The 57671-nt window shown below is 66.4% G+C and carries 46 protein-coding genes, 1 tRNA gene, 1 other RNA gene and 1 pseudogene (1 of these 49 running past the window's edge); 24 read left to right on the forward strand and 25 right to left on the reverse strand.

The annotated features are described in order from the left end of the window. Positions 1–349: 349 nt before the first annotated feature. Positions 350–970, reverse strand: a pseudogene (locus tag ABIB54_RS15130) (transposase); the annotation flags it as partial. 43 nt (positions 971–1013) lie between these two features. Between ABIB54_RS15130 and ABIB54_RS15135 the strand changes: the two are divergent. After that, positions 1014–1103, forward strand: a tRNA-Val gene (locus ABIB54_RS15135). A 49-nt stretch (positions 1104–1152) separates the two neighbouring features. Here ABIB54_RS15135 and ABIB54_RS15140 read toward each other — a convergent pair. Further along, positions 1153–2322, reverse strand: a complete 1170-nt coding sequence (locus ABIB54_RS15140) for an SGNH/GDSL hydrolase family protein (protein ID WP_354576349.1) — start codon at positions 2320–2322, stop codon at positions 1153–1155. Next, positions 2319–4337 (reverse strand): DUF262 domain-containing protein, encoded by a 2019-nt coding sequence (locus tag ABIB54_RS15145; protein ID WP_354576350.1) that lies wholly within the window; start codon positions 4335–4337, stop codon positions 2319–2321. The genes ABIB54_RS15140 and ABIB54_RS15145 overlap by 4 nt, the downstream gene beginning before the upstream one ends. Before the next feature lie 124 nt (positions 4338–4461). Here ABIB54_RS15145 and ABIB54_RS15150 point away from each other — a divergent pair, with 124 nt between their 5' ends. After that, entirely contained in the window at positions 4462–5235 is a 774-nt protein-coding gene (locus ABIB54_RS15150) for a hypothetical protein (RefSeq protein WP_354576351.1), read from the forward strand. Between the two features lie 63 nt (positions 5236–5298). On the opposite strand, the gene ABIB54_RS15155 is transcribed toward ABIB54_RS15150, so the two are convergent. Beyond that, complete coding sequence (locus tag ABIB54_RS15155; protein ID WP_354576352.1) at positions 5299–5985, reverse strand: hypothetical protein; 687 nt, start codon at positions 5983–5985, stop codon at positions 5299–5301. Positions 5986–6185: 200 nt separating this feature from the next. Between ABIB54_RS15155 and ABIB54_RS15160 the strand changes: the two genes are divergently transcribed. Continuing rightward, complete coding sequence (locus ABIB54_RS15160; RefSeq protein ID WP_354576353.1) at positions 6186–7145, forward strand: sigma-70 family RNA polymerase sigma factor; 960 nt, start codon at positions 6186–6188, stop codon at positions 7143–7145. Between the two features lie 151 nt (positions 7146–7296). On the opposite strand, the gene ABIB54_RS15165 is transcribed toward ABIB54_RS15160, so the two are convergent. After that, complete coding sequence (locus ABIB54_RS15165) at positions 7297–7617, reverse strand: DUF7882 family protein (protein WP_354576354.1); 321 nt, start codon at positions 7615–7617, stop codon at positions 7297–7299. A gap of 212 nt (positions 7618–7829) precedes the next feature. On the opposite strand from ABIB54_RS15165, the gene ABIB54_RS15170 reads away from it, so the two are divergent. The 5 genes from ABIB54_RS15170 (at position 7830) to rnpB (ending at position 13358) form a co-directional block, all read left to right on the forward strand. Next, the gene (locus tag ABIB54_RS15170) at positions 7830–8732 is read left to right on the forward strand and encodes a DMT family transporter (RefSeq protein WP_354576397.1); all 903 of its coding nucleotides are present in this window, start codon (positions 7830–7832) and stop codon (positions 8730–8732) included. Positions 8733–8769: 37 nt separating this feature from the next. Beyond that, complete coding sequence (locus ABIB54_RS15175; RefSeq protein WP_354576355.1) at positions 8770–11304, forward strand: purine-cytosine permease family protein; 2535 nt, start codon at positions 8770–8772, stop codon at positions 11302–11304. A gap of 45 nt (positions 11305–11349) precedes the next feature. Beyond that, positions 11350–12195 (forward strand): Nif3-like dinuclear metal center hexameric protein, encoded by an 846-nt coding sequence (locus ABIB54_RS15180; protein ID WP_354576356.1) that lies wholly within the window; start codon positions 11350–11352, stop codon positions 12193–12195. A 19-nt stretch (positions 12196–12214) separates the two neighbouring features. Continuing rightward, positions 12215–12955 (forward strand): zinc ribbon domain-containing protein, encoded by a 741-nt coding sequence (locus ABIB54_RS15185; RefSeq protein ID WP_354576357.1) that lies wholly within the window; start codon positions 12215–12217, stop codon positions 12953–12955. 28 nt (positions 12956–12983) lie between these two features. Beyond that, positions 12984–13358: RNase P RNA component class A (gene rnpB / locus ABIB54_RS15190), an RNA gene on the forward strand. Positions 13359–13374: 16 nt separating this feature from the next. Here the strand turns inward: rnpB and ABIB54_RS15195 are convergent. Beyond that, positions 13375–14010, reverse strand: coding sequence for a nucleoside/nucleotide kinase family protein (locus tag ABIB54_RS15195; RefSeq protein ID WP_354576358.1), 636 nt, complete (start codon positions 14008–14010; stop codon positions 13375–13377). A gap of 285 nt (positions 14011–14295) precedes the next feature. Between ABIB54_RS15195 and ABIB54_RS15200 the strand changes: the two genes are divergently transcribed. Next, positions 14296–15141: a DUF222 domain-containing protein gene (locus ABIB54_RS15200; protein WP_354576359.1), complete on the forward strand. Its 846-nt coding sequence runs from the start codon at positions 14296–14298 to the stop codon at positions 15139–15141. 590 nt (positions 15142–15731) lie between these two features. Here ABIB54_RS15200 and ABIB54_RS15205 read toward each other — a convergent pair. The 9 genes from ABIB54_RS15205 to map form a co-directional block, all read right to left on the reverse strand. Next, entirely contained in the window at positions 15732–16412 is a 681-nt protein-coding gene (locus ABIB54_RS15205) for a response regulator (RefSeq protein ID WP_354576398.1), read from the reverse strand. Beyond that, entirely contained in the window at positions 16412–18940 is a 2529-nt protein-coding gene (locus tag ABIB54_RS15210; RefSeq protein WP_354576360.1) for a DUF4118 domain-containing protein, read from the reverse strand. Before ABIB54_RS15210 ends, ABIB54_RS15205 begins: the two co-directional genes overlap by 1 nt. 13 nt (positions 18941–18953) lie before the next feature. Next, positions 18954–19565 (reverse strand): potassium-transporting ATPase subunit KdpC, encoded by a 612-nt coding sequence (kdpC, locus tag ABIB54_RS15215; RefSeq protein WP_354576361.1) that lies wholly within the window; start codon positions 19563–19565, stop codon positions 18954–18956. A 41-nt stretch (positions 19566–19606) separates the two neighbouring features. Continuing rightward, positions 19607–21766 (reverse strand): potassium-transporting ATPase subunit KdpB, encoded by a 2160-nt coding sequence (gene kdpB, locus ABIB54_RS15220; RefSeq protein WP_354576362.1) that lies wholly within the window; start codon positions 21764–21766, stop codon positions 19607–19609. A gap of 5 nt (positions 21767–21771) precedes the next feature. Then, complete coding sequence (kdpA, locus tag ABIB54_RS15225) at positions 21772–23448, reverse strand: potassium-transporting ATPase subunit KdpA (RefSeq protein ID WP_354576363.1); 1677 nt, start codon at positions 23446–23448, stop codon at positions 21772–21774. Beyond that, a complete protein-coding gene (kdpF, locus tag ABIB54_RS15230) occupies positions 23448–23537 on the reverse strand; it encodes a K(+)-transporting ATPase subunit F (protein ID WP_185200755.1) in 90 nt (29 codons plus the stop codon). Before kdpF ends, kdpA begins: the two co-directional genes overlap by 1 nt. Continuing rightward, on the reverse strand, positions 23534–23659 hold the full coding sequence (locus tag ABIB54_RS15235) for a hypothetical protein (RefSeq protein ID WP_354576364.1): 126 nt from the start codon (positions 23657–23659) through the stop codon (positions 23534–23536). Before ABIB54_RS15235 ends, kdpF begins: the two co-directional genes overlap by 4 nt. Positions 23660–23792: 133 nt before the next feature. Beyond that, a complete protein-coding gene (gene ppgK, locus ABIB54_RS15240) occupies positions 23793–24542 on the reverse strand; it encodes a polyphosphate--glucose phosphotransferase (protein ID WP_354576365.1) in 750 nt (249 codons plus the stop codon). A gap of 39 nt (positions 24543–24581) precedes the next feature. Beyond that, the gene (gene map / locus ABIB54_RS15245; protein WP_354576366.1) at positions 24582–25448 is read right to left on the reverse strand and encodes a type I methionyl aminopeptidase; all 867 of its coding nucleotides are present in this window, start codon (positions 25446–25448) and stop codon (positions 24582–24584) included. A 34-nt stretch (positions 25449–25482) separates the two neighbouring features. Here map and ABIB54_RS15250 point away from each other — a divergent pair, with 34 nt between their 5' ends. Beyond that, positions 25483–25653, forward strand: a complete 171-nt coding sequence (locus ABIB54_RS15250) for a methionine aminopeptidase (RefSeq protein ID WP_354576367.1) — start codon at positions 25483–25485, stop codon at positions 25651–25653. Positions 25654–25709: 56 nt separating this feature from the next. On the opposite strand, the gene panB is transcribed toward ABIB54_RS15250, so the two are convergent. Together panB and ABIB54_RS15260 are read right to left on the reverse strand one after the other, a co-directional pair. Further along, the gene (panB, locus tag ABIB54_RS15255) at positions 25710–26546 is read right to left on the reverse strand and encodes a 3-methyl-2-oxobutanoate hydroxymethyltransferase (protein ID WP_354576368.1); all 837 of its coding nucleotides are present in this window, start codon (positions 26544–26546) and stop codon (positions 25710–25712) included. Positions 26547–26570: 24 nt separating this feature from the next. Continuing rightward, positions 26571–28319 (reverse strand): NAD+ synthase, encoded by a 1749-nt coding sequence (locus ABIB54_RS15260; RefSeq protein WP_354576369.1) that lies wholly within the window; start codon positions 28317–28319, stop codon positions 26571–26573. A gap of 58 nt (positions 28320–28377) precedes the next feature. On the opposite strand from ABIB54_RS15260, the gene ABIB54_RS15265 reads away from it, so the two are divergent. The 3 genes from ABIB54_RS15265 to ABIB54_RS17910 are packed head-to-tail and all read left to right on the forward strand — an operon-like array spanning position 28378 to position 33143. Then, entirely contained in the window at positions 28378–29733 is a 1356-nt protein-coding gene (locus ABIB54_RS15265; RefSeq protein ID WP_354576370.1) for a glutamine synthetase family protein, read from the forward strand. Positions 29734–29769: 36 nt separating this feature from the next. Next, entirely contained in the window at positions 29770–32754 is a 2985-nt protein-coding gene (locus ABIB54_RS15270; RefSeq protein WP_354576371.1) for a bifunctional [glutamine synthetase] adenylyltransferase/[glutamine synthetase]-adenylyl-L-tyrosine phosphorylase, read from the forward strand. A gap of 32 nt (positions 32755–32786) precedes the next feature. Next, on the forward strand, positions 32787–33143 hold the full coding sequence (locus tag ABIB54_RS17910; protein ID WP_502917142.1) for a hypothetical protein: 357 nt from the start codon (positions 32787–32789) through the stop codon (positions 33141–33143). Between the two features lie 74 nt (positions 33144–33217). On the opposite strand, the gene glnA is transcribed toward ABIB54_RS17910, so the two are convergent. After that, a complete protein-coding gene (gene glnA, locus ABIB54_RS15280; RefSeq protein WP_185200743.1) occupies positions 33218–34642 on the reverse strand; it encodes a type I glutamate--ammonia ligase in 1425 nt (474 codons plus the stop codon). A 141-nt stretch (positions 34643–34783) separates the two neighbouring features. On the opposite strand from glnA, the gene ABIB54_RS15285 reads away from it, so the two are divergent. Then, positions 34784–35194 carry an RDD family protein gene (locus ABIB54_RS15285; protein WP_354576372.1) on the forward strand — a complete coding sequence of 137 codons (411 nt, stop codon included), beginning with the start codon at positions 34784–34786 and terminating at the stop codon, positions 35192–35194. A 49-nt stretch (positions 35195–35243) separates the two neighbouring features. Here ABIB54_RS15285 and ABIB54_RS15290 read toward each other — a convergent pair whose 3' ends face one another. Further along, positions 35244–35960 (reverse strand): DUF4191 domain-containing protein, encoded by a 717-nt coding sequence (locus ABIB54_RS15290; RefSeq protein ID WP_185200741.1) that lies wholly within the window; start codon positions 35958–35960, stop codon positions 35244–35246. Between ABIB54_RS15290 and ABIB54_RS15295 the strand changes: the two genes are divergently transcribed. Beyond that, positions 35959–37629 carry a protein kinase domain-containing protein gene (locus ABIB54_RS15295; protein WP_354576374.1) on the forward strand — a complete coding sequence of 557 codons (1671 nt, stop codon included), beginning with the start codon at positions 35959–35961 and terminating at the stop codon, positions 37627–37629. The two genes, ABIB54_RS15290 and ABIB54_RS15295, sit on opposite strands and share 2 nt — an antisense overlap. Positions 37630–37695: 66 nt before the next feature. Here the strand turns inward: ABIB54_RS15295 and sucB are convergent, their stop codons facing one another. The 3 genes from sucB to ABIB54_RS15310 form a co-directional block, all read right to left on the reverse strand. After that, on the reverse strand, positions 37696–39261 hold the full coding sequence (sucB, locus tag ABIB54_RS15300; protein ID WP_354576375.1) for a 2-oxoglutarate dehydrogenase, E2 component, dihydrolipoamide succinyltransferase: 1566 nt from the start codon (positions 39259–39261) through the stop codon (positions 37696–37698). 72 nt (positions 39262–39333) lie between these two features. Continuing rightward, on the reverse strand, positions 39334–40707 hold the full coding sequence (lpdA, locus tag ABIB54_RS15305) for a dihydrolipoyl dehydrogenase (RefSeq protein WP_354576376.1): 1374 nt from the start codon (positions 40705–40707) through the stop codon (positions 39334–39336). A gap of 102 nt (positions 40708–40809) precedes the next feature. Next, complete coding sequence (locus ABIB54_RS15310; RefSeq protein ID WP_354576377.1) at positions 40810–42303, reverse strand: leucyl aminopeptidase; 1494 nt, start codon at positions 42301–42303, stop codon at positions 40810–40812. Between the two features lie 116 nt (positions 42304–42419). On the opposite strand from ABIB54_RS15310, the gene ABIB54_RS15315 reads away from it, so the two are divergent. The 7 genes from ABIB54_RS15315 (at position 42420) to ABIB54_RS15345 (ending at position 50224) form a co-directional block, all read left to right on the forward strand. Beyond that, the gene (locus ABIB54_RS15315) at positions 42420–43349 is read left to right on the forward strand and encodes a proteasome assembly chaperone family protein (protein WP_354576378.1); all 930 of its coding nucleotides are present in this window, start codon (positions 42420–42422) and stop codon (positions 43347–43349) included. 99 nt (positions 43350–43448) lie between these two features. Continuing rightward, positions 43449–44795, forward strand: a complete 1347-nt coding sequence (locus ABIB54_RS15320) for an MFS transporter (protein ID WP_354576379.1) — start codon at positions 43449–43451, stop codon at positions 44793–44795. 241 nt (positions 44796–45036) lie between these two features. After that, a complete protein-coding gene (locus tag ABIB54_RS15325; protein ID WP_354576380.1) occupies positions 45037–46386 on the forward strand; it encodes an RNA polymerase sigma factor in 1350 nt (449 codons plus the stop codon). Between the two features lie 8 nt (positions 46387–46394). Beyond that, entirely contained in the window at positions 46395–47729 is a 1335-nt protein-coding gene (locus tag ABIB54_RS15330; RefSeq protein ID WP_354576381.1) for a MurT ligase domain-containing protein, read from the forward strand. Further along, positions 47726–48463 carry a type 1 glutamine amidotransferase gene (locus tag ABIB54_RS15335; protein ID WP_354576382.1) on the forward strand — a complete coding sequence of 246 codons (738 nt, stop codon included), beginning with the start codon at positions 47726–47728 and terminating at the stop codon, positions 48461–48463. Before ABIB54_RS15330 ends, ABIB54_RS15335 begins: the two co-directional genes overlap by 4 nt. A gap of 34 nt (positions 48464–48497) precedes the next feature. Further along, positions 48498–49163, forward strand: a complete 666-nt coding sequence (locus tag ABIB54_RS15340) for an alanine racemase (RefSeq protein WP_354576399.1) — start codon at positions 48498–48500, stop codon at positions 49161–49163. Next, complete coding sequence (locus tag ABIB54_RS15345; RefSeq protein WP_354576383.1) at positions 49163–50224, forward strand: alanine racemase; 1062 nt, start codon at positions 49163–49165, stop codon at positions 50222–50224. The genes ABIB54_RS15340 and ABIB54_RS15345 overlap by 1 nt, the downstream gene beginning before the upstream one ends. A gap of 119 nt (positions 50225–50343) precedes the next feature. Here ABIB54_RS15345 and ABIB54_RS15350 read toward each other — a convergent pair whose 3' ends face one another. Further along, positions 50344–50580 (reverse strand): DUF7455 domain-containing protein, encoded by a 237-nt coding sequence (locus tag ABIB54_RS15350; RefSeq protein WP_354576384.1) that lies wholly within the window; start codon positions 50578–50580, stop codon positions 50344–50346. A 223-nt stretch (positions 50581–50803) separates the two neighbouring features. Between ABIB54_RS15350 and ABIB54_RS15355 the strand changes: the two genes are divergently transcribed. Beyond that, the gene (locus tag ABIB54_RS15355; protein WP_354576385.1) at positions 50804–52903 is read left to right on the forward strand and encodes a DNA gyrase/topoisomerase IV subunit B; all 2100 of its coding nucleotides are present in this window, start codon (positions 50804–50806) and stop codon (positions 52901–52903) included. Between the two features lie 110 nt (positions 52904–53013). On the opposite strand, the gene ABIB54_RS15360 is transcribed toward ABIB54_RS15355, so the two are convergent. Further along, positions 53014–55476, reverse strand: coding sequence for a DNA gyrase/topoisomerase IV subunit A (locus ABIB54_RS15360; RefSeq protein WP_354576386.1), 2463 nt, complete (start codon positions 55474–55476; stop codon positions 53014–53016). A 57-nt stretch (positions 55477–55533) separates the two neighbouring features. Between ABIB54_RS15360 and ABIB54_RS15365 the strand changes: the two genes are divergently transcribed. After that, positions 55534–56628: an alkaline phosphatase family protein gene (locus ABIB54_RS15365; RefSeq protein ID WP_354576388.1), complete on the forward strand. Its 1095-nt coding sequence runs from the start codon at positions 55534–55536 to the stop codon at positions 56626–56628. A 73-nt stretch (positions 56629–56701) separates the two neighbouring features. Here ABIB54_RS15365 and sepH read toward each other — a convergent pair whose 3' ends face one another. Beyond that, positions 56702–57671: the 3' portion of a septation protein SepH gene (sepH, locus tag ABIB54_RS15370; protein ID WP_354576390.1), read on the reverse strand. It continues 107 nt past the right edge of the window; 970 of the gene's 1077 nt are visible here — the last part of the coding sequence; the start codon falls outside the window, past its right edge; its stop codon occupies positions 56702–56704.

Here is a 57671-nt window from a genome sequence, read left to right on the forward strand (position 1 = left end):
AGGCGGTGATCCTCCCAGAACTCGCCGCCGCCTAAACTAAAACAACTGACCCGCACGGTGTTGAGAAACTCCACCACTCAGCGGGACGTGACCCGCAGATTCGGCAGAAAGTGAGCTCTCGCCTCCTGGGCCGCGAGATCTGTCGCTTAGGAATGCAAAGAGAACGATTGACAGTGGGCGAATATTCAGCCGCGCGCTAAGCTCACCTTTTATGGGTATGAGCTCATCATCGGAATGACAGGGCGAGGCATTCCCGGCGCGATACGGCGCCTTTCTCGGGATCGAAGCAGACTCATCGCTGTCGTTTTGTTGGCAGTCGTCGCAGTTTCTGCCTCCGGCGTTCAGAGCGTCGCATCAGCCGGCCGGTCTGGTCGCGGCCGATGTCGTGCCCGGCCCGCCGGGCGGCCTTCCAGAGCTTGCGGACCCCGTAAACGGAGTAGTTCGTCTCCCAGAGCGTCACCAGTTCCGGGGTGAGGGTGGCGTCGCTGACCGCCCGCACCGACGGGGCGCGGCCCTTCGCGGCGTAGTAGGTACTCGGAGCCACCTGCAACAAGCTGCAGATGGGCTCGACTCGAAAGGGGGCGACCTTCGAAGACGTCGTTCTTGTTCGCGTCGATGAACGCGACTACTTCCGGTGTTGGCGGTCGAGCTCCGCCCCGAAGAAAGACGCTGCTCTCTTCAGAATTTTGTTGGCCCGCTTCAACTCACGGACCTCCTGCTCGAGCTCCCGCAGCTTCCGCGCTTCGACCGTAGTCACGCCCGTGACGTTGCCGTCGTCGACGTCAGCCTGCTTGACCCACATCCTGACCGACTCGATCCCGTAACCGAGCTGGGTCGCAACCCTTTGGACCGTCCCGTGCTCGGTCCCCAGCTCCGCACGTAGCGTCCTCACCATCCGGACCGCAGCAGCCTTCTCCTCCGGCGAATACCGACGCGTCGTCGGCTTCCCAGATCCTTGATTCGACACCATGACTCCATCCTCGTTTCCAAGGTCAAGAGTCTCCAACAAACCCAGAGCGGTTCAGTCTGGTTCGGTCTGGGTCGTTCCATACCTCGCCACGTTCACACCGTGGATGTCATCGGTTCGAGCCCGGTAGGGCCCACGTATAAAGTCGCGCGCACCTTTCGAGGTCGCCGTCCCCCGGGATGCCCTCAGGGCATCGGCGTGGTGCGCCGTCGTCTGCGTCGGCCCAAAAACACGACGAGTGGCAGCGAGAGAACGAGCACACCGGCCGCGCCGATCCAGATCGGCGACCACGGGAAGGCTGCCGGGCGGGGAGCCCTCGAGGTCTTCGCGGGGAAGGCCGCGGCGATCTCTGGTGCGACGGTATCCGCGAGGAAGGCCGTTCCGAGATCGTCGGGATGGAGGCTACCGGCTCGGAGGACGACCGAGCCCGAGGAACTGCGATCGATGGAGACGCCGTTGAGGAAACGCTTTTTCACGGGAGCGCAAGCGCTGTTTGCGGCGGTGCTGTGGAGCAGTGAGATATAGGTGAAACCCGCGGCTCGGGCCGCCGTACCGGTCGCGGCATCGAGTTTCTGCTCGATGGAATTGAGGTATTTCGTGTCGGTGTCGGTGAACGGGAAGATGTTCACGGCGTGAGCATCCGCGAGATCGGTGCCCGAGAGTCTGGCGTCGAAGCAGCCCCCGGCAGGGATGTGTGAGGGATCGGGCATGATCGTCGGATACCCGATGACGAAGACCCGCGCATGGGGCGCCTTCTTCGCGATGGTCGCGAAGGTCTTCACCAGGCCGTTCGGGGAGGCGTCCGTGCCGTGCACCACCGCGGAATCGATCCGCTGTGACAGCTCATCGGAACCGCCGCGGACGAAGAGGGATCGACAATCGGGTGCCTTGGCGAGAAGCAGCGGCCCCTCGGGCCCGAGCGCGACGCATGATTTGGTCGCATCGACGAAACCGAGGTCGTTGCCTCCGATGGTGATGGTGACCACTGCTGTTCGGGAGCTGAGCGAACCGCTCTGGGGCGGCGAGCTGCCCGTGCCGTACTTCAGCGGGGACGAGATGACGTTCGAGGTGGTGGCGCCCGCGCAGGTCGCGTCCTTCAGCGTCAATCCCAGCGTTCGAGCAACCCGGTGGGGGAAGTTGATGGTGGACCGGTGGCAGAACGACGGCGAGTTGCTCACCGGGTCCGGGAGGCCGAGTCCCGATGAGAAGGAGTCTCCCAGTGCGACGTACTCGAGTCCGCGCGTGCTCTGCTTCTCACCCCCGGAGCGGGATGCTCCGTGGGCCGGAACGGCGACCGAGAGCGGCAGTGACAGTGACACCGACACAGCGAGAACGAGCGCGAGGACGTTCCTCACATCGCATCCCCGATGTAGGAGTACTTGACGAACACCTCGGAGGCGATGCCCGACTCCTCGAGCACCCCCTGAACAGCGGTGAGCATGTACTTCGAGTCCCAGCCCATGTAGAGGAAGTTGGACTCATCCAGCGCGTCCCACTGGCCGTTCCACGACTGGGCATCGAAGATCGGGCCGCCGCGACGGGTGCTGAAGGCGACGACATCGGCCCGAGCATCCGCCCAGAGACGCTTGAAGATGCGGTTGAAGAGCGCCTTGACGTCATAGACCTCCCAGTGCTCTCCGCGGTATTCCACGTACTCGAACTCACGCTGCCAGCCGCGCGGCCATCCGCGACGGCTTTGTGCGTCGAGGATCGGGGTGAGGCCGTCGTCGTCGATGCCTCCGGCCGTCGGGCGAGCCCAGATGGTGAGGAAATCGACGGTGAGTCCCGCTGTTCGCTCGCCGATGGCTGCCGTTCCCCAGGCCTGACGGTCGGCGAGGGCGCGGGTCTCGGGGATCGCGCTCCGCGCGAACAGGTGCCGTTTTGCGGGGAAGGATGCGTCCAGCGCCCGCTCCGCCAACGGCGCCTCCAGCAACGCGAGGTTGCCGAGGGTCTGCGCAAGAGCGCGATGGCTGTTCTGTTCGTCATCGCTGTATTCCGCCCACTCGCGGATGCCGTCTCCACTCCAGCTGTCGGCGGGAGCGAGCGGGAAGATGTGATCGACGTCGAGGTCGAGCGAGCCGTCGCCACCGGCCAGTCGCGCGAGAACGTAGCCTGCGTGCGGAAGGTCTCCGTACTTGAGCGCCACGCGAACCCGGGCATCGGATGGGGTGATCCGGGCGATGGCGCGGGCGAGAGCGTCCGCACCGGCCTCACCGGCTCGACACAGCCGCCCGACCAGCCTGTCGTTGTCCAGACCGACGATCGTGCGGCGAAGGAGGAGCGATTGCACCAGTTCGAGGGTGGCCACGAGGGTCGTGCCCGGCCCGCCGTTCAGGTGGTCCCGGTACGCGCGCATGACCAGCGGGTACATCCCGCGGCCGAAGGTGTTGGTGAATTCGAGCTGGCGGGTGAGCTCGGCATCGCCGGCCAGCGCCGGTTGGAGCAGGATCCGGTAGATCTCGGAGTACTCCCTCCACTCCGCCGCGTGCTCGCGAAGGGCATCGAGGTCGAGGCGGGGGAAGCGCTGCCGGAAGGCGTCATAGACACCGCGGCCGCCCGTCGTGTCGACCTCGCGCCCGGTCGTCATCACCAGATAGTGCCGCCAGAATCCGGCGATGGCATCGCCGGTGTTGTGCTCGATCGGCACCCAGAACGAGTCTTCGATCTCGCTCTGCTCCGAGTGGGACAGGCCCATCAACACGTAATTGTGGATCAGCTCGTGATCACGCAGGGGCTCGCCGGTGGAGTTGAGGCTCTCGAAGATCTGTTGGGCGTTGGCATTCTCCCCGAGTGTGATGGCGACGTGTTCGAGGCGCTGCAGGCCGCTCCAGATGCGCTCGACCTCGGCCGCGGGCACCTGGCTGCGGAAGAACGCGTAGTTGTCGTCGAAGCGGGAGTCGCGAGGGTCGGCACCCTCCAGCCGCCGGTCGAGGACGACGCTCTCGAAGGTCTCGGCCCAGGCGCGATGCGGACGGAGCTTGGTGCGCTCCCGCTGTGCGTCCCGCACGAGCACTCTCTCGAGATCGGCGGCGAGCGAGGGGTCCGCGGAGAGGGTCGGGTCGTTCAGCACGCTGTGGTGCAGTGCCGCGACCAGCAGCATGAGCGTCGTGATGCGCTGCTGGCCGTCGATCAGCACGAGTTCGGCCGCGTTGCCCTCTGTGCTCGCCGAAGACAGGATCGACCCGATGAAATGCATGTGTCGATCGTCGGAGTCGGCCACCGCTCGGATGTCGGTGAGCAACTGTTCGCAGGCGCCGATATCCCAGCGGTACTGGCGTTGGTACACCGGTACGACGATCGTGGTGTGCTCGGCGGAGAGCCAGGCGATCGTATTGACAGCGGTGGCTTCGATATTCGTGGCAGTACCCATGGTTGCGACCAGTTTATTCGCACCCCGGCGAGGCTCGGGGCTGACCGTGCGTCGAATGTTAGGCTTACCTAAGTTGGGCCTGTTAAAACGTGCTGGCCCCTTACGAAAGGTCATGATTCGCATCATGGGTTACATCAAATCCGCCGCTCTCGACGAGACCGGCTACGTCGTCCTCGACCGCTATAACCAAGAACTCGACCCGCAGGAGTGGCGCGATATCGAGTACGTCGACTGGAAGTCGTCAGGGGAGACCCAGTTCGCCCCCCTCGCCAGCGCGGAGGGCGAAATCGAGGTCAACGGGTTCTGGAACCACAAGCCGCCGCGCACCGACAAGGACGGCGTCTGGATCCCGTCCCAGGTCGAGAAGGCGCCGAATCTCGTGCGTCGCGCGCAGGAGCCGGGCGCGAACGTCGGTCGCTGCCGCGTGATCGAGCTGCAGCCGAACGAGTACTCGGACACCCTCTATAACCTGCACCAGGACGACAACAACCGTCTCAACCCGGATGGCACCGGCTGGGTCGTTCGCGGATTCTTCAACCTCACCGATGACAAAGACAGCTATTTCGTGCTGCGCGAGAACCGCACCGACCCGAGCGTCGAGTACCGCATCGCGCTGCCCGCCGGAGCCCAGCTGATCATCGACACCCAGCGCCTCTGGCACGCCGCTACCCACGTCGGAACCGAGCCCCGCTATTGCCTCATCACGTCGTGGGAGTCCGGCCCAGAGCTCGACGCCTACATCGAGAAGCACAACGGCGTGAGCCGCGTGCCCAACGTCGAGGTGCCCCAGGACGTGCTGGATGCCGGCCAGGCCGAGCAGTCCCGTCGCATCGCGGCGCGCGCGGCCTACTACGCGGCAAAGGGCCAGGCCGAGAAGACGGCGATGAGCGAGGCCTGATCGCCGCGCCGCTGTGAACGAAGGCCCCGGTCGAGAGACCGGGGCCTTCGTCGTCGGCGGAGTTCACCAGGCGCTGGCGGGTGCCGCAACCTCCGGCACCGATGAGGTGTGCCAGCGCGATCCGTTCCCGTAGTGGCTTGAGGCCCAGGGAGAGGCCCAGATCGCCTGTTCGGTGATGTTGGTCGGGGCGGACACGGCGAAAGCGGCGACGATCGTGGCGAATGATGGGTTGCGCTGCAAGTTCTGCGCAGCCTTCTGGGCGGCGGTCACCAGGGTGTCGTAGCTTCCCAGTCCGCTTCCACCGCCGGAGCCGTATCCGTTGTTCAGCGGGTTGTTGCGGTTCCACCAGCTTGCGGTGCCGTTCTCCTGGCGCATCCAGCGCACCATCACAGTGACATTCGCCTCGGATTGGGGCCAGCCTCCTGAAAGCATCACGAGCTTCGCCCAGGAGTAGTTGGTGCCGCTCGCCGCCAGGGATTCGACTCCCGCTGTGGCCGAATAGCCGTCGCGGGAACCACCCTGCAGTGAGACGCGATCCGAGACGCGAAGGGTCTGCGGATGTTCCGAGATGTAGACCGCGAGCTGGCCGGCCGCATCCGGTGTGGCTGGCGGCGCGATCGCGAAGACGGCGATCAGCGAGAGCGCGCCAAGGGATGCTCCCACGGAGAGTCGCGACCGCATGGGTGCTCGCGACGGTCGGCGCGGCCGCAGTGCGGCGCGTCGAGAGGGAGGCTGGCGCGGAATGGTCATAGAGGGCGTCCTCACCGGGACCGACCTGGAAGTGCCCGGAGAAACAGCGTTGAGGCTACCAGAGCGGCCTGCGTGACGGCCTGAAAGGCGGGTGAAGCTGATCACTCGATCAGTAGCGCCTGCGGGCCGTCAGTGTCAAGCCCTGGGCCCGAAATTCTGCTGTCCCATACGCTGAATGTAACCAATAAAGGGGTCACGTCATGTCGATCAGCGCCTATGAGAACGAAGAGTCCACCCTCGAATCCCCCCGCGGTGCGGCACAGGTTTCCATCGATCCTCTTCGCGACTATCTTCAGCGCATCGGGCGTGCGCAGCTCCTCACCGCAGACGAAGAGGTGAGTCTCGCCCGTCGCATCGAGGTGGGTGTCCTCGCCGGAGAACGCCTCGCCCAGCATCCGGAATTCGATGGCAAAGCGCGGCGCGAACTGCTGTGGCTCTCCCGCGACGGCGACGCGGCGTACCAACGGTTCGTCTGCGCAAATCTCCGCCTCGTGGTGAGTATCGCCAAGCGGTACGCGGGCCGCGGGCTGCCGATCATGGATGTCATCCAGGAGGGCAATCTCGGCCTGGTGCGAGCCGTGGAGAAGTTCGACTATGCGATCGGAAACAAGTTCTCCACCTACGCCACCTGGTGGATCCGCCAGTCCATCCTGCGGGGCATCGCCGACTCGAGCCGCATCATCCGCATTCCGGTGCACACCGTCGAGAAGATGGACAAGCTGGATCGAGTGCGCCGCGACCTCATGAACGAACTCGGCCGCACGCCGACCATCGAAGAGGTCGCCGACACCGCACAGGTGACTGTGGCCGAGGTGATCAAGCTGGCGAAGTCCGATCACGACACCATCTCGTTCGGCATCCCGATCGGTGACGACGGCACCACCGAGCTCGGAGACCTCATCGAAGACACCGACACTCCGGAACCGCACGAGTCGGTCGAGCTCGATCTTCGGCATGACGACATCCGTCGCAAGCTGGACGCGCTGCCGCCCCGAGATGCCACGGTGCTGCGCCTGCGGTTCGGCCTCGAGGGTCGGCAGGCCCTGACGCTCGATGAGGTGGGGGAGCTGTACGGCATCACCCGGGAGCGCGTACGCCAGCTGGAGACCCGCAGCCTCAAGCGCCTGCGCAGCGAGGATCTGCATTCCTACCTCGCCTGAAGTCCTCGCCGGCGCGAAGCCCGCGAACGCTACCTCGGTGGCTCGGCGTCTTCCTGCTCGTCGATCGCCTCTTCGAAGCTGAGGTCGTCGCTCGGGGGAGTCTTCGAGACCGTGGCTTCGGTGTTGGGGTCGTCGTCCCGACCGGGCCCGGTTATTCTTCCGAGGTCTTTCCGAGGGCACCGACTTCTTCGGTGAGCTGGAGGCCCTGCGCGCTGTTGGAGGAGATCGTGAGGGCTTCGAGCCACTCGCGGTTGATCTTGGGCATGCGGCCACCGCTGTAGCGGAAGACCAGCGGGATCGATGGGTTGAGCCAGATCACACTGCGCCCGTCGCCCACGCTCTGCTCATCTCTCCACGAGAAGAAGAAGCTCTCGTCACGACGGAGTTTGAGCCCGATGACGAGTTGAAGGTGGGCAAGGACGCGATCGTCGAAGACGACCTCGATGGTCTGGCCGTAGAGCAATTTTCCCACGCTGGTTCTCCTGTTGTGACGGTGAATCGAGGATCGTCGTCCTCAAGTCTGCATTGAACGCTACTACGTCGCCGCCATTCTGAATTCAATTGCGGAAGGTGTTGACAAGCGACACCATCCGGTCGTCACCTCCGAGGCGTTTCCCGCGTCGCGCGCCGGCGCTCGACGAGACGATGGGGCGCGGCCGGCCCCTAGAGTGTGTTGTCGTGGGTATGAGCGGGGCGCGGGCGCGGGTGAATCCCGGCGTCGTCGCGCTGGTCTTCGCGTCCATTCTCTGGGGCACCACCGGCACGGTGGCGAGTTTCCTCCCCGCCGACGTGAGCCCCGTGGCTGTCGGCTCGGCGACGATGGGAGTGGGCGGGGTTCTGCTGTTCGCCGTCTCGCTGCGGTCATCCGTCTCCGCGGTGCGTGATCGGGCGAGCCTGCGGTGGCTGCTCGTCGGATCGATCGGTGTCGTGGTCTATCCACTCGCCTTCTATGCGGCGATGAATCTGGCCGGGGTCGCCATCGGCAACGTCGTCGCGCTCGGCTCTGGTCCGGTGTTCGCCGCATTCTTCGAGTGGCTCTGGGAGCGACGTCGACCGGGACGGGTCTGGATCGCGTGCACCGCGACGGCAGTGGCCGGCATCGCCCTGCTCGCTTCGGCCGGCTCTACCCGGGGGGACCACGCCGCGGCACACCCCCTCTCGGGCGTGCTGCTCGGCCTCCTCGCCGGCAGCGCCTATGCCCTGTACACCTACGCATCCTCCCGGGCCATCGGTCTCGGATTGCCCTCCCGGGGAGTCATGGGAGGGATGTTCGGGCTCGGCTCCATCGGACTGCTCCCGGTGCTCATCCTCACCGGTGCGCCCATCGTCGACAGCGCACTGAGTGTCGGAATCTCCGCCTACCTCGCCATCGGCCCGATGCTCGTGGCGTACCTGCTGTTCGGGTTCGCGCTCGTGACGCTCCGCAGTAGCTCGGCCACCACCATCACCCTGCTCGAGCCGCTTGTGGCGACGCTGCTCGCCGTCGTGGTGGTGGGGGAGCGCCTCGCGATCGTCGGCTGGATCGGCCTCGCACTCGTCCTGGCGGGAGTTACCGTGATGTCTGCGGCCCGTCATCCGGACAATTGACACCGAACCCGTATCATTCTGGGCATGGAAACTGGCCATGGACACTGAGGCCTTCGCCGGCGCGGCGGCCGAGCCCGACAGTCCGGTCGAGCCGGCCGCGGCGAGCGACGGTTCCGAGCACTACGACGACGACGCTCTCGCGGCGGCGATGTCGGAGGAAGCGGTGCGGCTCGGACTGACCGGGAGCATCACAATCATGCCGCCCCCCACGACGCCGGCCGTGAGCACTCCGCGGCCGCCGCCCATGGCGCGTGCGGTGTACACCGGCTCGGCCGCCCCACGGGAACAGGACGAACCACTTCGGGTGGCCGTTCCGGGGCCATTGCCGGTGAACGAGCCCGCAGCCCCCCTGACGATGACGCCCCATGCTTCCCTCGACCTGTCGAATTTTCCGGCTCCCTCGGGCGAGCCGGTCGTCTTCGACTCGCCGGCCGGGGCGCCCCCTGTCGACGCAGCCCCTCCCGCACCCCCGGTGGACGCGCTTCCGACGCGTCGCTCGATTCGTGACGCGGAGCACGCGCGGGCCCGGGCCGAATCCGCCCGGGAGGAGACGGCCCGGCGAGCGCCGCTCGCTCCCGCGGCGCCGATGCCCGAGGGGGAATCCGAGCCCGCACAGGACAGCGAGCCCACACAGGATGGGGTGCCCGCACAGGATGCGGCGCCCTTGCCGGATCCGGCGGGGCCGGCCGTCGTGAACGATGACACGGTTCCGGTGCCGGAGGCGCCGTCTGCGCCGGATTTTTCCCGGGCGCCGGCCGCGCCTGATCCCGATCCTGATTTCGGCGACACATCACCCGTTGCGACTGTCGCGCCGGAAGCGGCAACCGCCGCGCCTGACGTTTCGGCCGCGGCCGAGCCCCCCGTCTACGAGCTCATCGAGCCGCAGCCCTACACGGCAGTGCCCACGGTCATCCCTCCCGGTTTCGCGCCGAATGCGGCCATTCCCTCCGCCCAGACCCCGGCCGGGTTGCCCTCGCGATTCGCGCCGGAATCAGCGGATCCGGTCGGGGCGCAGGCGGCTCCCGTGACCGAAATGCCCGGTGACGACGGCCTCCGTGCGCCGGGCACGATGAATCCCTTCCTTCAATCCGCCGCCGTTGCGGTCATCGAGCGGCAGACGGTGGATGCGCGGGTGTTCATCCCGGAGGCCAGCGGATCGCAGCCGACGCCGCTCGACCAGCGCGTTGGTCGAGCATCGCGACTCTTCTGGCTCTGGTTCGCCGCGAACTCCTCCGTGATCAGTCTCGCCTTCGGCGCGGCGATCTTCTCCCTCGGCATGAGCCTTCGCCAGGCTGTGGTCGCCGCCTTCATCGGGGTGGCCATCTCGTTCCTGCCGCTCGGCCTCGGTACGCTCGCCGGCAAGTGGAGCGGACAGCCGGTGATGGTGGTCTCGCGGGCGACATTCGGCCACCTCGGCAACATCCTTCCGGCCACGATCGCACTGCTGAGTCGCCTGTTCTGGGGTGCGGTACTCCTCTGGATCATCGCGGCAGCCACCGCACGCATCCTCGTGCGCTCCGGCTTCGCCGGTGTCCTCACCGAGTTGCAGCTGATGGTGATCGTGATGGCCGCGGGATTCCTCCTCGCCCTCATCGTCGCGTTCTTCGGCTACGCGCTGTTCGCGCGCATCCAGCTGGTGCTCGGCATCCTCTCTGCAGTGCTCATCGTCGCGCTCCTCGTCATCACCTGGCCGGCCGTCGACATCTCTGCTGCGCTCACCGTGGGGGACGGGCCCGTGATCCTCGTCGTGACCGGTATCGTGCTGGTGTTCAGTTTCGTCGGGCTGGTCTGGGCCAACAGCAGCGGAGACCTCGCCCGGTACCAGCGCCCCAGTTCATCCGGTGGATCGTCGATGCTCTGGGCATCCTTCGGTACGACGATTCCCTCCTTCCTGCTGATCGCCTACGGAGCGATCCTCGCGGCGTCCGATCCCGCGATCGCGAAGGGCCTCGGCAGCAGTCCGATAGACACCATCGCGAGCCTCCTGCCGAGCTGGTATCCGCTGCCGCTGATCGCGGCCACCTCGCTCAGCCTGCTGTCGGGGGTCATCCTGAGCATCTACTCCGGAGGTTTCGCTCTCGGGGCTCTCGGACTGAAGGTCACCAGGAGCTGGGCGACCGTGATCGTGGGAGTACTGGTGTTCGCCGTCGCGATCGCCCTCGGCTTCACCGTGAGCAATGTCGTGACCGTGTTCCGCGATCTCGCCACCACGCTCGCCGTGCCGGTCGCCGCCTGGGCGGGTATCTTCTCGGCCGAGATGATCCTGCGCCGTCGGCGTTTCGACACGAAGTCACTCCTGGCCCGCGGCGGAATCTACCGCGACGTGAACTGGCTGAACTTCTCGATGCTGGTGGTCGCATCCGTCATCGGATGGGGATTCACCTCGGCCTCGCTGCCCGGTCTCGGCTGGGAGGGCTACCTCTTCCGCGCGGCCGGGGTTCCCCTGTCGAGTGCTCTCGGCTCGACGGATGCGGGCGTGCTCGTGTCGCTGGCGCTCGGCGTGCTCACCCCCTTGGTGGCCGGTATCTCCACCATCCGTCGCCAGGAGCTGCATCAGGCCTCGCGGCCCTGATCGCGTGGCGCAACCGACGGCCCGCTCCGAAACTACAATGGGCGGATGCCTCACTCCGCCGATGCCGACACGGCAACTGTGACCGTGGCGGATGTCTGCGCCGTCGTCGAACGCCTCTGGCCGATCGCCGGGGCGGAAGCCTGGGACGCTCCCGGGCTGCTGTCGGGTGATCCACGCGCGGTTGTCACCGCGATCCACCTCGCCATCGACGCGGTGCCGGACGTGGCCGACGAGGCCGTCGCCGCCGGCGCCGATCTGCTGCTTGTGCATCATCCTCTCCTGTTGCGCGGGGTGACCTCCGTCGCAGAGGACAGGTACAAGGGGGTCGTGCTCGCCCGGCTGATCCGCGGTGGGTGTGCGCTGGTCGCGGCTCACACCAACGCGGATGTCGTCGAAAGCGGCACCTCCGCCGTCCTGGCCTCCCATCTCGGCCTTCTCGATGCACTCCCGATCACTGCCGGAGCCACAGCATCCCGTGGCATCGGACGGGTCGGTCGTCTCCCGGAACCGACCACGCTCGGCCGACTGGCCCGCAAGCTCGCGGAGATCCTGCCCGCGACCGCATCGGGCATCCGCGTCTCGGGAGACTACGATCGCGTGATCGAGACGGTAGCCCTCTGCGGCGGGGCGGGGGACTCGCTTCTCGGTGAGGCTGCGGTGCTCGCATCCGATGTCTACATCACCTCGGACCTGCGGCATCATCCCGCGTCAGAGTCGCGCGAGAACGCCAGGGTCGATGCCGGGCCCGCGCTGGTCGACGTCTCGCACTGGGCGAGCGAATGGCTCTGGCTGGATGTCGCCGCCGCGGAGTTGCGCGCCGCGCTTGCCGGCGTCACGGTCACCGTGAGCGACCTTCGCACGGACCCCTGGGATTTCACGATCGTCCAATGACCAACCGAATGAGGCACCCATGGCACTGAAGGCCAGCCCGAACGACCAGGCCCACCTGCTCGAATTGCAGGCTCTCGATACGCGCATCCAGCAGCTCGATCACCGGGCGAAGAAGCTGCCGCAACTCGCCGTGATCGCGGGGCTGGAGAGCGAGTCGACGGCGCTGCGGGTCGAGACCCTCAGCGCGACCGGTGCGCTGGAGGACGCCCAGCGTGAGCTCGGGCGCATCGAATCCGACGTCGCGGTGGTCGAAGCACGGATCAAGCGCGATACCGAGCGCCTTCAGGCATCCTCATCGGTCAAGGATGTCGCCGGTCTCGAGAGCGAACTCGCCGGCCTCACGCGCCGCCAGCTCGAACTCGAGGAGATCGAACTCGGGGTGATGGAGCGTGTCGATGGTCTCGAAGCCGCCATGCGGGAGCTCCGAGCCAGGCACGACGCGCTCCAGGCCACGATCGCGGGAGTGGCGACCGAGAAGGACGAGGCACTCGGTGCCCTCACCAGCGAACGCACTCATGCCGCAGCCAATCGCTCGACGATCGCGGGCACAGTGCCCGAAGAGCTCCTTGCGCTCTATGAGCGCCAGCGTGCCCGGTATGGCCAGGGCGCATCGCTGCTCCGCGGCGGCGTATCGGAGGCGAGCGGCCTCAAGCTCAATGAGTTCGACATGGCGGCGATCCGTGCCGCCGCTCCGGACGACGTATTGATCTGCCCCGAGAGCAGCGCCATCCTCGTTCGCACGGGGGAGTCCGGGCTCTAGCCCCACTCGGCTAGGCTGTCCATTCGAATGGGTCGGCAAGACGGTCGCGTTATCCCCTCGGGGATACCGAGGAACGTCCGGGCTCCACAGAGCAGGGCGGTGGGTAATTCCCACCCGGGGCAACCCGCGAGAAAGTGCAACAGAAAGCAGACCGCCACCTGGTTTCGACCAGGCGGTAAGGGTGAAACGGTGGTGTAAGAGACCACCAGCGGCCCGCGTGATCGGGTCGGCTAGGTAAACCTCGCCCGGAGCAAGGTCGAACAGGAAGCGTTACGGGCGGCTCGTCCAGTTTCCGGGTAGACCGCTAGAGGTGTGCGGCAACGTACATCGTAGATAGATGGCCGTCGATGACACGTTTTCGGATGTGTCGGGACAGAACCCGGCGTAATAGCCGGCCCATTCACCACCCGTCGTCCGAGCTAGGTTCCCTCGATCTGGCGGTCGGCGAGGTGCCGGGTCAACTCGATGGCGAGCGCGTTGGCCTCATCCGGGCCCGTCGCCCAGGCCGTGGCCGCCTCTCGGGTCATGCCGGAGGCGACGTGTCGCTCGATGAGTCGCGCCATCCGGAGCTCCCTCGGCGTACTGACGAACCAGATCTCGTCGACCAGGTGCCGGATGCTTCGCCAACCCGGCTCTGCCGAGAGGAGGTAGTTGCCCTCGGTGATCACGATGTCGATGTCGCGCGGAACGGCGATCGACGCGGCGATCGGCTCTTCGAGACCGCGTCGGTAGGTGGGCGCATAGACCACGGGCTCGTCACGATCGCGAAGGCGATGGAGAAGCGAGAGGTAGCCGCCGACATCGAAGGTATCGATCGCTCCCCGGCGATCGCGAAGGGGAGTGCCCTCGATGATGGTGGTGGCCAGGTGAAAGCCGTCCATCGGCACGACGACGCAGCGCGCCGCGCCGAGGCTCTCCGCAAGGCGCCGGGCGAGCGTGGACTTGCCCGTTCCGGGTGTGCCGGCGATACCGATGATTTGTCGCATCCCGGTCACGCTCAGCCGGGAGTGGAGGTGGTCGACCAGGGGCAGCAGGTCTGTGGGGGTGTGGGCCACAGTCCTATTTTCCGGGCTCACCGGCGCTCCAGCGGAGCCGTCGGATTCGCGGAGCCGACGGCGAACTCGTGAGCCCCTGCTCGAGCATGGTGGATGCCGATGCTCACGTGACGGGAATGCATTGCTCCATTCTGGCGCTTGCGCGGTGTGCTCGGCGCATCACTTTCGGGCTCGAATGCGCGGGTCTACTCCTCCCCAGGTCAGGGGTTGGATCGCCCGCCCACTAAGTAAAATTCAGGTCAGCAGCCACATTCGAATGTGGGTGGTGCGGTGGAGAGTAGGGTCATGGAAACCCTCGCACGGCTCACCCCCCTCACGGACAGTGAGGTGATCGAGTCTGTCACGGCCCTCCGTGAGGAGCAGCGTGTGCTGGATGCCAGACGCATCCGAGCCGCCGGAGAGTTGGCGCACCGGTCTCGCGAGACGCTCGGTGCGGATGGAATCGCTCAGCGTGCCGGTTTCTCGAAGCCGGGCGGATTTCTTGCGGAGATCTGGCACATCACGGTCGGTGAGGCGATCCGTCTGTGCGCAGTCGGACTGGCGACGCGGCAGGGATCGGCGCTCGACGGCTCTCCGCTTCCCGCGCGCTTCCCGTTCGTTGCGCGAGCGGTGGAGGAGCTCGGGATCGGGTTGGATTCGGCAGCGGTTATCGTCCGCGAGCTGGATTCCGCGGCGCGGGCGCGCTCCGTCGAGAGCCGTCTTGTCGCGGAGAAGACCCTTGTCGAACTCTGTGAGGGATTCACTGTTCGGGAGGTGCAGGTACTCGCGAGGCAGATGCGTGACCGGCTGGACCAGGACGGAGCCGAACCACGGGATGAACATCACCGCACCTGTCGAGCCCTGACAATCTTCACGACCCCGGATGGCATGATGAGGCTCGACTGGCTCATGCCGCCGGAGGTCGGTGGTCTCGTCGAGGCGGGCATCGACGCGATCGTGAGCAACCAGCTCCGTCAGGCACGAGAACCCGTCGCGATGCCCGACGACCGGATCCTGCCCCAGCTGCGATCGGATGCGGCCCAGCAGGTGTTCCATCACGCGGCCACCTGCAATTCTCCGCACGGCGTCTTGCCGCCGAGGCCGAGATCATCCCCCTTGCACTGGGCCAAGAGAGCGAGGTCCTCGATCTAGGACGTGCCAAACGACTCTTCACTCGTGCCCAGAAGATCGCTCTCGCGGAGCGAGACGAGGGTGTGCGGTCGGCGGCTGTCCGTGTCCACCGTCGTATGCCGAGGCACACCATGTCCTCTGGTGGACCCGGGGCGGACAGTCGAATCTCGACAACGGGGTACTGCTCTGTCCGTTCCATCACCACCGGGTGCACCACGACGGATGGGAGATAGACGTTCGAGAGTGGATTCGTTACTTCATTCCGCCACCCTGGGTGGATCCCTCGCGGCGGGCAAGGAGGGGCGGGCGCGTGCGCGCGCCGTGAGCGTGAACTCCTTGCGTGGCGCTGTGTGCCGAGAGCAGGCGCACAGCACAGGATGTGGCGCGCGAGAGGTCATGCGCGGAAACCATCTGCAGTCGAGTTCGACCAGCAGTGGCGCGAACCAGTTCTCGGCAACGCTCAGGCACGGGGCGTCGGATTCCAGCGGACAGGACGGTCACAGCGATGTGGCAGTTCACCGCGGAGTGAAGAGCGACTCGGTCGCAGTCGCACGGCTTGTCGAGGTTGCGACGGCGCACAGGCGGTGCTGCCCGGCCCCTGACCGAGACGGCTAGGCTCCGGGCGCGAACCGGTAGCCCATTCCGGGCTCCGTGAGCAGATACCTCGGACGCGAGGGCTCCGGCTCCAGTTTCTTGCGGAGTTGCCCGAGGTAGAGCCGAAGGTAGCCATCCTCTTTCTCGTAGGCCGGACCCCACACCGTGGTCAAGAGCAAGTGTTTCGTCACCAGGCGATCCGGGTTGCGCACCAGGACTTCGAGAATGTGCCACTCGGTCGGGGTCAGTTTCACCGGCCCGGAGCCGGCTTTCGATACGGCATGCGCGGCGAGGTCAACCGTCACGTCGCCGAAGGTCACCACCGGCTGCTCCGGCTCGGCCGGCGAGCGTCGACTGAGGGCTCGGATGCGGGCGAGCAACTCGTCGATCGCGAACGGCTTCGTGACGTAGTCATCCGCCCCCGCATCGAGCGCGTCGACCTTGTCGGCGGAATCCGTGCGTCCGCTCACGACGAGGATCGGAACCTCCGTCCAGCCGCGCAAGCCCTCGATCACCCGAATGCCGCTGAAGCCGGGCAGTCCGAGATCGAGCACCACCAGCTCGGGCTTGACGCGGGCAGCGACGTCGAGGGCATCCGGTCCCGACTGGGCGAGGAATACCTCGTAGCCGCGAGCCGCGAGGTTGATGCGCAGCGCTTTGAGGATCTGGGCATCGTCGTCCACCACCAGGATGCGCATCACGACTCCCGCCTCAGCGGAACTTCGTTCGAGGGCTCCGGGGCCGGGAGCGGCCCACTCGTCGGCAACGTCACGACCATGGTGAGCCCGCCGCCGGGGGTATCCTCTGCCTCGAGGCTGCCTCCCATCGCCTCCATGAATCCATTGGAGAGCGCGAGCCCGAGCCCGACTCCGGTGGTGTTGTCCGTGTCTCCCAGTCTCTGGAACGGCTGGAAGGCTTCGGCCAGTTTCGCCGGCGGGATGCCGGGACCCCGGTCGATCACGCGCAGTTCGAGCCGCTCCCCGAAACTGCTGGCCGTGATGAAGAGTGGAGCGTCGGCGGGGGAGTAGCGCACGGCATTCGCGACGAGGTTGACGATCACGCGCTGCAGAAGCACCGCGTCGCAGAAGGCCTCGGGAAGTTCGGCAGAGACATCCACCTTCACCCGGTCGAGTGGCACCTTCAGCTCGTCGAGGGCGAGGGGTACGATCTCGTCGAGGCCCACCCTCCCCAGGGAAATCGGCAGCACTCCGGCCTGGAGCCTGCTGGCGTCGAGCAGGTCGTTGACGAGGTCGGCGAGGCGGTGGAGGGACACCTCTGCGGTCTGCAGCAGGTCCTCCCGATCACGGTCGCTCCACGAGACATCCGTGCTCCGAAGGCTCGACACCGCCGCGGTCGCCGAGGAGAGAGGGGTGCGCAGGTCGTGGCCGACTGCCGCGAGCAGCGCCGTGCGCAGGCGGTCGGCCTCCTCGAGCGGGCGGATGCCGCTGGCCGCGGTGCGCAGTTCCTGCTGCACCAGCGCGGCCTCGATCTGTGAGACGAAGGCGTTGAGGATGCGCCGGTCCGAGGCCTGCAGGTCGCGCCCGGTGAGCACGACGCTGCCGTTGTCGCCGAGCTCGACGACCGTGCGTTTCTCGTCACCGGTGGCGGTCGACGCTCCGGCCTCGAAGAGTCGCTCGCCGTCGTAGCTCACGATCACGCTCGCCATGCCGAAGATCTCGAGCATGCGGTTGGCCAGGGCTTCGACGGCATTCTCTCCGCGGATGATGCTGCCGGCGACGGTGGCGAGCGTCTCGGCCTCGGCCGCCGAGCGTTTCGCTGACCGGCTGCGGCTGGCGGCCTGGTCGACGACCAGGCTGACCAGCACCGCAATCACCAGGAAGATCACCAGGGCGAGAAGGTGCAGGGGGTCGGCGATTGTGACGGTGTAGAGCGGGTTGACGAAGAAGAAGTCCAGCAGCAGCCCCGCGATCACCGCCGCCGTGACGGCGGGCCAGATGCCGCCGATGAGCGCCACTACCACCACGAGCAGCTGGAATGCCAGCACATCGCTGGGGAGGGACTCGCTACTTCGGAACCCGCTGAGGATCCAGGTGAGCAGGGGGAGCCCGATCAGGGCGAGGGCGAAGCCAACGGCTCGGCGGCGCACCGTGAGCGCGCCACCAGTGGTCGGCAGCTGCAGAGTGCCGGCTGAGGCGTGGGAAACGATGTGCACATCGATGTCACCGGATGCCCGGATGACGGTCTGACCGATTCCCTGCCCCGTGAGGAAGGTGGTGAGGCGGCTTCGGCGGCTCACGCCGATGACGAGCTGGGTGGCGTTGACGCCGCGGGCGAAGTCCACGAGAGCCGTGGGGGTGTTGTCACCGATCACCTGGTGATAGGTGCCGCCAAGGCGTTCGACGAGGGAGCGTTGGGTGTCGAGAGCCCCGGGATCAGACTCCGCGAGACCGTCAGAGCTCGAGACGTGGACGGCCAGCAGCTGCCCTCCGCTTGTTCGGGCCGCTATGCGAGCACCCCGGCGGATGAGGGTCTCTCCCTCCGTGCCACCGGGCAGGGCGACGACGACCCGCTCCCGGGCCTCCCACTTGCCACGGATGCCGTGCTCGTTGCGGTAGGCCTGGAGCGCGACATCCACCTCGTCAGCCAACCAGAGGAGGGCGAGTTCGCGCAGTGCGGTGAGGTTGCCGAGGCGGAAATAGTTGCTGAGAGCCGCGTCGATGGTGCCGGCGGGATAGATGTGACCGCCAGCGAGTCGGGTGCGCAGCGCCTCCGGCGTGAGGTCCACCACCTCGATCTGGTCGGCGGATCGCAGCACGGAGTCGGGAATCGTCTCGCGCTGGGTCACCCCGGTGATGGACTGCACGACGTCGTTGAGCGACTCGATGTGCTGGATGTTCACCGTCGAGATCACGTTGATGCCGGCATCCAGGAGGTCTTCGACGTCCTGCCAGCGCTTCTCGTGCGCGCTGCCGGGGGCATTGGTGTGCGCGAGTTCATCGACGAGAGCCCAGTCCGGGTGGCGGGCGATGAGGCCGTCGAGGTCGAGTTCGTCGAGGGTCACCCCGCGATGTCCGACACTGCGACGCGGGAACAGCTCGAGACCCTCGGTGAGCCGGGCGGTCTCGGCTCGGCCGTGCGTCTCGACGAGTCCGACGACCACATCGAGGTCGGCGTCGAGGAGTCGCCGGCCCTCCTCGAGCATGCTGAAGGTCTTGCCGACTCCGGGAGCCGCGCCGAGATAGACCTGCAGGATGCCTCGGGTCATTCAGCCGACCGCCTCAGTTGCTCGGGTCGAGCTTGGCGAGAGCGATGTTGAGCTCGAGCACGTTGACCGTCGGTTCGCCGATGTAGCCGAGCACGCGGCCGGTGACCGCAGCGTCGACGAGTCTCGTGACCTGGGCTTCGGAGAGGTTGCGTGCCGTGGCCACCCGTGAGATCTGCTCGCGGGCATAGGCGGGGCTGATGTGCGGGTCGAGTCCCGACGCTGAGGCCGTGAGAGCGTCAGCCGGGATCGACGCCGGATCCACCCCGTCGCTCTTCGCAATGGCTGCCTTCCGCTCCGTGATCGCCGTGATCAGTGTCTCACTCTCGGTGCCCTGGTTGGTGGCGCCGGAGGACCCGCCGTCATAGCCTTCCCCGGCCGCCGATGGGCGGGACTGGAACCACTGCGGGAGCGCGTTGCCCTTCTTGTCGGTGAAGGACTGGCCGATCAGACTCGATCCAACGGTCTTGCCGTCTACCGAGGCGAGCGAGCCGTTCGCCTGCGATGGAGCCACCAGGCCGACCACCGTGATGACGAGCGGGTAGATGATGCCCAGGGCGATGGTGAAGACCACCATGGCGCGAAGAGCGACCCAGTATTGGCGCGGTGCGCCGCGGAGCTGGCTCATGAGATGTGTCCTTTGTGATGTCGTTTGTCGGCGAGGGGGGCTTAGAAGCCCGGGATGAGGGAGATGACGAGGTCGATCAGCTTGATGCCGATGAAGGGCGCGATGAGGCCGCCGAAACCGTAGATGAGCAGGTTGCGTCCGAGCACGCTGGACACGCTGCCCGGGCGGTAGGTCACTCCACGGAGGGACAGGGGGATCAACACGATGATGATGAGGGCGTTGAAGACGACGGCGGAGAGGATGGCGGATGCCGAGGAGTGCAGCTGCATGAAGTTGAGCGCTGCGAGTCCGGGGTAGCTCGCCACGAACATCGCCGGGATGATGGCGAAGTACTTGGCGACGTCGTTCGCGATCGAGAAGGTCGTGAGCGACCCACGGGTGATCAACAGCTGCTTGCCGATGCCCACGATGTCGATGAGCTTGGTGGGGTCGGAGTCGAGATCCACCATGTTGCCCGCCTCTTTGGCCGCGGAGGTCCCCGTGTTCATCGCGACGCCGACATCCGCCTGGGCGAGGGCCGGCGCGTCGTTGGTGCCGTCTCCGGTCATCGCCACGAGGTTGCCGCCGGCCTGCTCCTTCTTGATGAGCTCCATCTTGTCTTCCGGGGTCGCCTCCGCGAGAAAGTCGTCCACCCCGGCCTCTGCCGCGATCGCCTTGGCGGTGAGCGGGTTGTCGCCGGTGATCATCACGGTGCGGATGCCCATGCGACGCAGATCGGCAAAGCGCTCGGCAAGGCCCGTCTTCACGACGTCCTTGAGGTAGACGGCACCGAGAACGGATGCTTCACCCGCGGCGGTGCGCCGAGCGACGACCAAGGGGGTGCCTCCGGCCTCGGAGATGCGCGTGACAACGCCGTTCAGTTCGGTCTGCTGCGCAGGCGTGAGGGTGCTCGATTCCGCGACCCAGGAGCTGACCATGGATCCGGCGCCCTTGCGCACCTGGCTTCCATCGGCGTAGTCGACACCGCTCATGCGGGTCTGCGCGGTGAACGGCACGACGGTGCCGTCGACAGTGGTCGGGTAGGCGAAGCCCAGCTCGGTGGCGAGATCGAGGATCGACTTGCCCTCGGGGGTCGGGTCGCTGAGAGAGGAGGCCGCCGCGACCGTGGCGAGAGTCTCGGCATCCACTCCGGAGAGTGTCGCGAATTCCGCCGCCCGGCGGTTGCCGTAGGTGATCGTGCCGGTCTTGTCGAGGAGCAGGGTCGTCACGTCGCCGGCGGCCTCGACGGCCCGGCCGGACATGGCGAGCACGTTGTGCTGCACGAGCCGGTCCATGCCGGCGATGCCGATCGCCGAGAGCAGGGCGCCGATGGTGGTCGGGATGAGGCAGACCAGCAGGGCGACGAGCACGGGAAGGCTCTGAGCCGCGTTCGAGTACTGAGCGATCGGATTGATGATGAGCACGACCACCACGAAGATGATGGTGAGGCTCGCGAGCAGGATGTTGAGCGCGATCTCATTGGGAGTCTTCTGCCGCGAGGCGCCCTCGACCAGCTTGATCATGCGGTCGACGAAGGTCTCGCCCGGCCTCGACGTGATGCGCACGACGATGCGGTCGGAGAGCACCCTTGTGCCGCCCGTGACCGCGCTGCGGTCACCACCGGACTCGCGGACGACCGGGGCGGATTCGCCGGTGATGGCGGATTCATCCACAGAGGCGATACCCCAGATGATGTCGCCGTCGCCGGGGATCGGCTCTCCTGCGACGACGACGACGGTGTCGCCGAGAGTGAGCTCCGCAGAGGCGATCTTCTCGAACTCGGCTCGCTCTGCACCGGGATCACCGGTCTCGTCGTAGGCCCGCACCCGCTCCGCCATGGTGCTGGTGCGGCTGTCACGCAGGCTCTTGGCCTGAGCCTTACCGCGACCCTCGGCCACCGCCTCCGCCATGTTGGCGAACAGGGTGGTGAGCCACAGCCAGACCGCGATCGACCAGATGAAGGCGGGTGAGGTCGGGGAGGACGTCGTCTGAGCGGATGCGCCGAGGAACGGCGTTGCGATCGCGAGGAGGGTGGTGAGCGCGGCGCCGATCTCGACGACGAACATGACCGGGTTGCGCCACATGAGGCGCGGATCCAGCTTGCGCAGGGCATCCGGGATGCTCTTGACGAGCTGGCCGGCGCTGAACGCGGAGGCCTGCTTTCGTCCCTGCTTCTGCGACGGCGAGTCGCTCCCGGTGGGAGTAGTGAGGGTTGTGGTCATGAGCGTTACTTCAGTCCTTCTGCGAGCGGGCCGAGCGCGAGTACGGGGAGGTAGGTGAGAGCCGACACGATGACGATCGTGCCGACGAGCAGGCCGATGAACTGCGGCCGATGGGTGGGGAGGGTGCCGGAGGTGGTCGGGATCGTGTCCTGGGCGGCGAAAGAGCCGGCGAGGGCGAGTACGAACACGATCGGCAGGAACCTGCCGAGCAGCATCGCCACTCCGAGAGCCGTATCGAACCACGGGGTGCTCGCGGTGAGGCCGGCGAAGGCCGAACCGTTGTTGTTCGCCGCGGAGGTGAAGGCATAGAGCACCTCCGAGTATCCGTGCAGCCCGGTGTTGGCCATCGAGGTGCCGACGACGGATTTCTGCACCGCCGGTATCGCGAAGCTCAGCGCGGTTCCGGCCAGCACCAGAGTCGGCGTGATCAGGATGTAGATGCTGGCGAGTTTCACCTCGCGCGAACCGATCTTCTTGCCGAGATACTCGGGGGTGCGCCCGATCATCAGGCCGGCGACGAAGACAGCGACGATGGCCATCACGAGGATGCCGTAGAGGCCGGATCCCACCCCACCGGGAGCCACCTCGCCGAGCATCATGTTCACCATGATCAGCCCGCCGCCGAGGGAGGTGAAGCTGTCGTGCATGGAGTTGACCGCGCCGGTCGAGGTGAGCGTCGTTGAGGTGGCGAAGAGGCTCGATCCGACGATTCCGAATCGCACCTCCTTACCCTCCATGGCCCCTCCGGCCAGCTGACTGGCCGTGCCGCTGCCGAAGCTCTCCAGAAGAGTGAGCAGTGCCGTCGAGACAACCCAGATCAGGCCCATGGCCGAGAGGATCGCGTAGCCCTGTCGGTTGTCGCCCACCATGCGTCCGAAGGTGCGGGGGAGGGAGAACGGAATCGCGAGCAGGAGCACGATCTCGAACAGGCTTGACCACCCGGTCGGGTTCTCGAAGGGATGCGAGGAGTTGGCGTTGAAGAATCCGCCACCGTTCGTGCCGAGTTCCTTGATCGCCTCCTGGGACGCCACCGGTCCACCCGGGATCGTCTGGGTGCTTCCGGTCAGGGTCGTGATGTGCTGGAACCCCGCGAAGTTCTGGATGACTCCGCTGAAGATCAACACGATGGCGGCGATCACCGCGAGCGGAAGCAGAATCCGCACGACACCGCGGGTGAGATCCACCCAGAAGTTGCCGATCGTCGTGGACTTGCGAGAGGCGAGCCCGCGGATGAGGGCGACAGCCACGGCGATTCCGACCGCGGCGGAGACGAAGTTCTGAACCGCGAGACCGACCAGCTGAACCGTGTAGCCCATGGTGAGCTCTGGCGAGTAGGACTGCCAGTTGGTGTTGGTCACGAACGAGATGGCGGTGTTCCAGGCCAGCGACTGCTCCACCGCCGGCAAGCCGAGCGAGTAGGGCAGGATCTCCTGGATGCGTTGGAGCAGGTAGACCGCGAGCACGCCGATGACAGAGAAGGCGAGCACGCTGCGGAGGTAGACCGGCCAGGTCTGTTCCGACGCGGGGTTGACGCCGATGAGCCGGTAGAAGCCGCGCTCGACGCGCAGGGACTTGGGCGTCGTGTAGACCTGAGCCATGTAGTCGCCGAGGGGGCGGTAGATCAGGGCGAGGACCAGGATTATGGTCGCCGCCTGCAGGATGAAGAGCCAGGTGGTGTTCATCAGAATCGCTCCGGCTTCACGAGGGCGAAGACGAGATAGACGAGTGCCGCCACGCCGAGGACGAGGCTGAGCACTGTGAAGAAGATCACAGTTTCTCGACCCCCCGGGCGACGAGGGCGATGAGGGCGAACAGGCCGACAACGCCGATCACATAGATGAGATCGAGCATGGATTCCTCCGAGACGAGCGCAGGCTGCGGCCAGGGGGGCACGCAGCGGCATCGTGTGCAGATCCACACGATGCCACTCAGGAATTCCACACCCGCCGGGGCGGCAGGGTCGCGGAACTAACGGATCCCTAACGCCGCGGAGGCGAAGCCTTACGCGGGCTCGAGTGGGACGGAGCTACTTCCCGGAGGCCAGGGCGGCAGCTCCGAGGATGCCGGCATTGTTGCGCAGTGCGGCGGGCACGATCGGGGTGTCGAGCTTCAGCAGCGGCAGGAAGTCCTTGTGCTCCTTCGACACCCCACCACCCACAATGAACAGGTCGGGGTGGAAGAGAGCCACGAGCATGTCGTAGTACTTCTGCAGCCGTTCGGCCCACTGTTCCCAGCTCAGGTTCTCGCGTTCCTTCGCCGAGTAGGCCGCCTTGGTCTCCCAGTCGACCCCCTCGAGCTGCAGGTGGCCGAGCTCGGCATTCGGGATGAGCACGCCCTTGTAGATGAGGGCGGTTCCGATGCCGGTGCCGAGTGTGGTCAGGATCACGAGGCCCTTCTGCTTCTCCGCGGCCCCGTACAGTGCCTCGGCATAGCCGGCCGCATCCGCGTCGTTCACGAAGCTGATGTCGCGGTCGAGACCCTTCTCGAAGAGGGTCTCGGCTTCGAGGCCGATCCACTTCTTCGAGACGTTGGCGGCCGAGAGGGTGCGCCCCTTCACCACGACGGCGGGAAAGCACAGCCCCATCGGCAGCTTCTTCTCGGGCGAGCCGAGCTTCTTCAGCACCTCGAGCACTGTCAGGACGATGTCATCCGGCTCTCCGCCCTCCGGAGTGGGTAGTTTGATCCGATCGCTGAGGAGCTTGCCCGTCGCGACGTCGACGATCGCCCCCTTGATGCCGGTTCCGCCGATATCGATGCCTACTGCTTTGGAAGCCATCTCGCCATTCTCTTCATAGGGTGTTCTGCCGGAAGCAGCTCAGGGGAGGGTCAGTACTTCCGCGCCGCGCTCGGTCACGACCATGGTGTGCTCGAACTGGGCGGTGATGCTGCGGTCTTTGGTGACGACGGTCCAGTCGTCTTCCCACATCTCCCATTCGATGCCCCCGAGGGTGAGCATCGGCTCGATCGTGAAGACCATACCCACTTCTATCTCCGTGGCATAGGAGGGGGCGGCGTCGTAGTGCGGAATGATCAGGCCGGAGTGAAATGCCTCCCCGACGCCGTGGCCGGTGAAGTCCCTGACGACTCCGTAGTCGAAACGGCGCGCGTAGGACTCGATGGCGCGTCCGATGACATTGATCGCCCGTCCAGGCGCCACGGCCTTGATGCCTCGATTGAGCGACTCGCGCGTGCGTTCGACCAGCTCCTCCACCTGAGGTGCCGCCTGACCGACGATGAAGGTCTGGTTGCTGTCGCCGTGCACGCCGTTCTTGAATGCGGTGATGTCGATGTTCACGATGTCTCCGTCTTCGAGCACGGTGTCATCGGGGATGCCATGGCAGATCACCTCGTTCACCGAACTGCAGAGGGATTTGGGAAAGCCGCGGTAGCCGAGAGTCGAGGGGTAGGAGTCGTTGGCCACCATGAAGTCGTGGCCGATCACATCCAGCTCATCGGTGGTGATTCCGGCTCGCACATGTTCGCCGACGAGGGCGATCGCATCCGCCGCGATCCGGCCGGATTCGCGGATGCGGCCGACCGCCTCCGCGTCGTAGATGTCCGACCCGGTGAATCGGGAGGGTGCCGCTTTCCCGACGTATTCGGGACGCACGATGTGCCTCGGCACGAATCGAGCGGGAGAGACGCGCCCCGCAACCAGGTGGCCATTGGAATCCTTGGGCATGGGAGTAATTTTAGTGGCGAGCAAGGAGTCATTCATGACGCAGTGGTATTACAACACCCGCACCCACGAGGTGGAAGAGGGCAAGCAGTCGCTTGCTTCGGAGCTGGACGGACCGTTCGACACCCGGGAGGATGCCGCGCGCGCTCCCGAGATCATCGCCGAACGCGCACGGAAGTGGGCAGAGGAAGACGCGAAGAACGACTGACGCACCGGCCAGGGAGCTAAGCCGAAGTCCGTGGCGAGCTCCCGCTGCCCTTGCCCCTAGTCCGTGTACTCGTGCTCCGCGGCCGGGTACTCGCCGCCCGCGACATCCGCGATGTAGTCCTTCGCGGCATCCGTCAGAACGCCGCTGAGGTTCGCATAGCGCTTGACGAACTTGGGGATGCGGCCGACGGTCAGGCCGGCCCAGTCCGTCCAGACCAGAAGCTGGCCATCCACGTGCGGGCCGGCCCCGACCCCGATCGTGGGGATGCGCAACTCCTCGGTGACCTGCTTCGCGATGAGGGAGGGTACCATCTCGAGAACGACGGCGAACGCTCCCGCGTCCTCAACCGCGTGGGCGTCGGCGAGCAGCTGTTCTGCCCCTTCGCCGCGCCCCTGGATGATGTGGCCCCCGAGACCGTGCTCGCTCTGGGGGGTGAAACCGATGTGACCCATCACGGGGATTCCCGCGGAGACGATGCGGCGGATCTGTTCTGCGCTGCGCACACCGCCCTCGAACTTCACCGCGTGCGCGTGCGTCTCCTTCATGAACCGGAACGCCGTGTGCAGCGCCGCGTCCGGCCCGGTCTCGTAGGAGCCGAACGGCATGTCGGCGACGACGAAGGCGCGGGTCACCGCCCCGGCGACCGCCCTGGTGAGCGGGATGAGGTCCTCAACGGTCACGGGCAGAGTGGTCTCGTAACCGAGCACGTTGTTGCCGGCGGAGTCGCCGACGAGCAGGAAGTCGATCCCCGCCGCATCGAAGATGGATGCGGTGAGCTGGTCGTAGCTCGTGAGGCCGGTGATCTTCACACCGTTCTCTTTCGCGCTCTGGAAGTGTCGCGTGCGCACTCTCTTGAGGTTCGCCTGGGTCGCCGCAGCGGTGGGGTCGGTCATGCGCGCAATCCTAGCCTCGGGCCGCTAAAAGGTCGGTCGGTACGTGATCGGCAGCCGGCGATCGCGACCGAAGGCCATGTGACTGATCTTGGGGCCGATGGCGCCCTGTCGGCGCTTCCACTCGGAGTGGTCGACCAGCTTCGTCACGAAGTCGACCGTCTCCTCGTCGAAGCCGAGAGCGATGACATCCTCCCGGCCGAGCGCGCGGGTGATGTAGGCATCGAGGATGGCGTCGAGGACGTCGTAAGGCGGAAGAGAATCCTGATCGGTCTGATCCGGGCGCAACTCGGCGCTCGGCGGCTTGTCGATCGAGTTCGTGGGAATCGGCGGGGTCTCTCCCCGCGCTGCCGCGAACTCATTGCGCCACCGAGCGAGTTCCCAGACGAGAGTCTTGGGCACGTCCTTGATCGGCGCGAAACCGCCGGCGGCGTCCCCATAGATCGTGGAGTAGCCGACGGAGATCTCACTCTTGTTGCCGTTGGTCAGCGCCAGATAGCCGTGAGTGTTCGACTCGGCCATCCAGATCAGCCCCCGAATGCGCGCTTGCACGTTCTCTGCTGCCACGCCCGTGAGCCGGAGTTGCGCTTCGATCGGCGCGACCAGGTCGGCGATCGGCTCGACGCGATAGTGGAAGCCGATCCGTTCGGCCAGGTCGGCCGCGTCGCCCACCGACCCGTCGGAGCTGTACCGACTGGGCAACGAGATGCCGTGCACGCGGTCCGCGCCGATCGCGTCCGCCGCGAGAGCCGCGACGATGCTCGAGTCGATACCGCCCGAAACTCCGAGGACGACCCCGGGGAAGCCGTTCTTGTGCACGTAGTCCCGCAGGCCGAGCACCAGGGCATTCCACACCTGCTCACGATCATCCGGGAGGGTGGCGAGATCGGCATCAAGGGGCGGCTTGTGGTCGGGTCCGTCGGCGAGGGTGACCCGCTTGACGTTTCGGGGGAGTGCCGCCCCCGCCGACGCCGAGAAGTCCGCCGCGGGGGACACCTCGAGGTCGACGACGAGCAGGTGCTCGGCGAACTGGGGGGCGCGCGCGAGGATGGTACCCGCGCCATCCACCACCACGCTGTCACCGTCGAAGACCAGGTCGTCCTGCCCGCCGACGATATTGACGTACGCGACAGTGGTGTTGGTCTCGACCGCGCGACGGGTGACCAGCGGAAGGCGAACCTCGTCCTTGTCACGTTCGAACGGCGAGGCGTTGATCACCACGAGGAGACCGGCGTCGGCATCGAGAACCCGACCGACCGGACCCCCGTCGCGCCAGAGGTCCTCGCAGACGATCACCGCGACATCCACCCCCTTGATCCTCAGAACCAGAAGCTCGTCGCCCGGGATGAAGATGCGGTATTCGTCGAACACCGAGTAGTTGGGAAGGTGGTGCTTGGCGTAGCGAGCGGTCACGTGCCCGTGCTGGATCACGCTCGCGCAGTTCTGCGCGATCGCGGTCGGCGCATTGCTCGTGCCGAGCAGCCGCGGCTCGAATGGCCCATCCGGATGCCCGACGATCACGGCAAGATCGCCCAGACCGGCATCCTGCAAATTCTTGGCGAGGTTCTGCACGGCATCGTGGCAGTCGGCGAGGAAGCTCGGCCTCGATGCCAGGTCCTCGATGGGATAGCCGCTGATCGCCATCTCTCCCACAGCGAGCAGGTCTGCTCCCTGGGCCGAGGCGCGACGGGCGGCGTCGAGAATCTGTTCGGAATTGCCGACAAGATCGCCGACGATGGGGTTGGTTTGGCCAAGCGCCAAGCGGAGTCGGGGCATAGCCACTAGCCTAATAGCCGGGGAGGAATCGCCCCGGAACGAGCAACAAGAGGAGCCCATGGACAAGCAGCGCGACTTCGTTCTCCGCACCATCGAAGAACGCGGCGTCAAGTTCATCCGCCTCTGGTTCACGGATGTCGTCGGCACCCTCAAGTCCGTCGCGATCGCTCCCGCGGAGGTCGAGGGAGCCTTCGCCGAGGGCCTCGGATTCGACGGCTCGGCGATCGAGGGCCTCACCCGCTCCTATGAGGCCGACGTGCTCGCGCATCCGGATCCGGCCACGTTCCAGATCCTGCCGTGGCGCGGCGAGATCGACCCAACAGCCCGCATGTTCTGCGACATCATGACGCCGGATGGCCAGCCGGCCGTCGCGGACCCGCGCAACGTGCTGAAGCGCACGCTCGCGACCGCAGCGGAGCGGGGATTCACCTTCTACACGCACCCCGAGATCGAGTTCTATCTGCTCAAGAGCTCGCAGTTCGGCGAGGAGGGTCCGCAGCCCGTCGACCGCGCCGGCTACTTCGACAACGTGCCGGGAGGCACCGCCCACGACTTCCGTCGCCGTTCGGTGCGGATGCTCGAAGACCTCGGCATCTCGGTGGAGTTCAGCCACCACGAGGCCGGCCCGGGCCAGAACGAGATCGACCTCCGCTATGCGGACGCGCTCACCACCGCTGACAACATCATGACATTCCGCACCGTGATCAAAGAGGTGGCCATCGAGCAGGGTGTCTACGCCACGTTCATGCCGAAGCCGCTCTCGGGCGAGCCGGGCTCGGGGATGCACACCCACATGTCGCTCTTCGAGGGCGATACCAATGCGTTCTATGACGGCGCGGGACAGTACCAGCTCTCCAAGATCGGGCGCCACTTCATCGCTGGCCTTCTGCGCCACGCGCCGGAGATCACGGCCGTGACCAACCAGTTCGTCAACTCCTACAAGCGGCTGTGGGGCGGATCGTCCCAGAACAAGCTCGGGGAGGCCCCGAGCTTCGTCACCTGGGGCCACAACAACCGTTCCGCCCTCGTGCGGGTGCCGTTGTACAAGCCGAACAAGGGTCAGAGCGCGCGGGTGGAGTACCGCGCCATCGACTCTGCGGCGAACCCGTACCTCGCCTTCTCGCTGCTGCTCGCTGCGGGGCTCAAGGGCATCGAGGAGGGCTACGAACTCCCCGCCGAAGCCGAGGACAACGTGTGGGAACTCTCGGATGCCGAGCGCCGTGCGCTCGGCTACAGCCAGCTTCCCGCGAGCCTGGATCACGCCGTCTCACTCATGGAGGAGTCGGAGCTGGTGGCTCAGACCCTCGGCGAGCAGGTCTTCAACTTCGTGCTCCTCAATAAGCGCCAGGAGTGGCGCGAGTATCGCGCGCAGGTCACCCCCTACGAGCTCAAGAGCAACCTGGAGATGCTGTAACGGCATCCCGGATCTGTGGTTTAGGACTCGACGGCAATGGCGCGCGAACAATCCATCCTGACCGACCTCGCGAGGATCGGGTTCGCTGAACTCGACCTCGCCGTCGCGTTGCTCTCAGAGCTGGATGACCTCGTCGGTGGCGAAGGCGCCGGCGACCTGAGCGCGACGGGACTCCTGCCCCTGTTCGCCCATGCCGCGGATGCCGACAGCGCTCTTCGCTTTCTCACGACGCTCGCGCGGCAGGCTCCGACCGAGACAAGGGCGGTGCTCGGCGATATCTCCGCGGCCGATCGGCTGGTCCGCGTGCTCGGAGCCTCGGCCGGTCTCGCAGACTTCCTGCTGCGCCATCCGGACGAGCTCTCGGTACTCACGGTGTCGCTCGCCCGCCCGCTCACCCCGGACGCGTATCGCCTCGACCTGGCGGAGGCGGTCGCCTCGATCGACGCGACGAACGAGGAGTCGTCGTGGGATGCACTTCGGGTGCGTTATCGCCGCCATGTGCTGCAACTCGCCGCGTGGGATCTCGGGCAGGCGCATCCGCTCGACGGTCTCGACACCGTCGCGGCCGCACTCGCCGACCTGGCGGCGGCAGCTCTCGACGCCGCGCTGCTGGTGGCGCGCGCCACCGCACGGTTTCCCGCTGGGGAGGTCGCGGCTACGCGACTGTCGATCATCGGCATGGGAAAGGCCGGCGCTCGGGAACTCAACTACGTGAGCGACGTCGATGTGATCTTCGTCGCCGAGGGCTCCAGTGAAGTGACCGACTCCCGCGCGGTCGAGATCGCGACCCGTCTTGCCATGGCGACCATGAGGGGTATCCACGACTACTCTCGGGAGCCCGCGCTGTGGGAGGTGGATGCCAACCTGCGGCCGGAGGGCAAGGACGGCGCCCTTGTGCGCACCCTCGACTCCCACATCGCCTACTACGACCGCTGGGCGAAGAGTTGGGAGTTCCAGGCGCTCCTCAAGGCCCGGCCCCTCGCCGGGGATGACGAACTCGGGGCACGCTACGTCGACGCGGTCGCACCGAAGGTATGGTCGAGCGCCTCACGCGAGAACTTCGTCGAGGGGGTGCAGCGCATGCGGGAGCGGGTGACCGACAACATCCCGAGCGCGGAACTCGACTACCAGCTCAAGCTGGGACCGGGCGGCTTGCGCGACGTGGAGTTCACCATCCAGCTGCTCCAACTCGTGCACGGCCAGACCGACGAACTGGTTCGCCAACGGGCCACCCTCCCCGCCCTGGTCGCCCTCGCCGAACAGGGCTACATCGGGCGCGTCGAGGCAGCGGAATTCTCGCGCGATTACCGTTTTCTCCGGTTGCTCGAACACCGCCTCCAGCTGGTTCAGCTGCGGCGAACGCACCTGATGCCGAGCGATCCCGATGCGGTGAGGATCCTGGCCCGCGCGAGCGGCATCGCCTCCGGTACCGTCGACCTGACCGAGCAGTGGAACCGCACGAAGCACGAGGTCCGGAGCCTGCACGAGCGGTTGTTCTATCGTCCCCTCCTCTCGGCGGTTGCCGCTCTGCCCGATGAGGGCCTCGCACTGAGCAGCGAACAGGCCGTCGCGCGGCTCGCGGCGATCGGATTCCGCGATCCGAAGGGCGCACTGGCGCACATCGGTGCGCTCACCGGGGGAGTGTCTCGTCGCGCGGCAATTCAGCGCCACCTGCTGCCGGTGATGCTCCAATGGTTCGCCGACGGCGCCGACCCGGACTACGGTCTCCTTGCCTTCCGGCGCCTCAGCGACGACCTCGGCGAGTCCTACTGGTTCCTGCGAATGCTGCGCGACTCCTCCGGCGCGGCCAAACGCCTCACCAGCGTGCTGTCCTCCGCCAGATTCGTCGGAGTGCTGCTCGAGCGCATCCCGGAGGCGGCCGCCTGGTTCGACCGGGAGGAGGAGCTCGCCCCGCGCTCACTCGCGGCACTGCTCGACGAGACGGCATCCACCCTCGCGAGGCATGACGATATCGCGGCCGCTGCGCTCGCGCTGCGCACTCTGCGCCGCCGGGAAGTGCTGCGACTCGCCATCGGCGCCATTCTGGGCCTCGTGCACGTGGAGGAGCTCGGCAGGGCCCTGTCCGACGTGACGACGGCATTCCTCACCGGGATACTTGACGCCGTGCGCCCCAAGGACGACGGCATCGAGTTCGGCATCGTCGCAATGGGACGCTATGGCGGGCAGGAGCTCGGGTTCGGATCCGACGCCGATGTGCTCTTCGTTTATCGCGCCGCCGGTGCTACGGACGAGGAGGCCGCTGCACGGGCGAAGCAACTCGTCAGCGAGCTCAACCGCCACACCGAAGACCTGCGATTGCCCTTCGACCTCGATATCGACCTGCGGCCGGAGGGCAAGAACGGGGCGGTCGTTCGATCGCTCGACTCCTATCGGGCCTACTACGCCCGCTGGTCGCTCACCTGGGAGGCGCAGGCCCTGCTTCGTGCTCGCGGTGCGGTGGGGGATCCCGCGCTGCTCGCCGACTTCGAGTCCCTCGCCGACGGGGTGCGTTTCCCCACCTCCATCTCGGAGAACGACGTGCGGGAGGTGAAACGCATCAAGGCCAGGGTCGAGTCGGAGCGGCTCCCGCAGGCGGCGGATCCCGCCCGGCATCTCAAGCTCGGTCGCGGCTCGCTCAGCGACGTTGAGTGGTTCGTGCAGCTCATCCAGTTGCAGAATGGAGCAAGGGTGACGGGCCTCAGAACCACCTCAACGCTCTCGGCACTCGAGGTCGCCCACACCGAGGGCTTCGTGTCGGGCAGCGATGCCACGAAGCTGCGGGATGCCTGGATCTTCGCGTCCCGGGTGCGGTCGGCGATGGTGCTCTGGATGACCCGGACCACGGATGTGCTGCCCACCGACCGCCAGCAACTCGACGGCGTCGCTCGACTGCTGGAGTATCCGCCCGGCTCCGCGACCCAGCTGGAAGAGGATTACTTGCGAGTGACCCGACTGGCTCGAGCTGTCTTCGAGAAGCGGTTTTACGGCGTCGAGAGAGTGCCCGGACCGACCACCGGCTGAATCGCCGCGGCTCTGGATTCGGGGGCGGATGCCTGCCGAAGGACTCTCGTGCCCTCATCCATCGCTCGAGTGAGCTCGGTGCCGTGAAGGCGGTGTCGCTCCTCCAGTGGGTGGACGAGATCGACACGGCTCGGCGCCAACGCGTGACCGACCTGGAGTCCGTCACTGATTGTCGTGAAGACCCTGCGACTGAGCAGTTTGCGACGGCAAGACCGCTTCACGGTGGGAGATTCCCGGAGCCAGGCAACTCGTTCCGTCCGGCGCTCGGCGAAGAGCGCTCACCCGTCGAAGCTCGTCGCTTGGGGTGCCGATCGGAGCAGAGTCTGACGGATGGCGGCGCTACGGGCGCACAGTCCGACGGATGGCGGCACTGCGGGCGCACAGTCTGACCGATGGCGAGACTGCGGGCTAACCAACAAGAGCCGCACCCCCGAAGGGATGCGGCTCTTGGTCGAGAGGCGGATCAGACGCTGAAGTACAGCTCGTACTCGAACGGCGTCGGACGCTGGGCGGCCGGGATGATCTCCGCGGAACGCTTGTACGAGATCCAGGTCTGGATCAGGTCGGGCGTGAACACGTTGCCGGCGGTGAGGAACTCGTTGTCGGCTTCGAGTGCGCGCAGCGCCTCCTCGAGAGACGCGGGAACCTGCGGGATGTTCTTCGCCTCCTCGGGGGGAAGCTCGTACAGGTCCTTGTCCACGGGCTCGTGCGGCTCGATGCGGTTCTTGATGCCGTCGAGGCCGGCCATGAGCTGCGCGGCGAAGGCGAGATACGGGTTGCCCGAGGCATCCGGTGCTCGGAACTCGATACGCTTCGCCTTCGGGTTGGTGCCGGTGATCGGGATGCGGATAGAGGCCGAACGGTTGCCGGCCGAGTAGACCAGGTTGACCGGTGCTTCGAATCCGGGGATCAGTCGACGGTAGGAGTTGAGCGTCGGGTTCGTGAACGCGAGCACCGCGGGAGCGTGCTTGAGCAGTCCGCCGATGTACCAGCGCGCGATGTCGCTCAGTCCGCCGTAGCCCTTCTCGTCGTAGAACAGCGGGGTGCCGTCACTCCACAGCGACTGGTGGGTGTGCATGCCCGATCCGTTGTCGCCGAACAGCGGCTTGGGCATGAAGGTCGCGACCTTGCCCCATTCGAGCGCCGTGTTCTTGACGATGTACTTGAACTTGAGGATGTCGTCGGCCGCGTGCACCATCGTGTCGAAGCGGTAGTTGATCTCCGCCTGGCCTCCGGTGCCGACCTCGTGGTGGGCGCGCTCGAGGATGAGTCCGGCGTCGATCAGCTTGAGGCTGATGTCGTCGCGGAGGTCGGCCTGCTTGTCGACGGGGCTCACCGGGAAGTAGCCGCCCTTGTACGGCGTCTTGTTGGCGAGGTTGCCGCCCTCTTCGACGCGTCCCGAGTTCCAGGCACCCTCTTCGGAGTCGACGAAGTAGGAGCTGGAGTTCTGGCGGACGTCGTAGCGCACGTCGTCGAAGATGTAGAACTCGGCCTCCGGTGCGAAGAACGCGGTGTCGGCGATTCCGGTGGAGGCGAGGTACTTCTCGGCCTTCTTGGCAACCTGGCGCGGGTCGCGGGCGTAGATCTCGCCGTTTCGCGGGTTGTAGATGTCGAAGATCATGATGAGCGTCTTCTCGACGCGGAAGGGATCGACGTACGCGGTGGTCACGTCGGGAATGAGCTGCATGTCTGATTCGTGAATCGACGCGAAGCCGCGGATCGACGAGCCGTCGAAGAGCTGTCCGACCGAGAAGAATTCTTCGTCGACGGTCGAGGCGGGGATGTTGAAGTGCTGCTGCACACCGGGGAGATCGGTGAAGCGGATATCAAGGAACTTGACGTTCTCGGCCTTGATGAACTTGAGCACCTCTGAAGAATCACTGAACATGTGACTTGACTCCAATGGGGTTTGGAACTGGGTACGGCGGCAAACGCAGCCAACTGTGACGCTAGACGAAGGGAGTTTCGCCACGGTGTCGCTATTGTTTCGTGCATGTTACGTCGAGTCGGCGAACGTAGGATCGTCGGTATGGCAGAGCCCCGAACATCCGCCCAGTCCAGCGATTGGCCCGGCCGGCATTTCGGTCTTCCCGCCACCGGACCGCGCTCGATCGCCCGCTTCGGTCGACGTCTCGCAGCCTTCGCCATCGACGTGGCGCTGGGGGCACTGATCTCCTACGCGTTCTTCAACTACGACCGCTGGGCCAGCCTCGCGGTCTTCGCGGTGCTGCAGATCGTCTTCCTGGTGCTGCTCAGCGGCAGCATCGGGCACCTCCTCCTCGGGATGCGCGTCGTGCCCCTCGCATCCGGATGGATCGGGGTCTGGCGCCCGATCGTGCGAACGGTGCTGCTATCCCTGCTCGTGCCGGCGCTCATCGCCGACCGGGATCGCCGCGGCCTTCACGACCGGCTCGCCGGCACCGTCCTGGTGCGGCGTTAGCCCGCCGCCGCTGCGGGAAAAGCGCTGACTAGCGCGGGAAAAGCGCTGATTAGCGCGGGCGGGGGGCGCGAGCCCGCATCGGATCGACGCCCTTGGGGATCGGAAGCTGGTTCTTGCCGAGGGAGGCGAGTCGATTGCTCACCGCGTAGATCTCGGACTTGTTCAACGAGCGCTTGAATCGCGCCATGCGCCCCGCGAGCTTGTGCAGCGGAACCGCATCGGCATCCGGCCCCACGTGCAGGAAGTGCACGCTCACGTTCGGCAGGATGCGGGTGACGCGGCGACGTTCCTCATCCAGCATCTTCTGGGTGCGGCTCTTCGGCCCCTCGCCGATCAGCACGACACCTCCGTTGCCGACGGCCCGGTAGACGGCATCCTGGGTCTTGGGACTCACTGCGACGGGCATCTCGCTCGCGGTCCAGCCGCGGCGGAGGGAGCTTTTGAGCACGGCACCGACAGCACCCGCCTGTCCCTCGATCTGCGAGTAGGCAGCGCGTTCCGCGAGCCGCCCGAGCACGATGAGGAAGAGCAGCACGCCACCGAGAACGCCCGCGATGATCCACAGCACGAATCCGAAGACGTTGTCGACACCGGAGATGAGGAAGCCGGCGACGATGCCGACGAGTATCGGGGCGAGGAAAGCGAGCAGGAACCACCAGATCGCGTTCGAGTCGTAGCGGCGGGTCATCTGGAAGACCTGGTACATCTGCTTGAGACGACCGGGCTCTTTCGCAGGTTTGGGGGCCGAATTCTGGGTGCGTGCCATGACACAAGGATACGGCCTGACCGTCGGGCTCTGCTCCCTCACACCGGCGACAGGGAGGAACCTGGCCACAGCCCAGACCGAATCGAGCCAACGGATGCCTCGCCGGCTCGATACTCGCAGCATGGAGACCGTCGGCGGCTATCGACTCGTGCGCAAGCTCGGTGAGGGGACGCGCGCGGAGATCCATCTCGGGCATGCGGGATCCCGGGAGCCTCCCGACGGTGATCGGATCGCGGCGATCAAGATCTATCGGCCGCAGACCGACGATGGGAGCATCGATCGCGAGATAGAGGCTCTGGCGCGGGTGTCCTCCCGGCACCTCCTGGAGCTGAAGGACCTCGCAACCGGTCCGGATGGCCGACCGTGCCTCATCCTGCCCCGGCTCGGCTCCGGCACCCTCAGCCGGCTGCTCGCGCTGCGTGGCACCATCGCGCCGGGGGAGGCGGTGAGCATTCTCGTGCCCCTCGTCGAGGCGGTGAAGGAACTGCACCGGGTCGGAGTCGCGCATCGGGACGTGGCGCTTTCTTCGGTGCTGTTCGACGACAGGGGCGCTCCGGTACTCGCGAAATTCGGCTCCGTCGCACTCATCGGGGAGTTCCCGACAGCGGGAGACGCTCCGAGCGTGACTCCGGCAGAACTCGACGAGGACGCTGACGCTGTCGCCGATCGGCAGGGGATCCGGATACTCATCGGCTCGGTGCTCGATCGGCTGGAACCGGGAGCGTCCGCCGCCGCCCTGTCCGAGATCCGGCGGGAGCTGGAGGGGCCGCCTCCGGGTGAGGAAGCACTATCCGGGATGATCGACCTGCTCTTCGCGCTCGCACCGGGGCTGCCGATCCGCTTCGATGAGGAGTTGCCGGTCTCGGCGCCGCTGCCACCGTCGATGCGTCCGGTTGTCCGTCCGATTCCCCAGAGAGAAGCACCCTGGGAGGACCTGGCCGAGGACCGGGAGATCCTGCCGAATTGGGCCAGTGCCATCGAGGTCACGGACATCCACCCGCTGGCGCAGCTGCGGGCGCGACTGCTCACTCTCCTCGCGCCGGTTCGGATTCCCGTATGGATCGCCGGGGGAGCCGGGGTCGGCGCGCTTGTCGTCGCACTCACCGTGATCCCGGCCGCTCATTCCGAGACCACGGCAGAAAGAACGGGGGTGACACCGGGGGTCTCCCAGTCATCATCGACCCCGAGCACGACGAAATCGCCCACGTCGGATTCACCCGGGCCGGCATCGAATTCGCCGGCAGCGGATCGCCAAGGACCGACGGCGTCCGGGTCGCCCACCGGGCGCCCTCTCGGCGCGTCTCCGGCGCCGTCGAGATCGGCCATCGAGGGGGAGGATCCTCTCGCCGCCGCCCGCGCGCTCCTCGCCGCGCGATCGAAATGCTTCGTGGCGAGATCCGTTCCCTGCTTGGACTCGGTCGACCAGGCCGGCTCAGCGGTGATCGAGGCGGACCGGGATCTCGTCCGTCGACTCAAGAACGCAGGCAGCCTGCCGGCTGAGGCGACCCTGGAGGGGTTCACCCCGCACCTCATCCAGCAGCTGGGCGACTCGGCGATCATCCAGCTTCTTGCCACCGATGGGTCCGCAGTGAGCACGAAGAATCCGGCCCCGCTTCTTCTGGTGAGAAGCGAGGCCGGATGGCGGATCAGGGATCTATCGCTCGGTTAGTGCGCACGACCGACCCCTACAGCCGGGATTTCTCAGTAGCCGAGATCTCTCAGTAGTCGAGTCTTCTCAGTAGCCGAGATTTCCGGCGAAGTCGCCGCCTTCGAGGCGATTCTTCACGGCAACGAGGAAGCGGGCGGCGTCCGCACCATCCACGATCCGGTGGTCGTACGACAGGGCGAGGTAGACCGTTGAGCGAATCGCGATCGCGTCAAGCCCACCACTCGAGACGACGACCGGCTTCTTGGCGACGATTCCGGTGCCGAGGATCGCGGACTGCGGAAGGAACACGATCGGGGTGTCGAACAACGCTCCGCGTGAACCGGTGTTCGTCAGCGTGAAGGTGCCGCCGGCCAGCTCATCGGGCTTCAGCTTGTTGTCGCGGGTGCGGGCGGCGAGGTCCGCGATCTGCGCGGAGAGACCGGCGAGATCGAGAGACCCGGCATCCCGGATGACCGGCGTCAGAAGACCGCGCTCGGTATCGACCGCGATCGAGATGTTCTCCTGGGGCGGGTACACGATCGTGTCACCGTCGATCGTGGCGTTGATGATCGGGAATGCCTTGAGGGCCTCCGCTGCAGCAAGCGCGAAGAACGGCAGGAAGGACAGCTTCTGGCCGGTCTTCGAGAGGAACTCCGCCTTCACCGAGTCGCGGAAGTTCGCCACGAGGGTGACATCCACCTCCACCACCGAAGTGAGCTGCGCAGAGGACTGCATCGAGATGACGGCACGCTCTGCGATGACCTTGCGGAGTCGAGACATCGGAACGCTTGTGCCGCGCAGGGGGGAAGTCTCCAGTGCCGCTGCGGCAACGGCGGGAGCGGCCGCAGCGGGCGCCTCCGCAGAGTCCGGTAGGGCCGAGGTCGCGGTGAGCACGTCTTCCTTGCGGATCCGTCCGCCGACTCCGGAGCCGGCGATCGTCGAGAGGTCGATTCCCTTCTCGTGTGCCAGCTTGCGCACGAGGGGGGTGACGTAACCCGGGTTGGCATCCACCGAGGGAGCCGCGGCGGGTGCCGGAGCCGCGGCGGGCGCGGGAGCCGGTGCTTCCGCAGCGGCAGCTTCCACAGCCGGAGCCGGGTCGACGACGTCGGCAGGTGCCGGGGCGGAGGCCGCGGCGGGTGCTTCTTCTCCTGGAGCGGGAGCATCGGCGGAGGGAACCTCTTCGACCGGTGCCTCTGCAACCGGTGCCTCTGCCTGTGGGGCAGCGGCGGGCTCCGGAGCGGGAGGAGCCTGCGGTGCTGCGGGTGCCTGCGGCGGAGCCGAGACCTGCTCGGGTGCGGCGGCGACGGGCTCTGGCTGCGCTTCTGAGACGGGCTGAGCGTCCTCCGGCGGTGCGGGCGTGACGGCGACCGGGACAGACTCCGCGGGGGCCTGGGGTGTCGCATCCGATGATCCGGATCCGTCCCCGATCGTCACGAGAGGGGTGCCGACCTCGACGGTCTCGTCCTCAGCCACCAGGATGGCTTCGATCACGCCGGCGATGGGCGACGGGATCTCCGTGTCGACCTTGTCGGTCGAGACTTCGAGCAGCGGCTCGTCCACCTCGACGCGGTCGCCCACGTTCTTCAACCAGCGGGTTACCGTGCCCTCGGTGACACTCTCTCCGAGTGCCGGGAGGTTGACGGATTCGCTCATCAGTGATGCTCCTTTAGACCAGTTCTGTTTGTTTAGCTTAGTTCGATGACGGCGCGCCTCTTGGCGCGACGCCTACATCGCGTGGAGCGGTTTTCCGGCCAGTGCGAGGAATGCCTCGCCGAGGGCTTCGTCCTGTGTGGGGTGCGCGTGGAGCAGCGGCGCGAGGTCCTCGGGGTAGGCCTCCCAGTTCACGACGAGCTGGGCCTCTCCGATGAGTTCCCCGACGCGTGCACCGATCATGTGCATTCCGACGACCGGGCCGTCGTTTACCCTCACGACCTTGATCGATCCGGCGGTGCCGATGATGTGGCTCTTGCCGTTTCCGGCGAGGTTGTAGTCGTAGGTGGTGACCTTGTCGGCCCCGTACTTCTCCTGCGCCTTGACCTCGGAGAGGCCGACCGATGCGACCTCAGGGTCGGAGTAGGTGACCTTCGGGATGTTGATGTCCTCGATGACGATCGGGTTGAGCCCCGCGATCTCTTCGGCGACGAAGATGCCCTGCTGGAATCCGCGGTGCGCGAGCTGGAGGCCCGGAACGATGTCGCCGACGGCATATACATTCGGAACGCTCGTGAGGAGTCGTTCGTTCGTGATGACGAATCCGCGGTCCATCGTCACGCCGACCTCTTCGTATCCGAGGTTGGCCGTCGCCGGTCCACGTCCGACGGCGACGAGCAGGAGCTCGGCCTCGAAGGTCTGGCCGTCTTCGAGCGTGACGACGACGCCGTCGTCGTTCTGGGTGACGCTCTGGAAGCGGATACCGAGGCTGAAGTTGATGCCGCGCTTGCGGAATGCGCGCTCGAACTGCTTGCTGATGGCCTCATCCTCATTGGGCACGAGGTGCGGCAGCGCTTCGACGATCTGCACGTCTGTGCCCCACGACTTCCAGACGCTGGAGAACTCGACGCCGATCACACCGCCGCCGAGTACGAGCACCTTCTTCGGCACGAAGTCGAGTTCGAGTGCCTGTTCGGAGGTGATGACGCGTCCGCCGATTTCGAGGCCCGGGAGCGATCGGGAGTACGACCCGGTGGCGAGAATCACGTTCTTGCCGACGAGGCTGTGCTCGCCGACGGTGACGGTGTTGGCCGCGGTGAGACGACCCTCGCCCTCGATCACGGTGATTCCGCGGGCCTTGATCAGTCCCTGGAGCCCCTTGTACTTGCTCGCGACGATTCCCTCGCGGTACGCGGTGACCGCGGCGATGTCGATTCCCTCGAAGGTGGAGGTGACCCCGTACTTCGCGGATTCACGCGTGACGTCGGCGACTTCAGCCGAGTGCAGCAGCGCCTTCGTGGGGATACACCCCACGTGCAGGCAGGTACCGCCCACTTTTCCCTTTTCGACGAGGGCGACGGAGAACCCCAGTTGGCTTGCTCGCAGCGCTGCAGCGTATCCGCCGCTTCCCGCTCCGAGGATGACGATGTCGAAGTTCTGCTCAGGCACCCGGCGACTCCCTTGGGTTTCTTTGTGAGGTGTGCGTGTGTCCCGGCCATTGACGGGCCACGGACCGCGTGGCCCGATTATTTTCGGGCCACAAAGACCTTACTACGCGAGCGAAATCTCCTCAGCCAGCGCGATCAGAGTTCGCACAGCAACGCCGCTCGGGCCGGTCCCGATGTATCCGTATCCGCCCCCGGCGTTGTGGGCAGGTCCAGCGACGTCGATATGAGCCCAGGGGATGCGGCCCGCGGTGGAATCCGCCTGCGGACCGACGAATTCCTGCAGGAAGACCCCGGCGAGGAGCATGCCGGCGGCGGTGTTGCCGATCTTCGCATTCGCGATGTCCGCGACATCGGACTTGAGGAGGGCCCGGAGCTCGCCCGGGAGTGGCATCGGCCAGAGCTGCTCGCCGACGGCGCGAGCCGTCGCGGCGACCCGGCCGACGAGAGCGTCATCGCCCATTACTCCGGAATAGCGATCGCCGAGCGCGACGCGCTGGGCACCGGTGAGCGTTGCGACGTCGATGATGGCATCCGGAAACTCCTCGCTCGCGGCGACGAGCCCATCGGCCATGACGAGGCGGCCTTCGGCATCGGTGTTGAGCACCTCGACGGTCGTGCCGCCCTTCATGCGCAGCACGTCGTTCGGGCGGATCGCCGATCCCGACGGCATGTTCTCCGCCAGGCACAACCACGCGGTGAGACGGATGTCGAGACCGAGCCGTGCCGCGGCGAAGACCGCGGCCATGACCGTCGCCGCGCCGGCCATGTCGTACTTCATCCCCACCATGCCGGCCGGCGGCTTGAGGGACAGCCCCCCGGTATCGAAGGTGATGCCCTTACCGACGAGAGCGAGGTGGGAACTCGCGGTGGTGGGGGAGTAGCTGATCTTCACCAGTCGCGGTGCGCGGGTGGATCCCTGGCCCACTCCGAGGATCCCCCCGAAGTCTCCGGCGAGGAGTTCGTCCTCCGCCAGTACCTCCACCTCGACGGGCAGGTCTTCGGCGAGCTCGAGCACGGCGTCGGCAAAGCTCTCGGGAAAGAGGTCAGACGGGGGTGCGTTGACGAGATCGCGCACCGAATGGATGGCCGCCGCCACGATCGCGGCGCGCGAGACGAGTTCGTCATTGGTTGCGATCTCCGTGGCGATGGTGATCTCCGTTGCCGGGAGCTTCGTCTTCTCGAGGGTCGCTGACCGGTAGGCCGTGTAGGAATAGGCGCCGATCGCTGCCCCTTCCAGCACCGCGAGCACCTCGGCCGACGACACTGTCGGTAGCGCGATCACCAGCGAGGTCACGCCGGTGAGCCGACGGGATGCCGTTCCGGCGGCGTAGCGCAGCGAGTCTGCGGTGGGCGTCGATGCGCCGAGGCCGACGAGCGCGATGCTTCGGGCGCTGCCGATCGCCGCGGGCACCCGCACCAATTCGTCGACTCCACCGGTGACTCCGATGCCGTCGATGTTGGCCGCGAGGTCGGCGAATGCTGCGTCATCCGAGACGAGGCGAGGCCCGTCATCCGTCGCCCGCACCCCCAGCACGAGCACGTCGGCGGTGAGCGAGAGAAGCGAGGCGGAGGAAAGGGCGAGAGAGGGCACGGTCATTGCGCCATCGTATCCGCGCCGCCGTCAGCGGGCTGTGCCGGCGTCGGCATCGCCTGTTCGCTCTCGGCACCAACCGGACGGGAGCGTGCGGTAACCACCGCGATTAGAGTTAAACAATGCACAATCCCGAGGGTCTCTACGAACTGAATCCGGCCGTCATCGACGTGCCGGAGGGGCTCGATCTCGTGGCCGGCCTCACAGGCTTTGCGGATGCCGGAGCCGCCGTCACCCAGTTGAGCGAATACCTGCTCGACACCGTCGATCACCGAGAAGTGGCGACTTTCGACGCCGACATCCTGCTCGACTACCGCGCCCGCCGCCCCACCATCTACTTCGACCAGGATCATCTGGCCGACTACCGACCGCCGCGTCTCTCGCTCTCACTGGCGACTGATGAGATCGGCCAGCCGTTCCTGTTCCTCACCGGTTTCGAACCCGACTTCCAGTGGGAGCGCTTCAGCGACGCGGTGATGCACCTCATCGCCCGTTTCAAGGTGAAGACCACCACCTGGGTGCATGCGATCCCCATGCCGGTTCCGCACACTCGTCCGATCGGGGTGACCGTCAGCGGCAACCGCACGGAACTCATCGACGCGATGTCCATCTGGAAACCGCGCACCCAGGTACCGGCGAATGCGCTCCATCTGGTCGAATACCGCTTGCAGCAGCAGTCGCACCCGACAGCGGGTTTCGTCCTGCTCATTCCGCACTACCTCGCCGATACCGAATTTCCGGATGCGGCGGTGAAGGCTCTCGAATCGATCAGCGCGGCCACCGGGCTGATCTTCCCCACCGACGCCCTCCGCGAAGAGGGCCGGGACTTCCTGACCAAGATCGACAGCCAGGTGGAATCGAACCCTGAGCTCGCGCGCTTGGTCGGCACTCTCGAGGAACGCCACGACTCCTACATGGAGGGCAACCCGTTGCGGTCTCCCCTCACCGATATGGACGGCGAACTCCCGTCGGCGGACGAGATTGCGGCAGAGCTGGAGAACTTCCTGGCCGCTCGACGCAACGGCGAAGAGCCGGAGCCGTTCTCCCTCTGAGTCCCGCTGAGTCCTCCGCCCGAGCGGTGGACTCCGTGCTGGCGGCTCACCCGGCTGGCCGCCGGGGGGCAGTTTGTCGGTCAGGGCTACAGTTGACAGGTGAATTCGCGGCGCTCCTGGCTCATCTGGGGAGTCGCCCTCTTCGCGTACGTGATCGCCGTGATGCAGCGCACCTCCCTCGGGGTGTCCGGCATCGAGGCGGCTCATCGCTTCGACGTGTCGGCCTCCGCGCTGTCCAGCCTCGCGGTCGTGCAGTTGATCGTCTATGCCGCCCTGCAGATCCCCACCGGGGTGCTCCTCGACCGGGTGGGACCGAAGGTTCTGATCGCGGCCGGCGCCGTGCTCATGTTCGCCGGGCAGGCCACCCTCGCCATCGCCCCATCCATCGGCATCGCGATTCTGGGGCGCATCCTGGTCGGTGCCGGCGACGCCCTGACCTTCATCTCGGTCATCCGACTGCTCGCCTCGTGGTTTCGCGGGCGCATCCTTCCCCAGGTGTCCCAGTGGACGGGCAACATCGGCCAACTCGGCCAGGTGCTCTCGGCCATACCGCTGTCGCTTCTCCTGCACCGGCTGGGCTGGCAACCCGCCTTCCTTTCGGCGGCGGCGCTCTCCCTGATCGCCTCCGTGCTCGTGGTCGTCTTACTCTCCAACGGAAACCCGACGAGGCCTCCATCGGATGCCACAGCTCCCGATAGCGGGGCCGCGAGCTGGCGCGCCGCGATCCATCAGTTGCGGGAGTCATTGGCCCGCCCGGGCACCCAATTGGGCTTCTGGTCGCACTTCGTCACCCAGTCGTCCGGCACGGTCTTCTCGCTGCTGTGGGGTTTCCCCCTGCTCACCGCGGGGCTCGGCTACTCGCCCGGCACGGCCTCGGCTCTCCTCACGCTGATCGTGGTCGCGGGAGTCGTGAGCGGACCGATCCTCGGAATCCTCACCGCACGCTTCCCCCTTCGGCGGTCCAACCTGGTCATCGCCATCGTGGTGATGATCGGGGTCACCTGGACGACCGTGCTGCTCTGGCCGGGACATCCGCCGTTCTGGCTGGTCGTCACCCTCGTGGTGGTGCTCGGAATCGGCGGCCCAGGATCTCTGATCGGATTCGACTTCGCCCGCACCTTCAACCCGATGAGAAGCCTCGGTTCGGCGAATGGTGTCGTCAATGTCGGCGGCTTCCTCGCGAGCTTCGTGATGATGTACCTGATCGGGCTCGTGCTGGACCTCGAAAACACGGCGCGAGTTGCCGGGGGCGCCGCGAGCGACGTATTCGCCTGGGATTCCTTCCGGATCGCCCTTCTCGTGCAGTACCTCGTCATCGGCGCGGGGATGCTGTTTCTCGTGCGCGCGCGGAAGCGGACCCGGCTGAAGCTCCACGCCGAGGAGGGAATAGCGGTGGCCCCATTGTGGGTTTCATTGGTGAGGTTCTGGAGACGTCGAGCCGACTGACCGCCGTTATATAGCGATGTGGCCGAGTTGGCAAGGGTCATTGTGAATCCGTGCAATAATTGTCGTAAGACCCGTTCAGGTCGTTGTGATTGTTCCGCGGCACCGCTGCGTGAAAGATCAGGACTTGACATGGGTCTTAGTGCTGCCCGAAAAACCCGGCGATCATGGTATGCCGAGCGAGGGTCGTTCTACCAACAATGGGCGTGTAACGCCTGAAGAACTACTAGTGAAAGGTGTCCCGATGGCCACCCGAACCAAAACCACCGCGGTAGCGGAACCCGATGTCGCCGAAGGGGTCAGCGCCGACCTCTCGGATGCCGCGGCCGCGCCCGCGAAGTCCACGCCCGTGAAGAAGGCAGCCCCGGCGAAGAAGGCGGCAGCCGCCAAGGCACCCGCAGCCGCCAAGGCACCCGCCAAGAAGGCGCCGGCCAAGCGCGCCGGCAAGGCTGCGAACTCCGATGAGGAAGACGGCCCCGACGACGAGGCCGACACCGAGGCGGAAGTCGTCGTCGTGGTCGATGACGGCAAGGACGATGACGCGAAGGAAGAGACCGCAGAGGATTCCGACGAGGAGAAGGAGGACAAGACCGTAGAGGTCCTGCCCTCCGGTGCGCTCGTGTTGTCTCTCGTCGACGACGAAGACGAAGTTCCGGTCTACTCCTCGGCGATCACCGGTGCCACCGCCGACCCGGTCAAGGACTACCTCAAGCAGATCGGAAAGGTCGCCCTTCTCAACGCTGCCGAGGAGGTCGAGCTCGCCATGCGCATCGAGGCGGGGCTCTTCGCCGAGGACAAGCTCGCCGACATGACCCCGGCAGAACTCAAGTCGCAGCTCGGACGTGAGCTCACCTGGGTGGCGAAGGACGGACAGCGCGCCAAGAGCCACCTGCTCGGAGCCAACCTCCGACTCGTCGTCTCGCTCGCAAAGCGCTACACGGGTCGCGGAATGCAGTTCCTCGACCTCATCCAAGAGGGCAACCTCGGGCTCATCCGCGCCGTCGAGAAGTTCGACTACACCAAGGGCTTCAAGTTCTCCACCTACGCGACCTGGTGGATCCGCCAGGCGATCACGCGAGCGATGGCCGACCAGGCCCGCACCATCCGTATCCCGGTGCACATGGTCGAGGTCATCAACAAGCTCGCTCGCGTGCAGCGCCAGATGCTGCAGGATCTCGGTCGCGAGCCCACCCCGGAGGAGTTGAGCCGCGAGCTCGACATGACCCCCGAGAAGGTCATCGAGGTGCAGAAATACGGGCGCGAGCCCATCTCGCTGCACACCCCCCTCGGCGAGGATGGCGACAGCGAGTTCGGCGACCTCATCGAAGACACCGAAGCTGTCGTGCCGGCGGATGCCGTCGGCTTCACCATGCTGCAGAAGCAGCTCGAGTCCCTTCTCGATTCGCTCTCCGAGCGCGAGGCCGGCGTCATCCGCATGCGTTTCGGACTCGGCGATGGAATGCCGAAGACCCTCGACCAGATCGGTGACACGTTCGGCGTGACGCGCGAGCGCATCCGCCAGATCGAGTCGAAGACGATGGCGAAACTGCGCCACCCGTCGCGGTCGCAGTCTCTCCGCGACTACCTCGAGTAAACCGCGTGGTGAGCGAGCAGAAAACAGGCGGGCTCCGCGGGCTCAGGTACTTCTTCCCCGTCGTGGCAGGCAAGGCCGTGCGCGCCCTCGCGAAGCTGCGTGGCGGCGGATCCGCGTTTCCGGGATACGTCACCACGAGGATGGCGCCGCATTTCCTGCGGGATGTCACGGGCCAGTTCCGCTACGGCATCGTCTACGTGCTGGGCAGCAACGGCAAGTCCACGACCACCCACATGCTGACCGAGGTGCTGAGGGGCCACGGACTCACCGTGTTCACCAATCCCTCCGGGGCGAATCTCCCGCAGGGGATCGCATCGTCGATCCTCGCGGAGTCGAGCGTGCTCGGACGGGTGGATGCGGACATCGGCGTGTTGGAGGTCGATGAGGCCTTCGCCCTCGAGTTCGCCGCGGTCGTGCCGCCGTCGACGGTGCTCGTGCTGAACACGCAGGTCGACCAGCTCTATCGCTTCTATGAGACCGAGCGTGTCGCCGACATGATGCTGGACACCGCCCAGCAGGCGAGGTTGCACATCGTGACGAACCGCGAAGATCCCTACCTGTCGAAGATCGCCCGCCGCTATGTCGATGGAGATTCCACGACCGCGCCCGACATCACCTACTTCGGAGCCTCAGCCGAAGTCATCGAGCGTGCCCCGCACGGGCTGTTCAATGCGAAGGACTACCGCGACCACGCGGTGCAGGCCGAATCCCATCGAGCCCTCGCCGAATTGGTGGCCACCGACCGCGCGGGCGCCACGATCACCGTCGACGGCACCAGCGTCGTCGTGACCCTGCCCGCGAAGGGGCTCCACTACGCCATCGATGCCGCAGCGGCGCTGGCCACGGCGGCGGTCATCCTCGGAGACCGCTTCGACGGGGCATCCTCGGCCGCGGCATTCGCGGCGATGAAGCCGGCTTACGGGCGTGGCGAGCTGCTCGACTTCACCAACCGCGAGGGCGTGAACGAGCAGGTCGAATTCGTGATGTTCAAGAATGCCGCGAGCCTGCAACTGAACCTCGATGCCCTTCCGGAGCCGCCGGAGCAGGTACTCCTTGCCATCGATGAGGGCACGCCCGACATCTCCTGGATCTACGACATCGACTTCGCCGCTCTGGATCATGTCGACGTCATCACCGGGGCAAAGGCGTGGCAGATCGCGCTGCGTCTCGAGCACGAAGGGATCACCATCGGGGTGGTCGAACCCGACCTGAAAAAGGCGATCGACATCATGCGCGCCCTGCCCCGACCGTCCACCGGGTTGAAGACCTGGATCGTGAACTACGAGATCATGATGCTCGCGCGTAAGCAGATCGGTTTCCTCGAACTGGAGAACCAGCGATGAGCGCCCTGACGATAGTGCAGCTCTACCCGGATGAACTCGGCGTGGCCGGAGATCGCGGCAATGTCATGGCTTTGACAAAGCGACTCGAGCACGCCGGACACTCGGTCACCGTAGTCGCGCACGAAGTGGGATCCGAACTGCCGACGGACGTGGATCTCGTCGTCGTGGGCAACGGTCCACTGTCGGCGATGCGCAACATCCACTCCGACCTGCTGGCGAATGGGGACCGGCTGCGGGCGCTCCGCGAAAGCGGAGTGCCGATCTTCGCCTACGGCTCCGGGGCTGAGCTGCTCGGCCACTCGATCTCCCTCCTCGACGGGGGGTCCCTCGAGGGGCTCAGCATCCTCCCCTTGACGGCGACCCGCGTGGCCACCCGATCCGTCGGCTATGTCATCGTCGACTCTCCATTCGGCCAGATCGTCGGCTTCGAAGACAACGCATCGCGCTGGACGCTGGATTCCGGTGCCAAGCCGCTCGGGATTCTCGAGGCGGGAACGGGCAACGGGGAAGGATCGGTCGAGGGCGTGCTCGACGGTAGTGCGATCGGCACCCAGGTCGGCGGCCCCGTACTGCCCCTCAACCCCCTTCTCACCGACGCGATCATCGCCTCGGTGGCGGAGCGTCGCGGCCTGCCCGCAACCTCGTCAGCGGCAAACGAGAGCCTCGACCTCTACGCCACGCGGGCCCGAGAAGTGATCATCTCCCACGCGAAGCACGTATTCTCGAGGATCTAGGTTCGCCAGGACCTTGGTCTCGGTGCGAGAGGTGATGACGCTGCCCGGTTCACGCATACACAGCGCGAGCATCGACCTCTCGGCGATCCGTGACAACGCCGCCGTGCTCGCGCGCCGGGCTGGTTCTCGCGTGCTGCTGGCCGATGTGAGGGCGGATGCCTATGGGCACGGCCTCACCGCGGTGACCGACGCCGCCCTGGACGGTGGCGCCTTCGTGCGGGATCTCGACTTCGCCGCATCCGCCGACCCGAATAGCGGGTTCGTCTCCGCGGGCGTCGCGCTGTACGGCCTCTCGTCCGATCCCGAACTGCGGCCAGCCATGCGAGTGAGCGCGCTCGTCGTCGGAACGAAGACCATCGATGCGGGCGAGAGCGTGTCCTATGGCTACACCTGGACAGCGAGTGAACGGACCAACCTGGCGCTGGTCGGCATCGGCTACGCCGACGGCCTCGACCGCATCGCCAGCAACGTGGGATCCCTCCTTCTCGGGGGAGTCGCGCGGCGCATCGTGGGGCGCGTTGCCATGAACGCGCTGGTGCTCGAGCTCGGAGAGGGCTCGGCCGCGATCGGCGACGAAGCCGTCGTCTTCGGCGATCCTGGTGCGGGTGAACCGGCGGTGTGGGACTGGGCCGGCAGCCTCGGGCGTCCCTCCGCCGAGATCGTCTCCGTCTTCGGCAGTCACCTGCCGCGGGAGTACTGATGGCGTCGTCCGATCCGATGACGGTGCCGACGGCGACGGTGGATCTGTCCGCCTACCGTCGCAACCTCGCGCGACTCAGCGAGCGGATCGCACCGGCCGCACTGATGGCGGTGGTGAAGGCGGATGCCTACGGCCACGGTCTCGTGCCTGTTGCGCGCGCCGCGGTGGAGGCGGGACTCGGATGGATCGGCTCCCTCGACATCGAGACCGGTCTGATACTGCGCGAGAACGGCATCCCGCGCGAGGTGGCGGTGTTCACCTGGCTGCTCGGACCCGGTGAGGACTATGCGGCGGCGATCGAGGCCGAGTTGGACCTCGGCGTGTCGACGATCGGCCAGCTCGAGGCGATCGCGGGTGCCGGCGCCCCCCTGCGAGCGCGGGTTCACCTCAAGATCGATACCGGCCTCCACCGCAACGGCGCGAGCATCCACGAATGGCCCGGACTCGTGGCGCGGGCCATCGAGCTGTCCGATCGCGTCGAGCTCGTCGGAGCCTGGACCCACATCGCCGAGGCCTCGGACGACGACGACTCGATCGCCATCGAACGTTTCACCACAGCGGTCGCCGTGGCGGAGGGGCTAGGCGCACGCTTTGCCGTCCGCCATCTCGCGGCCAGCGCAGCCGCGTTCGCGAGGGCCGACGCGCGTTTCGATCTGGTGCGGATCGGGGCCTTCTCCTACGGCATCTCCCCTGGGGGCGGCATCACTCCCTCATCGCTGTGGCTGGAACCGGTGATGACCCTGACGGCCCCCGTCATCGCCGTGCGTGATGGACTCGCGACCGTCGGCATCGGCTTCGGTGACGGCATCCCGAGCGCAGCGGCCGGGGTCCTGCAACTCTCCATCTATGGTCGCCTCCACGAGATCGTCGCGGTGCACATCGACACCCTCGTGGTCGAAACGGGGGAGGCGCTGGTGCGATCGGGTGACACTGCGGTGCTCTTCGGCAGTGGCGCGGACGGCGAGCCGACGCTGCAGGAGTGGGCCGACGAGCTCGGCACGATCGGTGAAGAGATCGTGACGCGACTGAGTCCGCGAATCCGGCGCCGGTTTTTCGAGTGAGTGTCCCGCGCCGAGCGAGCTGAGCACCGCTACCCAGTCAGCACAGCACTCCGCAGACAGCACAGCGCCCCCGGCCGGAGCCGAGGGCGCTGTCTGAAATCGAGGGGGGCGGTAGCCGCTTAGGCGCGGTTGTCCTGGAGCAGTCGGTCTGACTCGTCGTGCCAGTCGCTGGCGACCGTCGCGAGCTTCTCCTGGTACTTCTTGCCGTGGTGTGCGCAGAACAGCAGTTCGCTGGAACCGATGGCGACACGGATGTAGGCCTGTGCGCCGCAGCTGTCGCAGCGGTCTGCCGCAGTGAGCTGGTGGCTCGAGTCGAGTTCGTTCACCGCGGTCGTGGTGGGTGCAATCTGAGTCATGAGTTGCTCCTCCGGTTTCCTATCAATAATTCGTTGTTCCTATCCAAACACGCGCGGATTACATCGTGATGACGAAACCCGTGTATTTCGCTGAACGCGTAGCACCCAGTGGTGGGGGTGTCGCACGTCGGGGACGGTGACGTTGGTCGTTAGTGTTTAACGCGGCCCGGCCAGCATCCATTCCCGTTCACGCGATGCCGGCGGCGCCGCGAAGGAGATTCACTTGGCGAGTTCGGACTATTCCGCGCGGCACCTCTCGGTGCTCGAGGGCCTCGAGGCCGTGCGGAAGCGCCCAGGAATGTACATCGGATCCACGGATTCCCGTGGGCTCATGCACTGCCTGTGGGAGATCATCGACAATTCCGTCGACGAAGCGCTCGGCGGCAACGGCGACGAGATCAGCGTGGTGCTCCACTCGGACAACAGCGTCGAGGTCCGGGACCGCGCGCGTGGCATCCCGGTCGATATCGAGCCGAAGACCGGACTCTCCGGCGTCGAGGTCGTCTTCACGAAGCTCCACGCCGGCGGCAAATTCGGCAGTGGATCGTATGCAGCTTCCGGGGGACTGCACGGCGTGGGGGCATCCGTCGTCAACGCGCTGTCGGAGCGACTCGACGTCGAAGTCGACCGCGACGGCAAGACCTGGGCGATGTCATTCCACCGCGGGGAGCCGGGAACCTTCGCAGACTCCGCGGACGGCCCGAGGGCCGATGCGGTGTTCACCCCGTTCGAGAACAAGAGCGAGCTGAGAGTCGTGGGCAAGGTCGCGCGCGGCGTGACCGGCACTCGGATCCGGTACTGGGCGGATCCGCAGATCTTCAGCCGAGGCACCACCTTCCAGACCGACGAGCTCTCGACCCGCGCCCGACAGACCGCGTTTCTCGTGCGCGGTCTCGGCATCGCCATCACCGACGAGCGCGGCGAGGAGCCGAGCACCGAACTCTTCCGCTTCGACGGCGGGATCGGCGAGTACGTGGACTTCCTCGCTCCCGACACGGCCCTCACGGAGACGTGGCGGATGTCGGGAACCGGCACTTTCAGCGAGACCGTTCCCGTGCTCGACGACAAGGGACACATGGTCGCGACCGAACTCGAGCGCGAGTGCGAGGTGGATATCGCGCTGCGCTGGGGTACCGGTTACGAGACGGTCTTCCGCAGCTACGTGAACATCATCGCCACGCCGAAGGGCGGCACCCACCAGGCCGGCTTCGAAGCCGGCATGCTCAAGTTCCTGCGCTCCCAGGTCGAGCAGAACGCGCGCCGGCTCAAGGTCGGCACGGGGGCGAACAGCACGGAGAAGATCGAGAAGGACGACATCCTCGCCGGGCTCACTGCGGTCTTGACGGTGCGGCTTCCGGAGCCGCAGTTCGAGGGGCAGACCAAGGAGATCCTCGGGACTCCGGCCGTGCGCAACATCGTGGCTGCCGTGGTGGCGAAGACCATGGCCGAGAGGTTCGGCTCGCCCAAGCGCGACGACAAGACCCAGTCGGCTCTGGTGCTCGACAAGATCGTCGCGGAGATGAAGTCCCGCATCTCTGCGCGGGCGCACAAGGAGACGCAGCGCCGCAAGAACGCGCTCGAGAACTCGTCCCTTCCGGCAAAGCTCGTGGACTGCCGCAGCTCGGATGTCGCCAACAGCGAGCTCTTCATCGTGGAGGGGGACTCCGCGCTCGGCACGGCCAAGCTGGCCCGTGACAGCGAGTATCAGGCGCTCCTGCCCATCCGCGGCAAGATCCTCAATGTGCAGAAGGCATCGGTCTCCGACATGCTGGGGAACGCCGAATGCGCCTCGATCATCCAGGTGATCGGTGCCGGTTCCGGGCGAAGCTTCGACCTTGCGACCGCGCGGTACGGCAAGGTGATCATCATGAGCGATGCGGATGTCGACGGTGCCCACATCCGCACCCTGCTGCTCACGTTGTTCTTCCGCTACATGCCCGACATGATCAGGGACGGGCGGGTGTATGCGGCGGTTCCCCCGCTGCACCGGGTGATCGTGATGAATCCCGGAACGAAGCCGAACGAGACGATCTACACCTACTCGGAGCAGGAACTCACTGGCGTGCTCACGGGGCTGAAGAAGTCCAACAGGCGCTACCAGGATCCCATCCAGCGCTACAAGGGGCTCGGTGAAATGGATGCCGACCAGTTGGCGACCACCACGATGGACCGGCACCACCGCACCCTACGGCGAGTGCAGATCACCGACGCGGTGAATGCCGAGCGCGTGTTCGAGTTGCTCATGGGAAACGATGTGGCCCCACGCAAGGACTTCATCATCGCCGGTTCCGACGGACTGTCCCGCGAACGCATCGACGTCTGAGACGAGCGCCCGCGGGTGAGACCCGCCCCCGCATCCTCGGCGCGTGCCGCCCGGTGGCGCGGAGGCCGGCGGCATCTCAGCTCGACCGTGCCCGAACTGAGGGGCCGAACTCAGCGGATCGGGCTGCCGATCGAGCCGATTGGGCCGTCGAGCGGGGTTCCGGATGCGTCGCGCTTGGCTCCAGCCTCTGGCAATGAGCGCACCGCGCCATCCGCACCGACAGCGAGCGGGGGAGCGACACCGGCCCAGGCCACCGCGAGCTGGTCTTCGCCCTTGAGGAACGAATGCGCGCGCACCCCGCCGGTCGCTCGACCCTTGCCGGGGAATTCGGACAGGGCGGAGACCTTCGCGCGGCCCGCCTCCATGCCGGCGATCGTTGCGCTGCTGCTCGAAACCGTGGTGACGACGACGTCCGACCCGGGGTCGACGGCTCCGAAGAAGATGACCGAGGCCTTTGCGCCGAGGTTGATGCCCGCCATTCCGCCGGCGGAACGGCCCTGAGGCCGCACGCTTGCCGCGGGGAAATGCAGCAACTGGGCTTCGGAGGTCACAAAGAGCAATTCGTCGGTGTCGGCAGACTGCCGCGCTCCCACGACCGAATCTCCCGGCTTGAGCGAGATGATCTCGAACTCTGGTCGGTTCGCCCAGTCTCCGGGCGTGAGCCTCTTCACGACGCCCTGCCGGGTGCCGATGGCGATCGCATCGGGAGACGTCAGCGACACCAGTGCGAGCACACGCTCCTTCTTCGCATCGATCGCGAGGTAGTCGGAGATCCGTACCCCGGCGGCGAGCTGGATGGAGTTCTCGGGAACGACGGGAAGATCCACGGGGGTGAGACGGATGAGCCGTCCGAGCGAGGTGACCGCACCGATCTCCGATCGGCTCGTCGTGACGATGGACGACAGGATCGCATCGTGCTTGGTCCGTCGGGCCGCGCGCTCCGGCAGCTCGGAGGCGACATCCGGCAGATCGACCCGGATGGCCCGACCGGTCGTCGACAGGAACACCCGGCAGGGCGTGTCCGCGATCTCGAGCACGGCCGCGGCTGCCCGGGCGGCGACGGTCGTGCCGACCGGGGGTCGCGCCTCGGTGAGCAGGGTGCGGCGGGGCGTGCCGAAGCGCTCCGCCACCTCCTCGAGCTCGTCGGAGACCAGCTGGCGCACCCGCTGCGGCCCGGTGAGCAGTTGCTCGAGCGCAGCGATTTCGGCGAGCAGCTGGTCGCGCTCCGCTTCGAGTTCGATGCGGGAGAACTTGGTGAGGCGGCGAAGCCGCAGTTCCAGGATGTATTCGGCCTGGATCTGGCTGAGGTCGAAGACATCCATCAGGCGCACGCGGGCCTGTTCCGTGTCATCGCTCGCCCGGATCACCTGGATCACCTCGTCGATGTCGAGAATCGCGACGAGCAGGCCCTCGACGAGGTGCAGGCGTTCCCTCTTGCGAGCGAGCCGATACTGGCTGCGGCGCGTGACCACCGAGATGCGGTGGTCGATGTAGACCTGCAACAGCTCACGAAGACCGAGAGTCTTCGGGCCGCCGTCGACGAGAGCGACGTTGTTGATATTGAAGGAGTCTTCGAGCGGCGTGAAGCGGAAGAGCTGTTCGAGCACCGCGTCGGGGCTGAAGCCGGTCTTGATGCCGACCACGAGCCGCAGGCCGTGTTTGCGGTCGGTGAGGTCTGTGACATCCGAGATGCCGTTGAGCTTTTTGGAGTTGACGCCGTCCTTGATCTTCTCGATCACCTTCTCGGCACCGACCATGTAGGGAAGTTCGGTGATGATGAGGCCGGCTTTTCGCGCGGTGATGTTCTCGACCGCGACGCGTGCACGGGTGCGGAAACTGCCCCGTCCGCTCTCGTAGGCATCGCGGATGCCGGAGAGCCCGATGATGGTTCCGCCGGTGGGCAGGTCGGGGCCGGGCACGAACGACATCAGGTCGTCGAGGGAGGCATCCGGATGCGCGATCAGATGACGGGCCGCGCCGATCACCTCGATGAGATTGTGAGGCGCCATGTTCGTGGCCATCCCCACGGCGATACCGGAGGCCCCGTTCACCAGCAGGTTGGGGAACGCCGACGGCAGCACCTCCGGCTGGGTCAGTTGGTTGTCGTAGTTCGGCACGAAGTCCACGACGTCTTCGTCGAGGTCCTCGGTCATGGCCATCGCGGCGGCGGTGAGACGGGCTTCGGTGTAGCGGGGAGCAGCCGGTCCGTCATCGAGGGTTCCGAAGTTTCCGTGGCCGTCGATGAGGGGCACCCGCAGGATGAAGCTCTGGGCGAGCCGCACCATCGCATCGTAGATCGACGCGTCACCGTGTGGATGCAGCTTGCCCATCACCTCACCGGTGACGCGAGCGGACTTCACGTGACCGCGGTCGGGGCGCAGGCCCATCTCGGTCATCTGGTACAGGATTCGGCGCTGAACCGGCTTGAGCCCGTCGCGGGCGTCGGGAAGGGCTCGAGAGTAGATCACGGAGTAGGCGTACTCGAGGAACGACCCCTCCATCTCGGTGGAGACGTCGACGGTGTCGATGCGTTCCCCGCTGGGCTGCGCAGGAGGGATTTCGGGAGTAGTCATAGGATTGCCCCCATGCTACCGGCCACCAAAACGCACCGGTTTAGCCTTGCCGATGTCGTGCCAAGTTCTCTTCAGGCCATCACCCATGAGGCGAATCGCCTGGCGTTGCCACCGGTGGAGAAGGCGATCGTGCTGCTCGTCGACGGGCTCGGAGCATCCGCGCTCACAGCCCGGCGCGGGCACGCGCGAACCCTGGCGCCGCTGCTCACGGCTGGGTCCACGATCGGCGCGCGGTTTCCGTCGACCACTGCGTCGGCGTTGGCTACTCTCACCACCGGCGCATCGGCGGGAATCCACGGGCTCGTCGGGTACAGCGTGCTCGACGCGGCGAATGAGCGAGTCGTCAACCAGCTCAGCGGATGGGATGCCCGGCTGGATCCGGCGACCTGGCAGCGGGTGCCGACTCTCTTCGAGAAGGCGCGGGATGCCGGCATCCCCAGCTTTGCGATCGGCACAGAGCGCTATCGGAAGTCCGGCTTCACGCGGGCCGTTCTGCGCGGTGCCGAGTACCGAAGCGGCGCGACGATGGCGGACCGATTCGAGGAGGCTCGGCGTACCCTCGACGAGATCGATCGGGGACTGATCTACCTGTACGTGCCCGAGCTGGACCAAGCCGGTCATGCGTGGGGCTGGCAGTCCGCGCAGTGGACGACGGCCCTCGAGGAGCTCGACAGCGAGGTGCGCGCATTCGCGCCGACGCTCCGCGCGGGCGAGGGAATGCTCCTGACCGCAGATCACGGCGTGCTCGACGTGCCGGCGAGCTCGCAGGTGCTGTTCGATTCGGAATCGCGCCTGATCGACGGCGTCAGGTTTGTCGCGGGCGAGCCTCGGGCGCTGCAACTGCATTTCGAGCCCGATGCTTCAGAAGCACTCCGGGCGACGGTCCTGGCGGCCTGGCGTGAGATCGAGGGTCCCCGATCGTGGATCGTCTCCCGCTCCGAGGCGATCGAATCCGGGTGGTTCGGTACCGCGGTCGATGCCGAGGTGGCACCGCGCATCGGCGACATCATCGTGGCCGCTCGCAAGGGCATCGCCTACTACGACTCGAGGGTCGCCGGCAACGCGGGCCGCAACATGGTGGGACAGCACGGGTCGTGGTCGGCCGACGAGCTCTCCGTTCCGCTCCTCCGCTTCGGGGCATTCGCGCGCTGACCAGCCGCTCGTCGCGTGGTGAGCGCGAGCGCGTACCGAGACCGGAGAGTCGCGGCACCGAATGAGAGGTCGGTTACAGGTCGTCGTCCGAGCGCGCCCCGAAGACGATCTCATCCCAGCTCGGCATGGAAGCCCTGCCCTTGCGTGACGATGCGCGGGGCTGGAAGACATTCGGCTGGGGGGCCGTGTTTCCCGGCCGGTCGTCGTTCTCGTCGCCGAAGACGTCCAGCGGAATGTCGACGAGACGGATCGTGCCGGTCGAGGGATGAGCGGACTTCGAGTCCACAGAGATCGCCTCATCGCCGAATCCCGCGGACTCGCGTTCTCCGCGCCGGCGGCGCAGGGCCTCGAGGAGGTCGGCCGTCTGGTTCGATTCGGACTCGTCGGCGACCGGGGCACGATTGATCGCGGCATCCGACACGGCGGCCGGCGCATCGTCAAGGCGTCCGTACGGCACCGCCTCGAGCCGCGAACGCCCGGGTTCCTGCTGGGAGAGCTCCTCGCTGGTGAAGGCTCCGCTGTCGAAACGGGACTGGTCGGGCTGGCGCTCTTCGTCACCGACGGCACGCAGGCGGGGAACCAGGGCACCGGAGGCATCCCCCTGCTGGGAGAGCGTGATGGCTTCGTTGTTGAGCGGGGAGAGTGCGGCCTTCTTCGGATCGAAACGCCAGCGGGCATCCCGCTCGATCTGCTCCGCGCTGAAGGCGAGTTTCACGACCCAGCCCCCGCCGACCTCTTTCCAGCTCGCCCACCGCTCATCGATGGCGCCGAGGTCGTAGAGCCGTTCGCGGATGACCGTGCCGAAGGTGGAGCCGCCACCGAGCGGATCTGTCTCCATCGCGGTGTGCACGGGCACGCCGAGTGCCGAGTTCACGACGAACTCGCGCTCGGCGAGCACAGGTCCCTCGAACTTCTGGATGTAGTCGAGCGGAACGCCGGTGATGGCCGCAACGTCCTGCGCCGACATCCCGGACCGGATGTGGGCCTGGATCTCCCGCGGCGCGAGCTTGCGCCCCGATCCCGGGTCGGGGATCGCCTGACGC

The sequence above is a fragment of the Frigoribacterium sp. UYMn621 genome (genome assembly GCF_040549525.1).
In the GTDB taxonomy this organism is placed as follows: domain Bacteria; phylum Actinomycetota; class Actinomycetes; order Actinomycetales; family Microbacteriaceae; genus Lacisediminihabitans.

Bases quoted from the DNA above. Each gene is read 5' to 3' on its own strand.
- ABIB54_RS15285 (WP_354576372.1), top strand. From the start codon at position 34,784: ATGGCAGAGCCCCGAACATCCGCCCAGTCCAGCGATTGGCCCGGCCGG.
- kdpA (WP_354576363.1), bottom strand. From the start codon at position 23,448: ATGAACACCACCTGGCTCTTCATCCTGCAGGCGGCGACCATAATCCTG.
- ABIB54_RS15160 (WP_354576353.1), top strand. From the start codon at position 6,186: ATGTCGATCAGCGCCTATGAGAACGAAGAGTCCACCCTCGAATCCCCC.
- ABIB54_RS15250 (WP_354576367.1), top strand. From the start codon at position 25,483: ATGACGCAGTGGTATTACAACACCCGCACCCACGAGGTGGAAGAGGGC.
- ABIB54_RS15145 (WP_354576350.1), bottom strand. From the start codon at position 4,337: ATGGGTACTGCCACGAATATCGAAGCCACCGCTGTCAATACGATCGCC.
- ABIB54_RS15150 (WP_354576351.1), top strand. From the start codon at position 4,462: ATGGGTTACATCAAATCCGCCGCTCTCGACGAGACCGGCTACGTCGTC.
- ABIB54_RS15325 (WP_354576380.1), top strand. From the start codon at position 45,037: ATGGCCACCCGAACCAAAACCACCGCGGTAGCGGAACCCGATGTCGCC.
- ABIB54_RS15335 (WP_354576382.1), top strand. From the start codon at position 47,726: ATGAGCGCCCTGACGATAGTGCAGCTCTACCCGGATGAACTCGGCGTG.
- glnA (WP_185200743.1), bottom strand. From the start codon at position 34,642: ATGTTCAGTGATTCTTCAGAGGTGCTCAAGTTCATCAAGGCCGAGAAC.
- ABIB54_RS15310 (WP_354576377.1), bottom strand. From the start codon at position 42,303: ATGACCGTGCCCTCTCTCGCCCTTTCCTCCGCCTCGCTTCTCTCGCTC.
- panB (WP_354576368.1), bottom strand. From the start codon at position 26,546: ATGACCGACCCCACCGCTGCGGCGACCCAGGCGAACCTCAAGAGAGTG.
- ppgK (WP_354576365.1), bottom strand. From the start codon at position 24,542: ATGGCTTCCAAAGCAGTAGGCATCGATATCGGCGGAACCGGCATCAAG.
- ABIB54_RS15290 (WP_185200741.1), bottom strand. From the start codon at position 35,960: ATGGCACGCACCCAGAATTCGGCCCCCAAACCTGCGAAAGAGCCCGGT.
- ABIB54_RS15265 (WP_354576370.1), top strand. From the start codon at position 28,378: ATGGACAAGCAGCGCGACTTCGTTCTCCGCACCATCGAAGAACGCGGC.
- ABIB54_RS15295 (WP_354576374.1), top strand. From the start codon at position 35,959: ATGACACAAGGATACGGCCTGACCGTCGGGCTCTGCTCCCTCACACCG.
- ABIB54_RS15175 (WP_354576355.1), top strand. From the start codon at position 8,770: ATGGACACTGAGGCCTTCGCCGGCGCGGCGGCCGAGCCCGACAGTCCG.
- ABIB54_RS15345 (WP_354576383.1), top strand. From the start codon at position 49,163: ATGGCGTCGTCCGATCCGATGACGGTGCCGACGGCGACGGTGGATCTG.
- ABIB54_RS15350 (WP_354576384.1), bottom strand. From the start codon at position 50,580: ATGACTCAGATTGCACCCACCACGACCGCGGTGAACGAACTCGACTCG.
- ABIB54_RS15260 (WP_354576369.1), bottom strand. From the start codon at position 28,319: ATGCCCCGACTCCGCTTGGCGCTTGGCCAAACCAACCCCATCGTCGGC.
- ABIB54_RS15360 (WP_354576386.1), bottom strand. From the start codon at position 55,476: ATGACTACTCCCGAAATCCCTCCTGCGCAGCCCAGCGGGGAACGCATC.
- ABIB54_RS15210 (WP_354576360.1), bottom strand. From the start codon at position 18,940: ATGACCCGAGGCATCCTGCAGGTCTATCTCGGCGCGGCTCCCGGAGTC.
- ABIB54_RS15170 (WP_354576397.1), top strand. From the start codon at position 7,830: ATGAGCGGGGCGCGGGCGCGGGTGAATCCCGGCGTCGTCGCGCTGGTC.
- kdpB (WP_354576362.1), bottom strand. From the start codon at position 21,766: ATGACCACAACCCTCACTACTCCCACCGGGAGCGACTCGCCGTCGCAG.
- kdpC (WP_354576361.1), bottom strand. From the start codon at position 19,565: ATGAGCCAGCTCCGCGGCGCACCGCGCCAATACTGGGTCGCTCTTCGC.
- ABIB54_RS15205 (WP_354576398.1), bottom strand. From the start codon at position 16,412: ATGCGCATCCTGGTGGTGGACGACGATGCCCAGATCCTCAAAGCGCTG.
- ABIB54_RS15270 (WP_354576371.1), top strand. From the start codon at position 29,770: ATGGCGCGCGAACAATCCATCCTGACCGACCTCGCGAGGATCGGGTTC.
- ABIB54_RS15180 (WP_354576356.1), top strand. From the start codon at position 11,350: ATGCCTCACTCCGCCGATGCCGACACGGCAACTGTGACCGTGGCGGAT.
- map (WP_354576366.1), bottom strand. From the start codon at position 25,448: ATGCCCAAGGATTCCAATGGCCACCTGGTTGCGGGGCGCGTCTCTCCC.
- ABIB54_RS15185 (WP_354576357.1), top strand. From the start codon at position 12,215: ATGGCACTGAAGGCCAGCCCGAACGACCAGGCCCACCTGCTCGAATTG.
- sucB (WP_354576375.1), bottom strand. From the start codon at position 39,261: ATGAGCGAATCCGTCAACCTCCCGGCACTCGGAGAGAGTGTCACCGAG.
- ABIB54_RS15200 (WP_354576359.1), top strand. From the start codon at position 14,296: ATGGAAACCCTCGCACGGCTCACCCCCCTCACGGACAGTGAGGTGATC.
- ABIB54_RS15155 (WP_354576352.1), bottom strand. From the start codon at position 5,985: ATGACCATTCCGCGCCAGCCTCCCTCTCGACGCGCCGCACTGCGGCCG.
- ABIB54_RS15315 (WP_354576378.1), top strand. From the start codon at position 42,420: ATGCACAATCCCGAGGGTCTCTACGAACTGAATCCGGCCGTCATCGAC.
- ABIB54_RS15340 (WP_354576399.1), top strand. From the start codon at position 48,498: ATGACGCTGCCCGGTTCACGCATACACAGCGCGAGCATCGACCTCTCG.